The organism is Pseudomonas sp. 7-41 (assembly GCF_021233075.1).
Lineage (GTDB): Bacteria > Pseudomonadota > Gammaproteobacteria > Pseudomonadales > Pseudomonadaceae > Aquipseudomonas > Aquipseudomonas veronii.
Genome location: NZ_CP089551.1, coordinates 3,621,669 through 3,678,318, shown reverse-complemented (window position 1 = coordinate 3,678,318; position 56,650 = coordinate 3,621,669). Strand labels below are relative to the sequence as shown.

Below are 56,650 nucleotides of genomic sequence, written 5' to 3'. Positions count from 1 at the left end.
TAATTTGTGTCGGATTCAGTGTAGCCGGAGGTGTTACTTTCAAGTATGTCCCACTTCATGGCAAGCATTGTGGCCCATAAACTTAATGTATGGGTTTCTTCTTTTGATATGGTAATAGGGTCTTGCTGTTTTAGCTTTTCATAGATAGGGATAATCTTATTCTCGATTTCGCTCATCCATCCATTGTTGCATGTGATACAGACCTTTTTCGTTTGTAGGCTTAGTATGGGGTTTTTTGAACTTCTCGGAAAGCTTTGAGTCGAAATATGAGCCTCCTCTTTTCTGATTGTTAGTGTCCGGCTGAAGGATTTGTTGTGTGATTTTTCAGTGATATGGCTTCTCAGCCACTGAGGAAACATATGTTCTTTTGAAGGGTTTTTATGTCTGCAAAACATGCAAGTATTCTTGTATTGTTCTTTTGCCATTTTATTTCACTACATAGAGGTTTTTAGAATTCTAGCATGCTATATCAATAAGGGTGGCAGCAGTCAAATATACCTGTGAGCAGAAAGGAAAACGTGTCGGAACAGCTCAAATCTTGGCTTGTCAGCAAATTTTGCTGGCGCGCGTAGGTGCAAAGCCTTCTATTTCAAACCCAGCGCAAGTCGTTTCAATTCGTCATCCTCCCGTTAGCTTGGGCTGACTGATGCGTTGAGGTCGCTGATTCCTTTGCGCATCGGCGGGCTTTCTGCGTCTCGCTGGGGGACTGATTTTCAGGTCTGGGCCTAATCCGGCGAGCTTTAGCACCCCGAGAATGAGTGGGCAAATTTAGTTAGTTATGGCTCAAATTGTTTCATTCCCTTCCATTCGAACGCATAAATTATGTCCTGTATTATTTTCTGCAACTCATGCATCGATTCTGGCGAAATATCTACTTCACCATAATGACCGTCAGCTTTAGTGCAGCCGAAAAGGTTACCCATAAAACAGTCAAACATGAGCACTTTTGCGCCAGGCGCATGTACATATTTTTTAGGGTCTTGATAATCCAAGGGTGGCTTTTTTCCCTTGTATGGTCTGCCCAGTCCGCGGGTTCTGTCTTCTAGGTGTTGAATCGTATCGCGAACGCCCTGTAAGTCAGGGAATAAATCCAGAAACTGCTGACGCAAAACACCTACCTCGGGAGGGGCGCTCGCATTTTCTGTAATTGCTTTTAAGAATTTCCCAACGCTATCCAAAGCTTGTAGGTAAGCATGCGCAAAAATCTTGAGCTTGTTGCGTTCCAGTTTTTCAGGCAAAACTCCTTTGTCTGTATTTTCCCTTGAAAATCTTATTGTTGCTTCTAGTTGAATATCATCATATATGTCATTGTCGCCGAGGCGTGTGAACTCCTGGAGGTTTCCAAACTCTTGTAGAACCTCCGAAAATAATTCAGACCTCCTCTGTCTTTCTATTTCCCAAGTATCTTTGTCAAATTTAGATGACTCGTAGGCTCGGCGCTCATAAACTAAATTCAGCGCCGTATTTGCATCGAAGAAGTGTTTTTTTAAGTAACCAATTTGACTAGTTAGCTCGCGTGACGTTTCATTGTCGGCGATTACAACTTCACTGCCGGGAGTAAGTAACTCAAATGTAAACATATTTATGCTTTCCTGAGTTGTTTGGTTAACTGCATGACTGGGAATTGTCGTGCTACACCAGAAAGGCAGGCAGTCCGAGTCCTTCGCAGGACTCCCTGCATGATTGTCAAAAGGGAAGTCCTTCGTCAAGGATGCTGTATATAAATACAGTCGTGTATTTTTGGATCCACGCTGCGCTGGAACAAGCTACTAAAAGTAGCTTCAATGAGCGGATTGATTCAATATCAGGATGGAAAACCATTCCGCAACGGATTTTTAACCCCTTGAGAAATCTAGTCATTAAAGCTACTTTGAGATCGTTCGTGCGGAATGCATCTGACGGTAAGTTATTGTTCGTAAAGACATTATTTGTGGATTGCAAATCCGCCTACGCCGGTTCGATTCCGACCTCGGCCTCCACTCTTAAGAACCCCGTAGATTAACGTCTACGGGGTTTTTTATTGTCTGCGGTTTGTTCATCGCTTCCGCAATTTTTCGGATCGCTTCCGCATCCCTACCTTTTTTCGGGAAATTTAAGACGCCGTTATCGGTATGCCTCTCCCCGATTGGACGTGGGATTGTGCTCGAGACTAAGGAGCCTGAGCGTCTACTAACGGCCGATTCTGTTGAAAAAGTCGGACGCGGTTCTCAGGGCAGAAAAGTAAGCGCATGAGATTGAAATCTTAAATGGCCGCACAGGCATTCGGACACAGATTTCACGTAGCCGCGCGAAAAACAGGCTCCTTCACCGCTCAGCTTCCGGGCAATCCGAGAGAGCCGACTTTTTCAACAGAATCGGCCAGAAGCAGGCACTCAAAACTATCTACAGAAAAGCGGGCCATTCACCCTTCAAGGCCTACAATAGGCACAGTCGAAACATGATTGGGTAGAGGGACTACATGAAAGCTCTTTTTTTGGGTGCAGGCGCCTCCTATGAATGCGGTATGCCGCTTGTATGGGAGTTTACAAATGGGCTCAGAGCGAACGTCCTAAAAAGGCTGAATTCAAAGCTCTTCGACTTTCAAAAAGATCCGCATTTTCGCACTAGTTTTGAGGCCATTCTTTCTGATCCAGACCTTCATTACGAACAAATGATTGGTAAGCTGGAAGCTCTCCAGCTTGATCGAGGCCCTAGTTCGGAGATTGCACGCACTACCGCACTCCAATTTATTGATTGCGTGCAAATTCTCCTACTCGAAGATCAGGTGCTCACAACCAAGTTGCTTGCTGAAAAAGCAAAAGACTATTCAGGCATAAAGGGGCTGCTTGCCAAGCATCCTTGCCTTCATGTTTTCTCATTGAATCACGATATTAATTTCGAGGAGATCTGTAAGTTTCACGAGATTCAGTGTAGAGATGGCTTTTTTGATCAAGCAGTTGAGCGCTACTCCAACATCGCAAAATTCAAATCACTGACGAAAGAGCAGATTAACAACGGGGTTCTAAATTTTTTTGACACAGCAGGTGTAGGTGTAAATCTAATAAAGCTTCACGGATCTCTTGATATGTTTGCGGTTGAGGACAAAAACCTTTATCTCAAATGTGTGCCACCTGCGGAAGCGCCTATTGGCGGCCACGTCCAAGAAATTCGACGGATAGAGGACCACAGTCTTGAATTAAGTCAGCGGTTGAAAATCAGGACCGTTGGGGAGCTAGACGTTACTGATAAGGATGGCGAGATTCAATTCCTAAGGCGATCATTGCTGTCCGGGGCGCATAAGTTTAAAGGAGATTTTGACCAAATAGCTCCAATTGCTTTCTTCGAAGAGTTTAAGAATAGGATGGAAGCAATTACTGAGCTTGATGTTATCGGTTACGGCTTTGGAGATCACCATGTCAATGAGGTTCTTCAGCAATGGCTGGAAGCGCCTAACGTATCGATCAATATCTACGACCCTTATTGTAAATCCATCCCTTCAGCACTATCTGGTTCGGCGGGCAGAGTATGCATTATGAACTTTGGCCTTACAGACTATTTCCAAAAGTTTGATCCTTCGAATCAATTATTAGTTGCTACTGTTCGTAGAAAAATATTCGAACTTGCTAGAGAAAACCTTCGGCAAAGGCGCTTATCACTCTGGAAAGCTAGTAACGAGCATTCAACGGAGTAAGCAGCTGCAAGCCATAAGCAGCCGACACACTAAAATCTGAACGCATCTCTGTAGTGGTCTAATGAAACCGGACACCCATTTAGGCGAGAATGCTCGCCAGATAGAGGTGCCTGATGACCAAACAACGCCGTACCTTTTCCGCTGAATTCAAACGCGAGGCCGCAGGCCTCGTGCTCGATCAAGGCTATAGCCATATCGAAGCCTATCGCTCGCTCGGAGTGGTCGAGTCTGCATTGCGTCGCTGGGTCAACCAGCTTCAACAGGAGCGCAACGGTGTAACTCCACAGAGCAAAGCCCTGACGCCCGAGCAGCAGAAAATTCAGGAGCTGGAAGCCCGGATTGCCCGTCTTGAGCGGGAGAAATCCATTTTAAAAAAGGCTACCGCGCTCTTGATGTCGGAAGAACACGAGCGCATGCGCTAATTGATCAGCTAAGTGCGCGCGAGTCAGTTGAGTTGCTGTGCGAAGCCTTTGAAGTACCGCGCTCCTGCTACTACGACCATTGCCTGCGACGCCGCGCTCCAGATGTTGAGCGGATTCGATTACGCAGTCGCGTCAACGAATTGTTCACGCAAAGTCGAAGCGCTGCCGGCAGCCGCAGCATCGTGTCGATGATGCAGGAAGATGGCGAGCAGATTGGCCGGTTCAAGGTACGTGGCCTGATGCGGGAGCTGGGATTGATCAGTAAGCAACCGGGCTCGCATGCTTATAAAAAAGCGACGGTGGAGCGACCAGATATTCCGAATATTTTGAATCGAGAGTTCGATGTTCCTGCGCCCAATCAGGTGTGGTGTGGCGACATCACTTACATCTGGGCACAAGGGAAATGGCATTACCTGGCTGTGGTCATGGATCTCTTCGCGCGCCGAGTGGTGGGCTGGGCATTGTCGAGCAAACCGGATACGGATCTGGTGATCAAGGCGCTGGATATGGCCTATGAACAACACGGTAAGCCCCAGGGCCTGCTGTTTCACTCGGATCAGGGCTCGCAATACGGCAGCCGACAGTTTCGCCAACGGCTCTGGCGATATCGCATACGTCAGAGCATGAGTCGTCGAGGTAATTGCTACGATAACTCGCCGATGGAGCGTGTTTTCCGGAGTCTAAAAACTGAGTGGATACCGACCGTTGGCTACATGACGGCCCAAGAAGCGCAGCGAGATATCAGTCATTATTTGATGCATCGCTACAACTGGATTCGGCCACACCAGTTCAACAACGGGCTACCACCAGCTCAGTCCGAAAAAAGACTTAACGTCGTGTCCGGGATCAGTTGACCACTACACTGACGGTCAAAGTGGAAACTTTCACCTTTACCCGCTATGGGGCGGTCGAAGGGGAAGCGATCGGGCTGTCCAGCGATGCCATAGATGATGAGAAGCGTGGGCCCGTCTACAGCAGCCGGATTCGATTGAAAGAAGATCATTTGAATATCAAGGGCCAACGCGTTGCGCTATCGCCGGGTATGTCGGTGACGGCGGAGGTTAAGACGGATCAGCGTCGGATGCTGGATTACTTCCTGAGCCCTTCGCAGCAGCATGTTCAGGAGAGTTTGAGAGAGCGTTAGGCAGACTATTTTCATGGATGGGGTTCGGTCTGGAGCGGTTCAAACCGTCATAGGTTCAAGGCCCTCACGTTCGAGGGGTAATTGATCATGATTTGGATGGTCGGATTGGAAGAAATTTTATGCGCGTAAATCGTGTTTTTTTGCGCCGAAATATGGTCAGAATTTTCTTTTTTTTCTGGCAGGCCTTAAGGGGCGTGGCAGCTATCTTGTTGCTGGGTCTGTTGGGACTGTTGGCAGTTGCATTAGTCACTTATCTATCTGAAGTTCAAAAAAGAACCGAGGCGGCGCCAAATGTGTCTTCGGGAAACCGTCCGGGTTGGGTATGCGGGAAAATTTTGGGCACTGTGATAGAAGTACCGAGTAGTTACGTCCTATTCTGGGCTGAATATGAAGGGAAAAGCTCATGGGAAAAAGGCTTTACCGAAAATAAGAAAGGCTGTGATGCTAATTTTTCTTCGGTATCAATGGCGCTGTCTTGGCCATATCTTCTACCTGTGAGAACGAGTGAGTATACGACGACCCCCTACGGAAAATTTCAAGGTGTGGTGTTGACGCTTGAACAGATTGCTGCCAGGCATGGAGATCTTGATTATCTGATAAATAATATGCTGGAGGCCTCTGCATCTAAAGTGGAAAGTGCGGATAATTATCAGAAGGAGTTGGGGTTGTTTCTTCAGGAGAAAGATAATAAATATTTGCCCGGCGAAGTAAATGGCTACTATTGGAAGCGCAGTGCGGAGAAAGTGCCCGTAGTATTTTCCTGTCGACGATATAAAACTGAAAAGGAATTTTATGAATGCACAGGCTATTTTGTCATTGAAAAAATAGGTGCACTTGCGAAAGTTGAACTTGCTCCGAGTAAACTTAAGGACTGGCCAGCGGTTGTAGATGCCATGAACGCCTTCGTTCTCTCAAATATCAAACAGTAAAATTTAAGGTGCCGTGATGCCTCAAATATAGGTGCGCCTGTATCTGATGCTGATGTGGCACGCATTTTAAATCAGATGGCCCGTGGTTACCTTTCTGCTTTAGATAGTAAGCTTGAGACAAACGGAGGCAGTCCCATTTCTTCTGATGTCACGCACCAAGAAGCATGGGGTTTTCATACAAAAGTATTTGAAGATAATGGCCTGTCGAAGGACGCATGGGCATTGAATTCTGTACTTTCGAATATCACAGAAAATACTAGGGAAAGCTATTGGCAAAATGTTCTTGATTCTGCTGGTGACATTAAAAAAGAGCTACTATTGGCTATTAATACTGTCCAGCTTATGTCGCTCGCGACCGTGGCCGGCTCTGGGGCGAATAAAGAACTTGCTCAAAGCTGGATTAACAAGGTCGACTCTCCAACTGGGTATTACAATGTTGTTACCCAATTGCTGAACAGTACGAAGGATCCTGCTCTACCCGACGCGAAGACTACGCTCGACAATATCCGTAAAATAGAGATAGAGCCAAATGGCGACATGATCTTGACGGTTCCCCTTTCATCATCTTCTGTCGGTGAGGCCACGCTGCTTTATACGAAAGATAGCGTTCAAGTCAGCGTCGCAGGTATTTCGTTGATGGAAGTACCCAAGGACTCGATCATTTCGGTCGGTAAACAAAATGTTTCCGTATCACACAGCTATGGCGACTTGTCGGCGGCCTATCGCTTGACGGCTCAAGGTGTGGTCGTCGCGTGGAAAAACGCCGAGGGTGGATTAGCGGTAGAACAGACTTACGGTTTCGATGGGCTGCCGGTAAACACTACCTGGAAACAGAACGGTCAAACCTTCACGGGCCCTTCGCCCGATCTGGCTGCGTTTATCAGCCAGACGTCTACCCAAACTGGCGCGTTGGTCTTGTCCCAGACCGTAGCATCCCAGCAGGCACAGACCGGCACGCTCCTGAATACGTCCGCCGAGGGTGCGATCGCCGCTGCAGAAAATGCCCTGTCCTTGAAGGCTCTGCAGCATCGCCTGGCCCAGGAGCCCTATTCTGATCGCTGGTCACCCACTGCGTTGGGCGCCAGTATTCCTTTTGCACTGAGGTTGTCGAACGGCTTGCAGGCGGCCATCCAGCAAGTAATCAATATCGCTCAACAGGGCTGGAGCACTTACAACGTTGGCATCGTCACCATCCTACCATTGGAGGTGTCGGGTTCTGGTCGATACCACCTGCCGCTGGTGCTAGACCTGACGGGGAGTGGCATCAAACTGCTGCCACCGTCACAAAGTAACGCAGTGTTCGATCATAACGCCGATGGGGCAAAAAGCGCGGTGGGCTGGGTCGGGGCGGACAATGGCATCCTGGTGTTTGACACCAACGGCAATGGGGCTATCGACAATGCTACCGAGTGGTTTGGTGAGTCCTTCGCGGTACCGGGAAGCAAGGCGTCGGTTGGGAAAAATGGCTTTTCAGCGCTCGCGACGCTCGCCGCTGCCGGGAGTACGGTTTTTTCTCGGGATACCGCGTTGATCAACCCTTTCACCGGCGGCAATTACTTTGACGGTGTCAAAGTATGGGTCGACGCGGATCAGAATGGCATTTCCACGCCTGAAGAATTGAAAACATTGACTTCTCTGGGTATCGCATCCATTGATCTGATATCGACGCATGACGGCCGTCAGGTGGGAGGGGGGTTAATCGATTCCACCGCCGGTTTTACGTTCACCAATGGCACACGAAGAGATATTGCCGATATTGGGTTGGCCGAGAAAACCGAGGCCGCTCAAGGGGCCGCCCCCATCAACCCAGGCACCCTGATATTTGCCGATTATGCCTCCAAAGGTTATGCGATACATTCGTGCGGGTTTATTTAGGCGTCCATGCCATGACTTTTTAATATGGACGGTTAGGAAGGTTTTATTTTGTCGAGTTTCTTCTGCTCGATCTTTCTCAACTTTAGTGCTGACTCAATTAGCGGGACTAGACTCTTATCAAGTTCGCAAAGCGTGGATTGTATTCTAAAGGCCGTAAGGTCTGCTTCTTTGTCGGGAAGCTGTATCAGCCAATGAGTTAGGTATTCAAGTGAGGTAATAATCCTCTCTTGGTTTTGGTGGGTTTTCGATAGTGCTGCTAAAATTAGATGTAACTCATGCATGTGGCCACCAATATACGTGTCTTTGTTTGACAGGGTGGATGGAGTTGTATGGTTGACTAGTTTAGTTGTTGCATGCCTAGTTGGGATATGTTGTGGGGCGAACTGTTTCGGTTTTGTACTGCCTTTTGTGTGCTCGAAAAGTTTTGGGCTAAATATGAAATATTTCTTCAAATGGTATTACGATTTGTTTTAGATAAAATCCTTCGTTTCTTATGGATATAAATAACCGGTCTCCACGAGTTAGTTTTTTAAATTTTTTGTTCAGTCGGCTTATGCACATGCCGATGCCTTTATATGTGTTGGGGTTTTTTTCAATGCGCTCAGCAATCGAGTAGTGACTCATAGGCTGTCTAAAATTTTGTGAGAATACTGTGAGTATTTTGAATTCCATTATTGTTAAGTTCATCGAAAGTGTGCTGCTTATGATTGATCTTTCTTTTTTTTTTAAAAGCCATGTACATTTTTTGAGCATTTTTATAGCCCTTGGGGTTTTGATTTAATTGCGATGACTGAACTCGGTATCTGGGAGATGGGAATAGTTTTTTGTCTATCGGCTGTACCTACGCTTTTGAGGGGTGAGTGAATTTGTATTGTTAAGAGTCAGGCAAAGATGAAGGTGAATGAAAGAGTGTCTGATTTAAATTGGTGGGTACCTGCGTCCTGCGCCTAACCGGGGGCCATTTCTCGCAGCAACGCGGCTCGCGATGAAACGGCAACAGACCCTAGAGCTGAAAGCGCGAGATGTTCTCTCGCAATGTCACGCTGGTGCGTGCCAATCCTTCGCTTTCCTGCTGAGCGCTGCGGAAGGCTGCAGCGGATTGCTCGGCGCTTTCGCTGACGGTCACGATGCCACGGCTGATCTGCTCGGCAACGGTACTCTGCTGCTCGGCGGCAGCGGCGATTTGGTGGTTCATGCCGTTGATCCGCTCGATCATGGTTACGATCGTGCTTACCGCGTCACCGGCCTCGGAAACGCCGGACACCGACTGCGCACTGGAGCGCTTGCAGCGTTGCATATGCTGCGAGGTCTCGTCGGCAATTTTCTGCAGACTGGCAATCAGCCCCTCAATCTCTGAGGTGGCCTTCTGGGTACGCTGTGCCAGGCTGCGTACCTCGTCGGCTACCACCGCGAAGCCGCGTCCGGCTTCGCCAGCACGGGCAGCTTCGATGGCTGCATTGAGGGCCAGCAGGTTGGTCTGGTCTGCCACCGACTTGATCACTTCAAGCACGCCGCCGATATTGCCGGTTTCATTCTTCAGCCGGCCCATGGCCATGTTGGACTGTTCGATTGTCTCGGCCAGCTCGCCGATCATGTTGACGGCATCTTTGGCCTTCTGCTGGCTGTACAGGGCCGCGCTATCGGCCTCGCTGGCGGCACTGGCGGCGGATTCGGCATTGCGCGCGACATCCTGCACGGTGGCGGCCATTTGGTGAACGGCGGTGACGATCTGCTCGACCTCGCACTGTGCCGTGGCCACGCTTTCGGCGTTTCTCAGGCTCGATTGGCTAAGCTCCTGGCTGGATTCGGCCACGGTCTGTGAGGACAGGTTTATGCCCTTGGTCATGTCCCGCAGGTTCTCCTGCATGCTCAGCAGGGCGGCCATTATGCTGGCTTGTGGTGGCTCAATCGTGCGCTCGCTAGCGCGCAAATCGCCCTGGGCAACCCGTTGGGCGAGCTGGTTGAGTTCACTCGGTTCGGCACCCAGCGCGCGCAGCAGGTTGCGGCTGATGACGTAGCCCAGTACCGCTGCTAGTAAGACGGCCAGCGCAGTAATGGCGAGCAGCAGGTTGCGTTGTGACAGATAGTTTGCGTCATTTTCGCTGACCTGCAGGTCTGCCTTCTGGTTGGTGTAGCGCAGGAATTCGCCAATTGCCTGGGTCAGCTCGGCCAGTAATGGTGTGCACTGCTCGCTGACCATGCGCAGGGCCTCGTCGTTTTCACCCTTGAACAGGTGTTCGGCAATGGTGTGCGCTACCGGTTTGTAGCGGCTCTCGACCTGCTCGATGGTTGAGAACAGTTCACGTGCTTTGGGCGACACATCATCATGGTTGTCAATTGCCTGGCGTAGCGCAGCGAGGCTGGTGGCCACCATTTGTTCGTTGACGGCAATCGCACCCCGCTGCTGTCCTCTCGCGGTGACATTGCTGTTCAAGGCGATGTTGCGCAGGGCAATCGCGCGCTGGGCGGCGGCGTCGTTCAGTGTGTTGGCCAGGCGGATGCGTGCATCAACGCCATTAACGTAGAGAAAAAAGTCCTTATTGCTGTTAGCCAGGGCGTACAGCGAGATGGCGGCGATCAGTAACATAAACGCGAGCAGGCTGGCATAGCCGGCATAGAGACTGGTCCGTGTAGAGAGCTGCGGAGTGCGCGATGGCATGATGTACCTGCGTAATGGGAGGAGCAATTTAGGGGCACCTGTAAGGGTATGTATTCGCCCTTGGTCCGCATCCTGCGCAGGTATTCTTTTGTTCGACGGCAACGAGTAGCGGCGTTATTTCCTGGCTGGTTGAAGCTTGTACAATCGTTCATGTTTGTACAATTATATTGGCGTGATGTCATCATGACATCACTCGATCCCGATGAACGGTCAGTAGCCTCCGGTTTCTGGCAGGCGCGATAAATAGAGGTCTGGCAGTAGTGCTGACTACTGCTCGGCGGCGATACAGCCCAAGGCCATCTTTGGGCCGATAGAATCCTGCGAGCGCTGTAAAAATGCGTAGCGCTATTTCTGTACAGGTATTTTGTATGGGGGTGAGCTAGGGCGCGCTAATTGTGAGCATGCGCTGCGCTAGGGGCTGTTGCCGTTTCATCGCGAGCCGCGTTGCTGCTAGAAATGGCTCCCGGTTATGGGGGGCGAGTTCATTCTTAGTTGTAGCTAGAAATCTTGCCGTCTTTAATGGGCTAGGGTCGAATGGTTCGATTCCTGTCTCGGCCTCCACTCTTAAAACCCCCGTAGATTACCGTCTACGGGGTTTTTTATACCTGCGATTTACGATCCCTTCCGCAACGCTTCAGATGTGTTCCGCAACTTCACCGTTTTAACCGGATTACATACTGGATCACCTCTTCAAGGGTGCCTATGTCTGGAGCGTTGCTCGCTAATGCTTCTGGGCGGCACCATGGATAGTCCAGGCGGGATACCCACTCCATGATGGTGTGAAGATCGGTAGGTGGCAGGGTTTTCATATGCTCGATGGTGATAGTGAGCCGCTCGACAAGTCCCGACTCGGGATTGAACTGCCATCCATATTGACCACAACCGACTCGGACCTCGCCGGAGTTTTTATCGGACATAGCGACCAGCCATTGGCATTGGAACGTTTTGCTATCCGGCTCCGGTGGGTGTCCCAGACAAAAGGTATAGACGTTTTCGAATGTCTGACCGAAGCGACTGACCAGCACGTCGCCGATGGACTCGAGGCCTTCAACGTGGGGTGGAAACGAGATAGACCCCGTGTGTACCACCATCTCCAGTTGTGCATCCGGCATAAAAGCCTGGCGCAGCAGATGCGGGCGGTTACTGTCCTTGGCGTTTATGTACTGCTGAATCGACCGTTGAGCTGTGTTCATTGTTTGTCCATTGCATCCATTCGTTGTTGTTGAGGGCAGTGCCGGCATCCAGGAGCGCTTGTTCGAAGGAAAACGAGCAGCCGATGGTGAAGGCAACCAGGTCATCCTGCCACAGGGGCTCTATGTCTGGCAGTTCTTCGCTCATGCGCTAGGGCGGCAAAAATTTCTGAAGGAGCCCCGCTTGGTTAACTGTATCGACCAGTCGACCGGCTGTGTAGGGCAGATGTTGCGTGGACGTCGGAGCTTTCACCCTTCCTGGGAAGGGCGCCTCGCATAGACGGCCAAAACAATGCGTTCGGAATGAATGAGGTATTCAAGCATTGCGTCGCGAGCTTTGGCCATCTCGTTGCGTTCAACGAGTTCAAGAATCTGAAAGTTCATATCGACGTAGGGCTCATGCAAGAACTCGGCGTCCTGCAACAGCCCAAAAGTCAGCCGTAGCTCTGCAAGTATGCGCCGGAACATGGCGTTCAAGCGTTCACTGTCCGCAAGTTCAACGACGGCCGTATGGAAGTCCATGTTAGCTGTGCCCACTGCCAGCCAGTCCCCCGCGTCCCGCGCTCGCTGGGCCTGTTCTGCCGCTGCGCGCATGTTCTTCTTCGCCGGGTGGCGCGGGTAAGCCTCTGCCAACGCCTGGCATTCGATGAGGCGTCGCACGCGGTAGATGTCGATGACGGCCGCGATGCTGGGAACCACCACGAATACCCCACGGTTGGGCTCGTGTCGTAACAGGCCGTCTTTGGCCAGCGTCCGGAATACTTCGCGCAGGGTGTTTCGCGAGATGCCGAGGTTTTCGCTGAGCACCTGCTCGGACAGCCGTTGCCCAGGTGTGAATTCGCCTTGGGTGACTTGCTGACGCAACTGTTCGGCGATCCGCTCGTTTAGCGTCTGGGCTACGAATGAAGGGGAGGCGGGAAGGGGCATCGAGCGGACTTCTGAGTGGCAGGGGCGATTGGATTCTAGCAGGTTTTGCCCTACTCGCAGTGTCGCTTTTTCCTGTAGGGCTGAAACGAATTCATATTTTGGCATGCATATTGCTTTTTATTATCCGTGTTGGATTGTTGAACAATTCTGTTGAAATGATCATTCAATCGGATGAAGATAGTTGAGTGATCTAAGAAAATAACTCAAACAACTTGGAGAAACGCCGGTGCCCACTGACATCAACTTGTGGCCCTTGCTGGGGGTCGTCGTCATCATCGTGGGCTTCGTCCTGCGCTTTAATCCCATGTTGGTCGTGATTGTCACGGCCGTCGTCACCGCCTTCGCGGCGCACTTTCCGGTCGATAGGATTCTTGCCGCCATCGGCACAGGCTTCATCAAGACACGTAACCTGCCGTTGATCATCCTGCTACCGCTGGCGGTGATTGGCTTGCTCGAGCGTTATGGTTTGCGCCAGCACGCCCAGCGATGGATCAGCAGCATCAAGTCCGCGACTGCGGGCCGCTTGCTGATTGTCTACCTTGGCGCACGCCAGATGACCGCAGCCATCGGTCTTACCAGCCTGGGCGGCCATCCACAAATGGTGCGACCGCTGCTCGCGCCAATGGCAGAAGGTGCTGCCGAAGCCCGTTTTGGGGCACTGCCGGAGAAGGTTCGCCACAAGCTGCGAGCGTATGCCGCAGCGACCGATAACGTCGGCCTGTTCTTCGGCGAAGATATCTTCGTGGCTTTCGGCGCGATCGTGCTGATGACCACGTTCTTGCGTGAGGCGGGCATCGAAGTCGAGCCGATCCGCGTCGCGCTCTGGGGGATTCCGACAGCTGTTTGCGCATTCACCATCCATGCTTGGCGCCTGCGCCGGCTTGACACTTGGTTGATGCGCGAGATGGCCGGCGGCGCCGCGGCCGCGGCGGCAACCGTCACAGTCGAAGGCAAGGAGTCCCGACCATGACGCTCACGATCACGCACCTGTACTACCTCGTCGGTGCCATCCTCGCCATCACCGCGGTGATGACGCTCATGGATCGCCAGCACTCAAAGCGCTATTCCAGTGCCTTTTTCTGGGGCCTTTATTCGCTCGTCTTCTTGCTCGGCGACCAGTTGCCGCCGGTCTGGGTCGGCGTCGGTGTTGTGGTGATGGCGCTGATTGCAGCCTTCGGCGGTGTCGGCATTGGCCGTCACGTGGCCCGCTCGGCGGCGGAGTACTCGGCCAGCGCCAATCTGCTGGGCAACAAGCTTTTCATCCCCGCCCTGGCGATCCCGGTCGTGACCATGATCGGCACGCTGTCGGCGAAGTACCTCGTGGTTGGCGGCATACCGCTGCTCGACCCGAAGAACACCACGATGGTAAGCCTAGGGCTGGGCTGTATGGTCGCGCTTGCGTTGGTCTGCAAGATGACGAACGAAACGCCGATGCAAGGCATCCGCGAATCGCGTCGGCTGACCGATGCGCTCGGTTGGGCGCTGGTACTGCCGCAGATGCTCGGCATGCTGGGCCTCGTATTCTCCGACGCCGGTGTGGGCAAGGCCGTGGCGCATATCACCACCAGCTACATCAACATGGATGTACGTTTCTTCGCGGTGATGGTGTACGTGGTTGGCATGGCGCTTTTCACCATCATCATGGGCAACGGTTTCGCCGCCTTCCCCGTGATGACAGGGGGCGTCGGGGTGCCAGTCCTGGTCGGCATGTACGACGGTAACCCGGCCCTTATGGCAGCCATCGGCATGCTCTCGGGTTATTGCGGCACCTTGCTTACGCCGATGGCCGCCAACTTTAATATCGTACCGGCGGCCCTACTCGAACTGCCCGACAAAAACGCGGTGATCCGCGCGCAGGTGCCCACGGCGCTGGCCTTGCTGACTTGCAATGTTTTCATCCTGTATTTCCTGATGTTTCGCTAAAGAAAAGAAAACAACATGAAGATAGACCTCAATAGTGACTTGGGTGAAAGCCTGGGCGCCTGGCGCATGGGTGACGACCACGCGATGCTCAGCATCGTGAGCAGTGCCAATGTGGCCTGCGGCTTCCACGCTGGCGACGCCGCCGGCATCCTGCGGACGCTACGTCAAGCGGCGGAGCGCGGCGTGGCAGTAGGCGCGCACGTCGCCTATCCCGACCTCGTCGGTTTCGGCCGCCGCCAAATGGACGTGGCAAGCGCCGACCTGCAGGCTGACGTGATCTACCAGATCGGCGCGCTGAAGGGGTTGGCTGCAGTGGCCGGCACGTCGGTACGATACGTCAAGCCACACGGAGCGCTCTACAACACCATCGCGCACGATAAGCGCCAGGCACACGACGTGATTGCCGCCATCCGCGCAATCGACCCGTCGCTGGTGCTGGTCGGTTTGGCCGGCTCGCCGCTACTCGGCTGGGCGCAGGCAAGCGGGCTGAGCACTGTGGCCGAAGCCTTTGCCGATCGCGCCTACATGCCGGACGGTTCGCTGGTCTCCCGTCGCGAGAAGGGCTCCGTGCTGCACGATGCGCAGGATGTTGCCGAGCGCATGCTTCGCCTGGCGACCGAGGGTGTGGTCACGGCCATTGACGGCAGCATCGTGCGCCTTAAGGCCGATTCGGTCTGCGTGCATGGTGACAGCCCCGGCGCGGTGGAGATGGCGCGGCAAGTGCGTGCGCTGCTTGAGCGTTCGGGCGTCAAGGTCGCTCCTTTCGTCGACATGGGAGTCGTACCGTGATGCGATTTCTGCCCGCTAATCTCGACGCCCTGTTGGTCGAGCTGGATGACTTGTCGCAGACGCTGGCGCTGCTTGCATCACTACAGGCCGAGCCCATCGATGGCATCGTCGAACTCGTACCGGCCGCGCGCACGGTCATGGTTCACTTCCGGCCTAACACGGTGACGCATGATGAACTCGTCACGCGCATCAGCCGCCGGGACCTCACGGCGCAGATCGAGCGTGCGACCACTCGCGTGGAGATTCCGGTCTCCTACGAAGGAGAGGATCTTGACGAGGTCGCGCAGATGCTTGATCTCTCGCGCGAAGAGGTGATTCGCCGCCATACCGGCTGCGACTACACCGTTGCCTTCACTGGCTTCGCACCTGGGTTCGCCTATCTGAGCGGCGGCCACCCAAGCCTCAACGTGCCGCGTCGCACTACGCCACGCACGCGCATCCCCGCGGGCGCCGTGGGGTTGGCCGGCGCTTTCAGCGGCGTCTATCCGCAGGCCAGTCCGGGGGGGTGGCAGATCATCGGCGTGACTGCCACGCCGATGTGGGACCTAAGCCGTGACGTGCCCGCGCTGCTGCAACCGGGCTTCAAGGTACGTTTCGTCGATGTTTCAGGGCGGCAGGTTTCAGCTTTGCCAGCGCCGTCGACTGGCCCCGTCGAGGTTCCGCTCCACAATGGTCCGGCGCTTGTTGTCCGTAGCACCGGCCTGCAGGCGCTGTTCCAGGATCTCGGGCGCGAGGGTCTGGCCGGGCAGGGCGTATCCGCCTCAGGGGCGATGGATAAGGGCGCACTGCGCGCGGCCAACCGTCTGGTCGGCAATGCGAGCGACATGGCCTGCGTCGAGATCGTCTACGGTGGTTTCCAAATCACGAGCCGCGCAGACACGGTGGTGGCCTTCACCGGTGCCGATGCGCCGATCGAACTCACGCGTGCGAACGGCGCTCGATATCGTGTGCCAGGCCATGAAGCCATCGCACTTTCTGATGGCGACAGTCTATCGCTTGGCGACCCGCGTGCCGGCATCCGCAGCTACCTGGCGGTGCGCGGTGGCTTCGCGATCGCGCCCGTGCTCGGAAGTCGATCGACAGACACGCTCGCGCAGGTCGGTCCGCCGCCCATCAAAGCCGGTGACATTTTGCCGGTACCTGTGGTCACGCATGGCTCCATCGTCGGCGCGCCCGAAACGCCTCGTGCCGATCTCCCGACGACGACGCAGACCGTGGTGCTCGATGTCGTGATGGGGCCGCGCACCGACTGGTTCACACTGCAGGCCATTGCATTGTTGGCGAGCCAATTGTGGACTGTGACGCCGCAATCGAACCGCGTCGGCCTGCGTCTGGCCGGTGAAACGCCGTTGATGCGCGCACAGATCGCCGAACTGCCCAGTGAAGGCACCGTGTTGAGCGCGATTCAGGTGCCGCCAAGCGGCCAGCCCGTGCTCTTCCTTGCCGACCACCCGCTGACCGGTGGCTACCCAGTGATCGGCGCTGTCGCCCCTTACCACCTCGACCGTGCGGGGCAGATCCCCATCGGTGCGCAGGTGCGCTTCAACCCCATACGCGCGTTCACCGCGGCCCTCTCTTCCGACCTGCGAGAAACCCCATGAAGAAAGTTCTTATCGCCAACCGCGGCGAGATCGCTGTACGCATCGTGCGCGCCTGTGCCGATTATGGTGTGAAATCCGTCGCGGTGTATGCCGACGCCGACATCGACGCGATGCACGCTCGCATGGCCGATGAGGCCTACGGCCTTGACGGCCAGCGCCCGGCCGACACCTACTTGAACATCGAAAAGCTGCTCGCCGTGGCCGACCGCTGTGGCGCCGACGCGGTACACCCCGGATACGGTTTCCTTTCGGAAAGCGCAACTTTTGCCAGGGCCGTGATTGGCGCGGGCCTGAAGTGGATCGGCCCTTCGCCGGCAGCCATCGAGGCACTGGGTGACAAGGTGCAGGCGCGCAAGATCGCCCTGGCTGTCGGTGCGCCGTTGGTGGCTGGCACGTCGGAGCCCGCGCGCGATGCGCAGGAGGTCGTGGCCTTTGCCGAGAAGAACGGCCTGCCGATCGCCATCAAGGCGGCCTTTGGCGGTGGCGGCCGCGGCATGAAGGTCGCATGGCGGCTCGACGAAGTAGCCGAATTGTACGAGTCGGCGGTGCGTGAAGCGGTCACTGCTTTCGGCCGTGGCGAGTGTTTCGTTGAACAGTTCCTCGATCGGCCTCGTCATGTCGAGGCGCAGGTGATCGCCGATACGCACGGCCATGTCGTCGTGCTCGGCACGCGCGATTGCTCGTTGCAGCGGCGCAACCAGAAGCTGGTGGAAGAAGCCCCCGCGCCCTTCCTCAGTGATGAACAGCGTGAGCGCATCCATCAATCGGCGCGCGATGTGTGCGCGAAGGCAGGCTACGTCGGTGCGGGGACTGTCGAGTTTCTGTTGAGTCCTTCCGGAACAATCTCGTTTCTGGAGGTCAACACGCGCCTGCAGGTCGAGCATCCAGTGACCGAAGAGACAACGGGCATCGACCTCGTCGTCGAGCAACTGCGCATCGCCGATGGCTTGCCGCTGTCGGTCACCGAGACGCCGAAGCCGCGCGGTCATTCTTTCGAGTTTCGCATCAACGCCGAGGATGTGGGGCGCGGCTTTCTACCCGCGCCGGGGTTGGTGCATCTGTTCGAGGCACCGTCGGGGCCCGGCGTGCGCGTCGATACCGGCGTGCAGTCGGGTTCTACCGTCCCAGGTACATTCGATTCGCTGATGGCCAAGTTGATCATTACTGGCGCCACCCGTGCCCAGGCTATAGCCCGCGCGCGCCGGGCGCTGAAGGAGTTCCGAATCGAAGGGGTGCCATCGGTGCTTCCTTTTCACCGGGCGGTGATGGCACACGCCGATTTCACATCAGCCGATGCTTTCAGCGTGCATACGCGCTGGATCGAGACAGATTTTGCCGACACGCTGGCGGCCGCTGTACGGCCTGAACCGCTGTCCGATATCGCGCTGGTACGCACGGCCGTGGAGATCGATGGCCGAAGGATTGCGCTCGGGTTGCCGGCTGAACTGCTGCGCGGGCTACATTCCACTGCGCCGTCTGCTGAGCGCGAGGGGGCTGATATGTCTTCCATTTCGACGGATGCCGCCGCCGTTGTAGCCCCGATCTCGGGCACCCTGCAGTCCTGGAACGTCGCCGACGGCGACAACGTGGCTGTGGGCGACACCCTCGCATCCATGGAGGCGATGAAGATGGAAATGCAAGTCACGGCACACCGCGCAGGACGCATCACCCTAACGGTGTCCGTGGGCTCGACCGTCGCCGCAGGCATTGCAATCGCAAAAATTGTGAGTTGATGAGAGTCGACTCGTTCGCCCTGGGCTCGGCTCAAGACGACTGAATTATTCGCTGTTGTAAATGGACGTTAACCGGCAAGAAAACAGATACGGCTTATAACGAGCTTTCAATTTTGGTTGAAGGTTGTGATTTTTTAGACGGGGTGAATAAATGATTGATGTTGCAACTCAAATGAAACGGACAGCTTTGGTTGCTTTTATGGCAGTAGCATCGGGGTGTTCGTCACCGCCAGAGCGCAGCGCTGATTCCACCAAACCTACTGAGCCACTCGCGGATTCTCACTTTCATATTTCCAACTATGCCTTCCAAGGCACAACGCTGCGCAATCTGGTAGACAACTACATGTCGACGGGTATCACGCGCTCGGTCGTGATGCCACTGCCACTGCAACAACGATGGGACAGTTTTGAGGGGTACCAAGCAAATTCCGGAGGGGATGCGTTCGGGCCGAACTACTATATTGGGCCGAAGTCAGATCTTTATTACTATGCATTCGCCGATGCCATGTACGCCAAGGAATATCTTGAACTACCCCGGGAGTACCAAGAACGATTAGATCTCATGATCACGGGATTTAATCCCATGGATCGCTATGCCGTTCAGCATCTGAAACGGGCGATACTCACGTACCCCGGGGCATTTGTTGGGATCGGTGAGTTTACAATTCATAAAGAAGTCGTCTCCAAGAAAATCGCGGGTGAGCCAATCAGCCACACTGCCGCAGGAGATATTCCATCGGACGTTCACAGCGCTGACGAGACGATGTCCCTGACTTCAGAATCACTTTCCAGCCTTCTCCAGGAAGCTGGCGAAATAGGACTCGTGGCGACGCTTCACAACGATGTCTATGATTCGGATGTTACACACACCGGTGAAGTAAAAGCTCTCCACCCTGAACGGAATTATGAGTCAGAACTGAAATCGCTGTGCTCAACGGCCCCCAAAACGGTCACTATTTGGGCTCATACCGGTTTGGGGCGATTCGTCAAACCTACAAAAGACCACTTGGCAATCGTTGGTCGAGTCTTGGATAGTTGCAATAATTGGCTGGTCGATATTTCTTGGGATATCGTACAGGAAACGATTCTTCATCCTGGCTCAGCAATGCCATCGACTGAAGAATGGACTGCATTTCTAGATAAATATCAGGACCGGATTCTTTGGGGCTCTGATACCGTTATTTTCGGGCGCAACAAGTTCGAGGTTCTTCCAGGTGCCGGAATGACCGTTGCCCCCGGAAAATTAATGGCCGCCCAAGACTATAAGAGTGTTTCTAAGATCCTGGATCCGGTGTTTGCGACATTGTCGCCTCAGGCTGCGGCGAAGATAAAATATGAAAACTATGTGCGCGTTTTTAACGGGGCTCGTCTAAAAGTTCGTGCGTGGGAACAGCTTCATCGAGACGCTAACGTCTGGGACATCAAAACGCCCAAGACTCCCGATCTTCGCCCTCAGTGAGTCGCACCGCTATCAGCCTATAGCGACCAGGTATTTGTAGCCTTTCCAATACATTCAATACCATCAAGTTACACGATAGGCGTGACGCACTTCATTTTGAACGGTCTTATCCATCGAGCATTAAAGCTTGTGACTAGAGAGTGTTGTGATGAAGTTGAACAACCTAACTAAGGCGGCACTGATTGTCGCGTTGTTATCGTCCCTGTCGGGCTGCTGGATATTCATGCCGCCGGGTGGTGGTGGTGGTGGTGGTGGTGGTGGTGGTGGTGGTGGTGGCCACGGCCAGGGCGGTGGCCATGGCGGTCCGGGCGGTCCGGGCGGTCCCGGTCTGCGTTAAGTAACGGCTTATTGGGGCAAGCCACGCTATTCATCTTGATGAGGCGTGGCTTGCCTTTTTTTTGCCCGGCTTAAATCACAGGCAAAGAAAAGCCCGCGATGGGGAGAGCGGGCTAAAAGGTGTTTCTCTAGGAGCTGAAACAACACTAGGCGTTCACCTGTGAAAGCTTTGTGAAAGGCTTGAGCCAATGTGTCGATGGCCAGTTTGCTGGTGCTGTCGCTGTACCCGAGGCTGTTTTCCGTTAAGCGCCGGGGCTGCGCTGACGTCAAACGGGCGAGATGGTCGCCAGCAGACCGATGCCAATGGTCAGCACCAAAAAGCCAAACAGGAAAATTGCCATCTTGGTCATAAGGCCTCCGAAGGGAAGGGGGCGGCAGGAACATTCCTGTCGCGCTCGACAAGGGTGTCGGGAGTGGCCCTATTGTCCGCCTCGATGACATTTCGATACAGGCGCAGATAGTAAAGAAAAAACCGTATCAGATGCGCGCGCAACGCTTTGGCCCGGGGGGTTGGAGAGGGCTGGGTTTATCAAGATCAGCAGGTGAGCCATGTCTTGAGGGTACGGCGCGCCACCTGAGACAGCCGCAGCATTTCCCCCTAAGATGGCGCCCACAGCCTCAACAATAAGAGAGGGCCGACCCTCGATGGAAAGACGTCAATTCAGCGGTGGCATGAAAGGCAAGAACCTGCGCTACCTCAATGAAATACCCGGCCAGCCGGCGTCAGCCACCCGCGTTGGCTTCCTGCTGCTCGAACACTTCTCCCTGCCGGCCTTCACCCAGACCCTCGACACCTTCGTCACCGCCAACCTGTTGCGCCCCGAGTTGTTCGCATCGCGCACGTTCGGCTGGGGCGACGGCGAAGTCATCAGCGACCTGGGCCTGGTGATCCGCCCGGATGCACGCCTCGACGTGGCGGCCCTGCAAACGCTGGAGTTGTTGGTGATCTGCGGCGGCTTTCGCACCGAACTCAAGGCCAGCGACGACTTCATCCACCTGCTGCGCAATGCCGCCGAGCAGGGCGTCAGCCTGGCCGGCTTGTGGAACGGCGCCTGGTTCCTCGGCCGCGCCGGCCTGTTGCAGGGCTACCGCTGCGCCATCCACCCCGAACATCGCCCGGCACTGGCGGAAGTGTCGAAGGCGGCCCACGTCACCAGCGAACCGTATGTCATCGACCGCGACCGCCTGACCGCCTCGAGTCCGTCCGGCGCTTTCCACATGGCGCTGGATTGGATCAAGGGCCTGCACGACAAGGCCTTGGTCGAAGGTATCGAAGATATCCTGGCCTTTGAGGAGTCCCGCTACCGGCGCATCAAACCGACGGAAAACATCTGCGTCAGCGCGCCGTTACGCGAGGTGGTGAAACTGATGGACGCCAACCTCGAAGAACCCTTGGAGCTCGACCAGCTCGCCGTCTACGCCGGCCGCTCCCGCCGCCAGCTCGAACGGCTGTTCAAGGAACAACTGGGCACCACGCCGCAGCGCTATTACATGGAACTGCGGGTGACCGAGGCGCGCCGGCTGTTGCAACACACTGAGTTGTCGCAGGTGGAGGTGCTGGTGGCGTGCGGGTTTGTTTCGCCGAGTCATTTCAGCAAGTGTTATAGCTCGTATTTCGGCTACAGGCCGTCGAAGGAAAAGAGGTTGGTCAAGTAGTGTGGAGGTTGTTGGATTTTTCGTGTGACGAGTCATGATCACGGAGTGCTGATTCTCATCATACGTTTCAGAACCGCGCCAACCGATACCCCTCCAACTCCGGCAAACCCGACAGCCGCGGCCGCGTCGAAGCCAGTTGCGCGATGAGCTCCGCAGTCACCGCCGCCTGCGTCAACCCCAGATGCTGATGCCCGAACGCAAGCAACACCTTGCCGTCGGCGACCCGATCGATGATCGGCAGCGAGTCCGGCAGGCAGGGCCGGAAGCCCATCCATGGCGTCGCGTCCTGTGCATTGAGGTCTTGCCGGAACAGCCCTTTGCTCAGGCGATGCAGCTGCCAGGCGCGTTGCATATTCGCCGGGCGCTCCAGGCCGGCGAATTCCACGGTGCCGGCCAGGCGCAGGCCGCCGCGCATGGGCGTCATGATGAACTTGCGCTCCAGGGAGGTGACGGCGAAGGGCAGGCGTTCATGTTCGTGGGGCAGCATCAGGTGGTAGCCGCGTTCGGTGTCGAGGGGGACGTGCTTGCCGGTCAAGGCGGCGGTGAGTTTCGCCGAGTGGGCTCCGCAGGCGATCAGCACCTGGCGTGCGGCCAATGGGCCTTGATCGGTGGTCAGCGTGACGCCACGGGCGTCGACTTGCCCGCTCAGCACCTGGCGGGTGAGAAATTGCACGCCGTTGGCTGTGGCGGCGTTCACCAGTTCGCACACCACTTGATAGGGGTCGAGAAAGTGCCCGGTGCCCGCAAAGAACAGCCCGCCCAGGATGTGCTCGCTCAACTGCGGCGCGGCCTTGCGAATGGTGTCAGCCGACCAGAACGCCACCGGCACGCCTTGCTGCGCCATGCGTTGCTGCAGCGCGTCGATGGCCCCTCGCGAATCCGCACGCTCGAACACCAGCAACGAGCCGTCTTCGCGCAGCAGCTCCGGCCGGTCGATGCCTTGCAGCAGGCGCTGCCATGCGCCCAGGCTGCCTTCGTTCAGTGCGCGAATGCCGGCGACCGTGCGCCGGTAGCTGGCCGGGCGCAGGTTGAGCAGCAAACGCGCAAACCAGGGCAGGGCGCGGGGCAGGTATTTCCAGTCCAGGCGCAGCGGGCCCATGGGGTCCATCAGCATCGTGGGCAAGCGCTTGAGGATCGACAGGTCGGCGATAGGGAACACTTGTTCGCTCGCCAGATGGCCGGCGTTGCCATAGGAGGCGCCCATGCCGGGGGGCTGCGCGTCGATGACGACGACCTGGCGCCCTTGACGTGCCAACTGCAAGGCACAGGCGACGCCGATGATGCCCGCGCCGACCACGGCGATGTCGGCGCTAGGGGTTTCAAGCGACATTCTGTTCCGCCGACCAGTTCGCGTACCACTGGCGGAACAGCGCGTACTGGCTTTCGGCATAACGACGCTGGGCCGCGCTGAGTTGGTCGCTTTCGTTGAAGTGCAGGGCGTAGCCATGGTCACCGTTGAGCACCATCAGGTGCTTGTAATACAGCACCAGATCGCAGCCTTCGTCGAACGATGACAGCACCGCCAGCGCGGCCTCCAGCTCAAGGGCCTGGCGACGTGCCTTGGCATCGCCCTTGGCGGCTTGCTTGCTCAGCGCCACCAGTTGCAGCACTTCCAGTGGCAGCGCGTTGCCGACGCCGGTGATAGCGCCGGTGGCGTTGCAGTTGACGAAGCCGTGTACCACCTGGGTATCGACGCCGACCATCAAACTCACGTTATCGTCCTGGGAGGTGATGTGTTCGGCGGCGTAGCGCAGGTCGGCGGCGCCGCCGAACTCTTTGAAGCCGATCAGGTTCGGGTGCTCGCGGCGCAGCTCGAAAAACAGCTCGGCGCGGGTGGCGAAGCCGTAGTAGGGGCTGTTGTAGATCACCGCCGGCAGGTGGGGCGCAGCGTCGAGGATCGCGCCGAAGTGGGCCTTTTGCGCGGTGGCCGAAGCGCCACGGGACAGCACGCGGGGAATCACCATCAACCCCTGGGCGCCGACCTTGGCTGCATGCGCCGCGTGGGACACCGCTTCACGGCTGTTGACCGCGCCGGTGCCGACGATGGTCGGCACGCCGGCGGCGGCCAGGCGCGCCACGCCCTCCTGGCGCTGGGCTTCGGTGAGCAACGGCCAATCGCCCATGGAGCCGCAATAGACCACGGCGCTCATGCCGATATCGATCAATTCGCGGCCCTTGGCGACCAGGGCGTCGAAATCCGGCTTGCGCGCGGCGGTACACGGGGTCATCAGTGCGGGAATGCAGCCGGTGAAGATGGTGTCGCTCATGGGGCTAACTCCTTGGAATATTCAGTCAAACCATGCAGGGCTCAGATGCCCCAGGCGAAAGGGTCCTGCGCATCGATCAGCAGGGTGCTGTCGGCGGTCATGTAGGCGCGACCGGTGATGTACGGGCGCACGCGTTCGCCGTCCCATTCATAGCGGCCTTCGAACTGGCTGCCGGTGATGCTGGCTTGTACCCAGGTTTCACCCGGCGCGAGTTTGTCATCGGCGGCCAGGCAGGCGAGCTTGGCGCTGGTGCCGGTGCCGCAGGGCGAGCGGTCGTAGGCTTTGCCCGGGCACATGACAAAGTTGCGGCTGTCGGCGTGGGCGTCATCGGCGAACAACTCGATATGGTCGATCAGTGCGCCGTCTTCGCCATAGATGCCTTGGCGTTCGAGGGCCTTGAGCATCGCCCAGGTGTAGTCGGTCAGGGCGTCGACGTTATCCATCTGCAGCGCCTGGCCGTGCTCCGACACCAGGAAGAACCAGTTGCCGCCCCAGGCGATATCGCCATGGACCACGCCATGCCCCGGCACTTCCACCGCTACCCGTTGGCGAAAACGGTAGGCGGGCACGTTGCGCAGGGTCACGGCGCCGTCTGCATGGAGTGTGGCCGCCACCGGCCCGACGGGCGTGTCGACGGTGTGTACGCCTGGCTCGATGCGCCCCAGATAGTGCAGCGAGGCAACCAGGCCGATTGTGCCGTGGCCGCACATGCCGAGGTAGCCGGCGTTGTTGAAGAAGATCACGCCGCAGGTGGCGCCCGGTGTGACCGGTGCGCAATACAAGGCGCCCACCAGCACATCGTTGCCACGCGGTTCCAGCAGGCAGGCGCGGCGCCATGCGTCGTGGTGGATGCGCAGGTTGTTGAGTTGCGCGGCGATGCTGTTGCCGGCCAGTGCGGGGAATCCGTCCATCACCAGGCGCGTGGGTTCGCCGCCGGTGTGAGAGTCGATGACGTGCAGTCGTTTCATGACACGCTCCGTTCAGGGGTGAGCCTGGCCGATGGGATAGGCATGCAGTGGCCATATCGTGAACGCGTCAGCGCTGCGACGATTGATGTTTTGCGCCGGGCTGGATGACGAATTCAGCACAGTTTTCTACGCTCGACAGCATCCCGTGCATGGGGCAATCTGCTGGACGTCGAGGCGCAAAGAGGGGGGCGGAGTGATGTTGCAGAGTGCGTTTGCAGCCCTGTGCCAAGGGCGCGAGGCGAATCGCCCGCAGAGCATCGAGCAGTTATTGGCCGGCGTCATGCAACTGCTGCCGATGCTCGACGTGATCCCCAATGCCGCGATTTTCATCAAGGATCTCGACGCCCGCTATGTGCTCGCCAACCGCACCCTGGTGCAGCGTTGCGGGCTCAAGCAACTGCAACCGTTGCTCGGCAAAACCAGCGCCGAGGTGTTCCCCGCGCAATTGGGGCCGGGTTATACCGAGCAGGACCGGCGCGTGCTGGAGCAGGGGTTTGTATTGGAGGATCAGCTCGAGTTGCATCTCTACGGCAGCCGCGAACCGGGCTGGTGCCTGACCCACAAGTGGCCGCTGTACAACCACGTCGGGCAGATCATCGGCCTGGCCGGCATTTCCGTCGACCTGCAATCGGCCAGCGAAACCCACCCCGCCTACCAACGCCTGGCCGCCGTGGACGCGCACATTCGCACGCACTTCAATCGGCGCGTGACCTTGGGCGAACTGACGCGTATCGCCGGGATCTCGGTGGCGCAGCTGGAGCGCTACTGCAAGCGCGTGTTCCACCTGACGCCGCGGCAGATGATCCAGAAAGTGCGCCTGGAGCACGCCCATCGCTTGCTGCACAGCGACCTGCCGATCACCGACGTCGCGCTGCAGTGCGGTTACACCGACCACAGTGCGTTCAGCCGCCAGTTCAAGGCGTCGACGGGGTTTACCCCGAGGCAGTACCGCCAGTTGGGTTAACCGCCGGCATTGCGATGCAACGAATAGCCCCGCTCGCCGCTCCTATGCTTACGAGTAACCTTTTCACGACGACAGGTAATGGGCTTATGACGGCGGCTGACAACGATCATGTGAACTGGCTGGTGCAACAGTCGATGCTGCACGCGGCGCGCCAGCGCGCCAAGCTCTATTCGGGGCAAGGGCGCCTGTGGCAACAGCCGTATGCACATACCCGGCCGCGTGACGCTTCGGCCTTGTCGTCGGTGTGGTTCACCGCGTACCCGGCGTCGATTGTCACCCGTGAAAACGGCACGGTGCTCGAAGCGCTGGGCGATGAGGCGCTGTGGCATGCCTTGTCGAAGATCGGTATCCAGGGCATTCACAATGGTCCGCTGAAAAAGTCCGGCGGCTTGGCCGGGACGGAACACACGCCGACCATCGATGGCAATTTCGATCGCATCAGCTTCGACATCGACCCGCAGTTGGGCACCGAGGCGCAGTTGCAGGCGCTGACACGCATGGCGGCGGCTCACAATGCGGTGATCATCGACGATGTGATCCCCTCGCACACCGGCAAGGGCGCGGATTTCCGCCTGGCCGAGATGGCCTACGAGGACTACCCGGGGCTCTACCACATGGTGGAAATCCGCGAGGAAGACTGGCCGTTGCTGCCGGAGGTCGCCGACGGGCGCGATGCCCAGAACCTCAGCCCGCTGCAGGTGGACGCGCTGCGCGATAAACACTACATCGTCGGCCAGTTGCAGCGGGTGATTTTCTTCGAGCCTGGCGTGAAGGAAACCGACTGGAGCACCACCCCGGTGGTCATCGGCGTCGATGGCAAGCCGCGGCGCTGGGTCTACCTGCATTACTTCAAGGAGGGCCAACCGTCGCTTAACTGGCTCGATCCATCCTTCGCCGCGCAGCAGATGATCATTGGCGATGCGCTGCACGCGATCGATGTGATGGGCGCCAAGATCCTGCGCCTGGACGCCAACGGTTTCCTCGGTGTGGAGCGCAAGCTCGACGGCACGGCCTGGTCGGAAAGCCATCCGCTGTCGATCACCGGTAATCAATTGCTTGGCGGCGCGATTCGCAAGGCCGGCGGTTTCAGCTTCCAGGAACTGAACCTGACGCTGGACGACATCGCGTCGATGTCCCACGGCGGTGCTGATCTCTCCTACGACTTCATCACGCGTCCGGCCTATCAGCATGCGTTGCTGATGGGCGACACCGAGTTCCTGCGCCTGATGCTGCGCCAGATGCACAACCTCGGCATCGACCCCGGCTCGCTGATCCATGCCTTGCAAAACCATGACGAACTGACCCTGGAACTCGTGCATTTCTGGACCCTGCATGCCCATGACAGTTTCCTCTACCAGGGTCAGACATTTCCCGGCAACATCCTGCGCGAGCATATCCGCGAGCAGATGTACGAGCGCCTGGCCGGCGAACATGCGCCGTACAACCTCAAGTTCGTCACCAATGGCGTGTCCTGCACCACCGCCAGCATCATCACGGCGGCCCTCGGCATTCGTGACCTTGCGGCGATCACGCCGGCCGATATCGAGCAGATTCGCCAGATCCATTTGCTCCTGGTGATGTACAACGCCATGCAGCCCGGCGTGTTCGCCTTGTCCGGCTGGGACCTGGTCGGGGCATTACCGTTGGCGGCGGATGACGTCGCGCACCTGATGGCCGATGGTGATACCCGCTGGATACACCGCGGCGCCTATGACCTGGTGGACCTGAACCCGCAGGCCGAGCTTTCGGCGGGGCAGATGCCGCGTTCGAAAACCCTGTACGGCAGCCTCAACCGCCAATTGCAGGACCCGGACTCGTTCGCCTCCCAGTTGCAGAAAATCCTCGCTGTGCGCCGTGCCTATGACATCGCGGCCAGTCGCCAGATCCTGGTGCCGGACGTCGAACATCCTGGCTTGCTGGTCATGGTCCACGAACTGCCGGCCGGTAAAGGCACACAAATCACCGCGTTGAACTTCGGCAGCACGCCGATCACCGAAACCCTGCACCTGCCCAATATCGCGCCGGGGCCGGTGGTGGACATCATCAATGAACGGGTCGAGGGCGATCTGACGGCCGAAGGGGCGTTCACCATTACCCTGGACGCGTATGAAGGGTTGGCGTTGCGGGTGGTCAGCAGTTCGCCGATGCTTTAGCGCAGATCAAGTGATGACCGGCACCGAGCCGCCAAACTGGTTGGGTGCAGGTTGGCACACGGGTTGAGGGCAACCCGACACGACGCTCATCCAGCCATAAAGGAAACCCGACCATGTTGTTTGATGCATATGCTGAAGAGTCGCTGAACGGTATCGGACCTGTCGTCCAGGATATCGAGCAAGTCGCCAAGTACACTGAAGGCCTGCGAACGCGTCTTTCTGAACTCTTCACATCTACGCACAGCCGTTTTGGCGTGAGCTTTACCGTTCCGCCAGAAGGTTACTTCCAGCTTGAAGGCCATTTCGGCCTGATCAGAGCGAATCTGCTCTATGCCAATGAGGGCAGCGGCACCTTTGGTCGCGTGGTGCTTCGCAAGCACACGCTGGACGAGCAGGGGAGAGAGGCGTGGCCAGAAATCTGGGCGTTCCGCATTCTGAAAGATGGCGATGTCTGGGTGAGTGACAAAGGCCCGGTGCTCTACAACGAGTGGAGTACGCCAAGCGAACACAAGTTTGTCGCTGCTCGGCGTCTCGTTGAATCAATCGTGCTGTCTGCGATGAAGCCACGCTAGACCGCGCAGGTAGTCAGCAAGCAACCCCTGCGGGAGGCGATTGAACGCGTTTACCGCTGCGGGTTGCGTCTCGCAAGCGCCACGGCCGCAGTGATGGCAGCGCGCGCTTGTGGGCTGTTCTTCCAGCACGTCGAGCCCAATGCCGCAGAGGCTTGGGCGAGGATGTCCCCCACGTTGGATTGGCTGAGTGTGTCCAGCGATTCAATGCCCATCTGTTCAAGCCGGGTAATCACCGTGGGGCCTACCCCCTTGAGTGCGAGCAACGCTGTTCTTTCTTCCAATGAGAATGGCATCGGTGAATTCCTTTTTCCAAGAGTCACGGGAGTGTGCCGGATACTGGAGAGTGCCTCAATAGGTCGTTGTTGATTGGGTATATCGAACTCCCCGACTATCGACGACAGCGCCACGCGGGACTCCTGTTTTTGTGCGCTGAAGAGCCATATAAAGAACGTTACATTTTTGACTGTTAAATCACTCACCATTAAAAAATAAAATAGCTGACTTTGGAGTCAATCCGCAAAAACAGGATCATATTTTAAGTAGGGAAATAAATTCCCTCTTAAAAAGGTGAGCCAATTGGAATATACGTATAAAAACCAGTTTCACGAAAAAGCCAATGTAAAAGCGGTTCTCGTGGGCGACAATAAAATCATTAGTCCATCCGAGTATATTGAGATCTTCTTAATAACCAGAGGCTATGACACGAGCCCGGAAAATAGACTCCGAGTCGCGGAAAGCCTGGCCCACGTGCCCGCGCGCGAACGCCATTCCGCCTCTGAGCTGGACCACTGGCTTGATTGTCACTTCAAAAGCTGAGGGGTTCCGTCGCGGCACATTCAACGCAAGAGTGATAATCAAAGACAATGCCAGGTACTTATGCAGGCAGATTACGAGATACATTATATAAAGAGCGACCACAAGAAGGTCCGACGCGTCAGAGCCCAACAGATGATGGATCTTGATGCGTGGAAATTTGCAATTATTGCCGAAGGCGGCAGCCGTGAAGAGACTTCGCCGTTAGTTTGTTTGGTGCAGGTCAAAGCACTTGCCGCTAAATACGATGTAAGTTCAGTCAGGTGGAACAAGGCGATCCATGTCAACAACTTGGATACCGTCGTATCGAATAGGCGGATGGCGTTGGAGGATACCGGAGACCGTAACTTAGAGCAGGCTCAACCTCGGGATGACGTGACACCCGATCAATCTGGCTGATAGAACGCAATCGAGTGTTGTTCGACTCGAAAAAGGCCTGGACGTGTTCCAGGCCTTTTCATCGAGCAGCGCCGCTTCAGCAGTTGGCGCTCCTTGGGCTTGGCTTGGTTTTGTCGGCGCATAAAAAACCCCGCACTGGGCGGGGTTAGTCTGCATCACCGATGCAGAGGGCGGGAAATAGTGCTGGGAACTTCCCCCAGCTTGCCCCAGTGGGGCGTTTTAACAAGCCTGCCATCAGGCAGGCTTTGTCGGGACTCTGTTAGCTGTTGGAGCAACCGTTAGCCATGACACTGTATTGCATGACGTGTTCGTGACCTTGGTGGTCCAGGTAGGTCATCTGGACAGGGACTACGGCACAGACATTGTCAGGGATGGAGTCCATGTGAACCACTTTGGCGATGTCGAGGTGCGAGCTGTAGCTGTATTGCTCAACGGCAGGCTCATCGGCAAACGCCATCTGGCTACCCAGCATTACAAAAGAAGCAGCAATCAACATTTTAAACAGTTTCATTTTTTCAGTGTCCCAACGATGCAAACGATTTACGTCTTCAGTCGGATTGGCTATGGCCGAAGGCTCTACGAGGCGCGGGTGGGTGGTTTGCTTGGACCCTATGGATTCGCGCTTCGTCGCTTTGTTTGGAAGCTGGGTCTAGTTTATGCCTATGGCGATTTTGATAAATCCCAAAGACTGGAAAGCATTGTTGTTGAAAAAGTAATAATTCACTCCGGCGCCTGGTAGCCACCCCAGCCAATACACTCGGTTCTGCTCCTGTCGATGACGCGAACTTGCGCTTGTTTAGTGCCGTGAGAAAGCATGGGGTTGGGGGTAGTACGAATCTCAAAACCGAGTGTCTCAGCATTAAAGCTCAGAAGTTTCATCTCGGATGGCCAGGCTTTGGCGATGTGCCGCCAACCCGTTCAGTCGCCAGCACGGATGATCTGCTAGCTCGTGCAGCGGCCGAAATAGACAGGCCAACCGCCAGGGCTTTACCCACCCGTCAGAGGTGGCCGGGTTGATCGATAAACACCTGGCTCACGGATTGGTTGAGCCATGCGTTGGCTCACAAAAAAGGCCCGCGCACGGGCCAAATGGAAAACCTTCAAAGACGCAGAGGGGGTTGTTCCTCCTCCTGGGTCAGCTGACCGTTACGCAGTCGTGTTGACTCGTGTACCTACCGATCCTGAAGTTGCTTTGGGCTGTTCGACTTTGCTTGCAGTGCTACCGTCATGATCGCCGTCGCTGTCCGCCGGCATGGCTGGCCGGACTTGAGGTTTGATTGCTACGGGTTGCGGTTGCGCGATCTGTGTCGACCCAGTGATTGCCGATGCCATGTGAATCCCCTTAAGTGACGGTGGTTTGAGTTAATGCTATCGGCATGTTATTTCAATATTTAAGCGTTCTAGTTAAAGCGCTCATGAATAAAAATAATTGAGAGTATTTCGCAGACTTAAGTTTGTTTCGGTACTTGGGCATTCAAGTGTTATGTGAAAATTTCGTGATATGTCTGTGATGCTTGGCGAGTTGCTTTTGCACTATCCCTGTCGGCGGATCGTGTTGCCGGCGTCGCACCAGGTTAATGATCAAGGTCGGGGCGGTGCCAGGGATCTACATGCGTCATAAGATTCAAAACACGATGAATCTGCATCACATTTTCCCTTGCGCAAACTGCAATGGCATGACCTTCCTCAACGGTAATTGAGGCATCCACTTCGATGTGAGCGTCGACGATGATCATGTCCCCCATTTTTCGAGTGCGTAGATCATGTACACCTTTAATGCCGGGGGTATTTTTAAGCGTATTGCGGATAGTTTCGACTTCCTGCTCATCAGCCGATCGGTCCATCAGGTCGTGCAATGAATCCCAAGTGAAACTCCAACCCATCTTGGCGATCATGCCTCCAACAACCAGCGCAGCAATCGGATCAAGAATCGGGTAGCCCGCCAGATTGCCCACAATACCTATGCCGACAACCAAGGAGGAGGCGGCGTCGGACCTTGCGTGCCAGGCATTGGCAACCAACAGACTAGACTTAACTTTTTTGGCCACCCGCAGCATAAAGCGAAACAGCAGCTCTTTGGCCACCAGCGCTGCGATGGCAACCCATAAGGCCGCAATGTGTACCGTTGGAATCGATTCAGGGGTTTCAAGCTTGAACACTGCAGAACCGATCATGCCCACGCCCACGATCAACAACAGTATGCCCAATACCATGGATGCGGCGGTCTCGAAACGCAGATGCCCATAGGGGTGACCTTCGTCGGCGTCCTCCTTGCTTTTGTGGCTGGCGAACAGCACTACGAAATCGGCGATCAAGTCTGATAGCGAGTGAATACCATCGGCTACAAGCCCCTGGGATTTTGACATCACGCCTACGACAATCTGTGTGCACGACAGCGCGATATTGACGATGACGCTCATCCAAGTGCATCGCGAGGCTGCCGCCGCGCGGGCGACTTGACTATATCCCTCGTCTTCAGATTGTTCAGAGATCTGTTGATGATTCATGTGTATTTCTCTAATTGAAATTGATACTCGTCTCGCGCGGCAAGGCGCGCCACTACTTAGTACTGGTTGCGCTTTTTATCGGGGTTGGAGGGTAAGGCGTCTACCTCAATTAAAGCAAGGTGCGATGAGTTATAAAAGTGCCTATTTATCGGTATTTAGGTCTGAGTGTAATGATGTAAATGCTAATACTTCGCGTAACTAAGTTTTCCACCTGGCTGCAGAGTTTGTGAGTCAAATAGGGATGACTCTCAACTTCACTAAAGAACAGGTGGGCCGGTGCGGCGGGGTGGGTTTCATCTCTCGAGCCGAAGCGGTCAGGCGCAAGAAAAATGCACGGAAGAATAATGTGATTGTCGTGGGGTATTTGTTTGTAATAGATGTATTGGGCGGTAAGTTCAGAACCTTGCGCTACAAAGTCCAAGGACGAACTGGTTAGCGGCGATTTTTTAGGGGGTGAGGAGGATCGCGGGTCTGAGTTTTGCCTCGGTGTGCCTGCGTAGAGTAAGCAGCACGGTAGTAGATTCGGCAGGAAGCCGGGGGAGAGGGGGAATTGCGGGGAGCAAAGCGCCTCGGTCATCCCCCGATGATTGGTGACGGTAAGATTTGCATCGTCATTTCGTAACGAGACGATGGGCAAAATATGTCACGCACCTCAATCGAGTACTAAGCCTGCGCTTGCTTTACCGGTTAGAGCTGACAGCGTTTTTGATATCAAGGATGGATATGCTGACGCGGTGGCTATATCTGCTGGCTGTTTCTGTACTGTCACTGTTGTCGATGGTATGCAACGGTCAGGTTCGAGACGTCGTGATGGATCTTGGCGCACCAGATGCAGCGCGGCCAATACGCGTGGCTATCTGGTATCCCGAAGGCGTATGTTCCCCAGAAACGTCGGGGCTGTGCCTTGATGAGTCAGCGGTTGCTCACAAGGTCATCGTCGTTTCGCATGGCAGTATGGGCGCGTCAGACGATTACGCCTGGATCGGTGACGGCTTGGCAGCCAAGGGATATATCGTCATAGGTCTCAATCATTTCGGTGAGTCCCGGGTCTACGGGGAGCAGACACAGACCTTCCGAGCGACCGGTATGGTGTGGGAGCGGGCCCTGGATGTGTCGCGCGTATTAGATGCGCTGAAAAAGCTGAGCCCCTTTCAAAAACAAGTCTCCTGGGACGATGCCATCGTCATTGGCCACTCCGCCGGTGGCCAGACGGCTGCATTGCTGGTGGGAGCACGCTTTGACCTTCAGGCGTTCGCGCAGTATTGCGGTACCGGGCAAGCAGAGGGCGACCGTTCGTGTTCTTACGCCCACGACATCAAGCGCGCGCCAAGTTCATTTATCTCATTGTTCAACGGTAACTATCGCGACTCCAGGGTCAGGAAAATCGTTCTGCTGGACCCCGCCCTAGGGCCAGCATTACTTGAGCAATCCATGGCGGGCTCGCGAGTTCCAGCGCTGGTGGTGGGGGCTCTCCACGATGATTTTTTGCTTTGGAACAGTCAGGGTGCCCGTTATGCGGCCGCGATTCCTTACGTAAAAACATTGTTGTTGGAAGGCGGAGAGGGGCACTTTGTTTTTCTCTCCGTTTGCCATCATGACGCCAAGGTCAATGACGTTCCGCTCTGTGTGGACAAGGCCGGTGTGGATCGCCAAGCGGTGCATGAGCGCTTGTTGTCCACGCTCGTTGCGTTCATTGCGCCTGATGACGAAATCCCGCTATCCGGACAACCGACAACGCCCGCGACTGCCAATGCCAAGGTTGCGCAACTGACTGTGATGGAAATCCTCAGCTACACGCCGCGATGGGTCTTCGGTTTGTTTTTTGTGCTCTGCGCGTTGGGGCTGATGCAAACACGCACACGACGGGTGCGATTCAGCCTCGCCTTGCTGTTGCCCATTGGCATGCTCATGTTGTCCCTGTTGGGAGTTTTTCAGTACACCCGGTATTGGATCGCCGCAATTGGGTGTTGGCTCGTGGGGCTTGTCGCCGTCTGCATGATCGCTTCGCGGATAATGGATGGCGGTTTCGTGAAGTGGGATGACAGTTCGGCTCGACTGATAGTGCGTGGGAGCTGGGTGCCGCTGTTGGTAATCCTGGGGATTTTCATCACGCGCTATCTGTTAGGCGTGGCCCGTGCGCTGCAGTTCCAACCGCTCGATCAATGGCCGCTGCAGATGTTGGTGGCCGGCGGGTTGGGAGCTTGGAGTGGCTATTTCGCGTGCCGGGCCCGACGGTGCTGGCAAGCATCTCGTTCGTAGCCTTGCGCGTGAGGGTTGAGAGCATTCTGCTCGGCGACTTCTTGTTTTAAATTGAAATCATCGGCGTCAACATCAAGATACTTTTCAGCCGCTCAGGAGTCGCTTCTAACTTGTTCGCAGGGAGCTCTTGGCCCAGTACAATTGTCAATGCGTTGAGCCAGTCTCTTGAGTTTTGAGAGGCGCATTGGTCTGTTGGTAAATGCTCATCAGCTACATCCCATTTCTGTACAGGCCAATCCACCAGGGACGCTAGGAGACCATCTCTCAGAAGCTGAAACTGCTCGTAAGAGTCGTTTGGTGTCTGATTGAGTGCAGCTTTCAACTTCGCGAGGCGATGTGGCATTACCGTTCCTTGGCATTTCAGATAGGCACAACGCTACTACGCTGAGAGCATTGTTGGTTACTGGCATTCCGTCCACGCTGGATGCCTGGCCAGGCGGGGGGTACAGTCGACACTTTCCTGGGGAGGACCACAATGAAAGCTTGGCTGACGGTTTTGTCTGCGCTAATTCTCGCGGGCTGTGCGGACAGTGGGCCGATGAAGGTCGGGCCTGATACGTACACGATTTCAACCCGGGTACCTTTTGGCGGACCTGCGTCCGCGAAGGGGCAGGCGCTCAAAGAGGCGAACACATTCTGCGAGTCCCAAGGCCGAGAAATCCTGCTTGATCACATGCAGGCCAGTGAATGTGCATTACACGGCGGTTGCGGTGAGGCTGAGATTTACTTCTTCTGTCTGGCCAAGGGTGATCCGCAGTTGACGCGCCAAAAATACAGCCCCGATCCCACACAGAAGATTGAAATCAATCAGCGCTGATCAGCCACGGCTTTTTGGTCCGGCAGCATACCTTGGGCTACAGTCTTGCCAAACCAACGAGGGAACGACATACGGATATTGATAACGGTGTGTCGGGCATCGTTCATGTGCTGTGTGGAAGATTGCGCTGGATGCTCAGCCCCTAGGCCTGCGGCCTCAAGAACACCACTGCATCTGGTAACCCGGTACCGCTCTGCTACGGCAAGCGGTGGGTAGGCGGGGCATTATGCCTTCGCCAGCGTGACCAAGCGTCTAGGTCATCAATGCGCTCAAGCACGCCGACCGGAGAGCGGAGTTGCGAGTCGATGCGTCAATGAGGGGGTTGTGTTTGGTCGGCAGGACGCAGGGAGAGGGGAGTTGCGGAGCAAGGCCTAAAATTGCGGAGCGCAAACATTAAGGGCCTGCATGAAGTTCATCATGCACGCCCTTGATATCCATGGTACCCGAAGCCGGAATCGAACCGTCACGCCCTTACGGGCGGGGGATTTTAAGTTCGCATGAGGGCACGTGTCGGGCGTGAACCTTTAAGCCCGGCGCCATCCGTAATTAACGGCGGAAGCGGAATTTTTGCCAGCCATACTTGAACCTGAAAGTTCCGGTATCTCCTCGTAGAACGTAGAGGCTGACCCTGTAAAAAGCAGTAAAACGAGAGAATCCAAGGTGTCTGATTTTTCTGTAGACCCAAACCCATCCGTGGCGATTGGTAGTTTTGGCGGGTCTCAACACGATTAACGCGTTCCTTCTGCTATGCGTAATTTGGCGCAGATGATAGCGATGTGCCCCATCTAGAGGCTGTCAAATAATAACGGTGCGGGAACTCGTTGTCGCAATAGCTGTATTGCCAATATTCATCTTGGTACTGCACCGCGCGCCCACGTAAACCAAGCTGCTGTTCACCTCTAATCTCCGCCGTTGTGCGGGGTATTTTCGTAGGGAGAAAAGTCTGACTGCAACCGGAACAGACCGGGACATCTTGGCGCGCCCCCTTTGGCGTGAGGCCCGTGGTGCAGGTCTGGACGGACAGATCGCCGTGGCCTGGACCATCCGTCACCGAGTGCTCAACGAATTCTCGCCATCACCGGTGACGGCGATCAAGGATTGATCGCGCTGTGGGCGTGCCCGGCGTATGTGAGGAGTGTTTCAAAATAGGCGTTGGTGTTCGGTCGGCAGGACGCCGGGGAATGGAGAGTTGCGGACCAGGTCTGAAAATTGCGGAACAAAAAAGATAAGGGCTCGCATGAAGTTCATCATGCAAGCCCTTGATATCTATGGTGCCCGAAGCCGGAATCGAACCGGCACGCCCTTACGAGCGGGGGATTTTAAGTCCCATGCGTCTACCAGTTTCGCCATTCGGGCGGCAGCGCGGTGCAGCAGGGTTGGGAATATATAGATCCGGGCGTCAGGGCGCAAGGTCGGAGGTTGCCTTTCTTGCACAAACACCGGGATGAAAAAGCTCGATAGATCAGTGATCTACATCGGCTTTTGAGCACAAGCCGAAGATTCCCAGGGCCGGCGAATACGCCTCATAAATGACAGGTGCGGCAATACGCCGTCACGCTGCTTCAGAGTGGACGACTCAGCAGTGGCGGCCTTGGGCATAAGCCGCTGCGACATGCGGTCCGCAACGGCGCTGGATGCAGGTGTAAGGTAGGCCGTGCAACGCTTGGAAATCTCAGGAAAAGCGAGGTGACTATGAGCGCTCCAACACTCAAGAAGCTGCATCTGAATGGGTATGACATCGTGCAGGTCAATTTTGGGCCGTGGCGGGTGTGTACGGCTCAGGACCGGTTGGCGTCCTTCGATTCCCGCGAGCAGGCGCTGGCCTATGCGGCCACGCTGTCGGTGCGCAAGGCGCGTGGCAGGCCGGGGTCCAATCAATGATGACTGAGTGATTGATTCAGCAGAACCAAGCCCCGGCGCAACCGGGGCTTCTGCTGTTTGGGATTACACGAAGGGCTGACCACTGAAGCCGCGTGGCAGGCGCTGCAACCCTGGCAGGTCGGTCAAGTGTTGCGCCCAGGCGCTGCGCCAGTCGCTGGAGGTGTGGGTCTTGGCTGCGCGCGAAGCTCGGCGGGCGGCGTTGCGCTGGGTGCGGCGCGCTTCCTTGTAGGCCTCGGTGTTGCGGCAGGTTCGGCATTTGACGCGGTTCAGCTCGGCGCTGGAGGGGAGGCTGCTGCCGTGATGGCCGCAGGCTAAGTGCCCGGCGACTTTGAAGTGAATGACCATGTAAGCGTCTCCTTCTTGGGGGTACGCGCATCTGCAGATCCACAATGCACGCGGGGAGGGCGGGCTGCGATTGATCCCGACACCTACAATTACGACCCCGCGCTGGTCGCAGCGTTCGGTTTACGGGCCTGGCCCTTCTCAACAGCAAGGCTCGACGTTACTCTGCCTCAAGTCCAGTCATAAAAAGGAGTGAGTGATGAGCGTCGAAAACCTGCCACGTGAAGGCAGTTGCCGTTGTAACCGCGTGCGCTTCAGTGTGAGCCAGCCCCCCGTGATCACCATGGCTTGCCATTGCACCGGTTGTCAGAAGATGACCGCCAGCGCGTTCTCCCTCAGTGCGCTGATTCCCGCCAGCGCGTTCACCGTGACCCAGGGTTGCCCGGTGATCGGCGGCATGCATGGCGTGGACCGCCATTACTTTTGCCCCCATTGCATGAGCTGGCTGTTTACACGGCCCCATGGCATCGATGAGTTCGTCAATGTGCGTGCGACGATGCTGGAGAATGCCGAGGATTATCCGCCGTTCATGGAAACCTGGACCAGCGAGAAATTGCCCTGGGCCACGACGCCGGCGGTCGAGCATTTTGCACAATTGCCCGGGCCGGAGGATTTTCCGCGTTTGTTGCAGGCTTACGCCGAGTTCAGCGCCCGCTGAGTTCAGTCGATCAGCGCGAGCAGGTCGGTATCGCCCACATCGTGTCCGGCCTGGGTCAGCAGTGTTGTCAGCTGGCCCCGGTGGTGGGTCTGATGATTGAAAAAATGTACCAGCAGGCCGAAGAACGGCTTGTCTGCCGCGACCCCGCGCATGTTGTGGTAATGCAGGCGCAGGTCGAGGTCAGGCTCGCGCAGGCTTTGCGCCCAGTCGATGATCAGTCGATCCAGCCAGGTGCGGTGGGTGGCCAGTTCGTGCAGGTCGGCGAAGGCCAGTTGCTTGAGATCGGTGGGGGCGGCAATGGCGCTTAACGGTGCCAGCGCCGCATGGCTGGCGGGGTGCTGGGCAAAGCGTTTGAGCCACACGGTGTCGCCCAGAGTCAGGTGGTTCAGCGTGCCGAGGATCGAGCCGAAAAATGCGCGGCGGTCCATCCGTAGTTCGGCGTCCGTCAGCTTCGCGGCCGCGTCGTAGACTTTACGGTTCATCCACTGGTTGTAGGTCGCCATCAGGGCGATCTGTTCGATACGGTTCACGGGCTTTCTCTCTGTCTGGGCGGCGCGATGGCGCCATCATAAGGCGTGCTCACCCCGCGGTCATCGGGTTCCGCCAGAGGACGCCATCCCTGCGAAGGCGTGACGCCTAGAAACGCAACGTGGCGCCGGTGGTCAACCATTGCGCGCGTTCAGCGACCAGGCTGCGCCCAAGCACCACGTCGACGTCGATCAACGGCCCAAGGTGGAACCGCGGCCCCGCTTGCCAGGCCTGCTCAGCACCTTTTTGGCCGTAGCGCTCGACAATCAGCGTCAACGAGTGCGCTACCCGATATTCGGCGCCGGCGCCCCATGTGAGACGCTGGTTTTGCTCACCGTCGTCATACGCGTGGGTCCAGCCGGCGTTCAGGTTCAGTCGCAGGGGCTCCAGCGGTTGCCACGTCAACGGCACGTTGAAGTCCGCGCCATCAAACGCATGTCGCCGGTCCAGGGCAACGTGGGCGCTGGCGGACACGGCTATCTCCAGGCGCAGGTCCTGACGTGACATTACCTGCGCCTTCACTTGCGGGCTCACTTGCGTCTCGCGGTTGGCCCGTGACAATGCCGCGCCCCATTGCACGGCGGGCAGGGCCTCGAAGGTGCAGGCAGGCGACAGTGTCTCATTGTGCGTGCCGCCGTCGTGTCGGTGGGCGCTGTACCAGGCGTCGACGTTGCATTCGCCCGGCGCATTGATCGCGCCGTCGTCGACTGCATAAGCGCCCCCTGCCGCGAAGGCCTTCGAGAATAGGCTGATGAGCAGGATGACGCTGAGTGTGAGCCCGATAAACATCAGGTTGCGCCGTAACGCCCGCCGTTTGGCTGGCGGTAACAACAAGAGGGTATGGCGAGCGCCTCGATAGCGGGTAACCCTGTCCGAGGGTTGGCGGTGTTTTTTGTACATGTTGTGCCTCGCTTGAATTCAGCTTTCTACGGTCAGCACCGAAATGCCGCTGGCTTTGGCCTGACAGACCAGCTCTGACGTGTCATCGCCACCGGGCAGGGCGATGACCACATCAGGGCGGCTGTCGGTCAGCATGAAATGGTTGCGCTGGCGTTCCGCCTGCTTGCCATGGCGTTGCCAATTGGGCGGATAACGCACCACGTCGATGCCGATTTCCCGCGCCCACTCCTCGATCTCGCTGCCGAGGAACTGGTTGCCGCCGTGGATCAATACCTGCACCGGGCGCAGGCGGTGGTAAGCGTCCAGCACGTGGCGGGAACGTTGGGTGTCGGCGTAATGACGACCTGCACAGATCAACACGCGCATGCTTGAAATCCTTGTAATGCACGGTGGCAGCCGAGCGACCGCCACCGTCTGAACGGCGGGAGTGATCAGTACCACTGCTTGAAGCGGCGGATGTAGATCGTCTTCATCAGTTGAGCCACGCAGCAGTAGCTGAGCAAGGTGCCTGCCAGCCATGGGAAGTAAGCCAGCGGCAGCGGTTGCAGGCCCACCAGGGTGCCGAGCGGCGAGAACGGCACATAGATCCCCAGGGCGATCACCACACCGGTCATCAGCAACACCGGCCATGCCGCGGTGCTCTGGAAGAACGGGATCTTGCGGGTGCGCAGCATATGCACCACCAGGGTTTGCGAGAGCAGGCCCTCGATGAACCAGCCGGACTGGAACAGGGTCTGCATCTCCACGCTGTTGGCGGCGAACACGTACCACATCAGCGCAAAGGTGGTGATGTCGAAGATCGACGAGGTTGGCCCGATCCACAGCATGAAGCGGCCGATGTTCTTCGCGTCCCACTTGCGTGGCTTGGCCAGGTATTCCTTGTCCATCTTGTCCCACGGCAAGGCCAGTTGGGAGATGTCGTACATCAGGTTCTGCAGCAGCAGGTGGATCGCCAGCATCGGCATGAACGGAATGAACGCACTGGCCACCAGCACCGAGAACACGTTGCCGAAGTTGGAACTGGCGGTCATGTTCAGGTACTTCATGATATTGCCGAAGGTTTCGCGGCCCTTGAGCACGCCTTCTTCCAGCACCATCAGGCTCTTTTCCAGCAGGATGATGTCGGCCGATTCCTTGGCGATGTCGGTGCCGCTGTCCACCGAGATCCCCACGTCGGCATCGCGCAGCGCCGGCGCATCGTTGATACCGTCACCGAGGAAACCGACAGTGTGGCCGTTGGCTTGCAGGGCCTTGAGCACCCGCGACTTCTGCAGCGGTGTCAGCTTGGCAAACACCGTGCGCTCTTCCACGCGGCGCAGCAGGGTCGCATCGTCCATTGCTTCGATGTCCACGCCGAGCAGCGGCTGGCCTGGGTCGAGGCCGACCTGGCGGCAGATCTTGCTGGTGACCACGGCGTTGTCGCCGGTCAGCACTTTTACCGCTACGCCGATCTGTTGCAGCGCCGCAATCGCCGGGCCTGCGGTTTCCTTCGGTGGATCAAGGAAGGTCAGGAACCCCTGGATCACCAGGTTGCGCTCATCGGCGGTGGTGTACTGCCGGCGCGCCAACGCGTTCGGGATATTGCGGGTGGCCACCACCAACACGCGAAAGCCGTCTTCGTTGTAGTCATTGGCAATCGCCAGCAACGCCTCGCGACGCCGCTGATCCAGCGGCACCGCGGCGCCGGCTTCGATCACGTGGGTGGCAATGCTCAGCATCTCTTCCACGGCACCCTTGCACACCAGCAGATGGTCGCCGGCGGCGTCCTTGACCACAATCGACAGGCGACGGCGTACAAAGTCGAACGGCAATTCATCGACCTTGCTGTAGGCAAACGGCGCCTGGAACTTGGGGTTTTGTGCCGAGAACTGCACCACGGCCTGGTCCATCAGATTCTTCATGCCGCTTTGGTGATAGCTGTTGAGCCAGGCCAGCGACAGCACCGCGTCGTCACGCTGGCCAAAGGCGTTGACGTGGTGCTCGAGGATGATCTTGTCCTGGGTCAGGGTGCCGGTCTTGTCGGTACACAGCACGTCCATCGAACCGAAGTTCTGGATCGCGTTGAGGCGCTTGACCACCACTTTGCGCTTGGCCATGGCGGTGGCGCCCTTGGCCAGGTTGGCGCTGACAATCATCGGCAGCATTTCCGGGGTCAGGCCGACGGCGACCGCCAGGGCAAACAGGAAGGCATCGCCCCAGTCACCCTTGGAGAAGCCGTTGAGGAAGAACACGATTGGCACCATCACCAGCATGAAGCGGATCAGCAGCCAGCTGACGCTGTTCACGCCGCGATCAAACGCGGTCTGCGCCCGGGAGCCGACAATCGCCTTGGCCAGCGAGCCGAAGTAGGTGCGCGGTCCGGTGGCCACCACCACGGCTTTGGCGCGGCCGCTGACCACGTTGGTGCCCATGAAGCAGATGTTCGGCAGGTCGAGCAAGTTGCCCTGGTCGGCGGCAAGGGTACTGGCGGACTTTTGCGTCACGTCCCCCAGCGTGTCGTATTTTTCCACGGGCAAGGCTTCGCCGGTCAGCACCGCCTGGCTGATGAACAGGTCACGCGATTCGATCAGGCGGATGTCGGCCGGGATCATGTCGCCGGCCGACAGCTGCACGATATCGCCGGCCACCAGTTCGCGCATCGGCACTTCGCGCAGGGTTGGCTGGGCGCCGACCTGTTCGCGGCGCAGTACGGTGGCGGTGGTGCGGACCATGGCTTTGAGCGTTTCGGCGGATTTGGCCGAACGGTGCTCCTGCCAGAACCGCAGCAGGCTGCTGAGCAGGACCATGGTCATGATGATGATGACTTTGGTCAGGTCGACTTCTTCACCGGCCTGCAACGGCAACCAGTAATCGGTGACGAAGCTGATCGCGCCCAGCGTCAGCAGCACATAGATAAACGGATTGTTGAGCGCCTGCAGGAACTGGATGAATGCGTGAGGCGGCTTGTCATGGGCGACTTCGTTATGGCCTTGCTGTTGCAGGCGTGCAGTGGCATCCAACTCGGTCAGGCCATCCAGAGTGGCTCGCACATTGGCCAGGGTGGCCGACAGGCCGTTATGGGCTTCGCGGGCGGCCCGCATTGATAGCCGAGCGTCGGCGTCGGTGCGGTTTTTGTTGGGCTGTGGCGGTTTTTTTACGGCGCTCATGGTGTGTACTCCTGTCGCCAGTTCTCGACAAAACATACCCGGTACTGACCTGATGACAGGCGAGCGAAAGCATGCCGAGCCGCGGACTTCGCGATCGGTTCAAATAAGGTGTTGAATAACTTTCAATGGGCCCGCTAAGTGCGCGTTAGTTACTGCGCGCGCAGCGGGCTACTACTGGAAAGGTTCATAAAAGAACTCCAGGGTATTGATCAGAAAGTTGCTGTTTCCAAGCGGTCAAGCGGCGCGAGTGCCCAGGTAAAGAGCGGGCATCAGGCGGGCTTCAGCCAGGTTGGAAACGTTACGTCTCTGTGGGTCTTGAGGGGCGGCGTGAGCCCAATGCTGCTGCAGTCGGCCAGTCGTCGGGCAGGCACGCCAGCGCGCCAGCGGATGGGCCGGGCGCATTCGAGGGGAGGGTACGGCAAAGGCCGGGCGGGCAACACAAACGCCTGCGGGCGCTCGGCACAGCTTGGCCCGCAGGGTCGCGGCCAGCGTTCGTACATCTTTTACAACAAAGGTTTGGAAGGTCATAACACACCTCGGGACCGGACGGGCGACCGGCGAGGCAGTTACGGTGGAGCACAAGCTCTAGCGCAGCTTACCGGACCGGAGAGGCAAGTCCTGTCATCTTCTGGGTTGGGCGCCCGATGCCCGCCAACGCGGTGCTCGGACAGCGACTAGATACTGTGTCCATTGGCTTCTTTTGTGAGGTTTAAAAAAGGCCCCAGTTGCGGGCAGGGGCAATCTACTCAGCCAGTTGCGGAATGTCAACGCATGATTAATTAAAATGCCAAGTGTTCAGAGTCTATTCAGATAAAACATATTCACAAGTTACCGGGCATATATAACTTCATATGCCTTGCGCGGCGAGAACGGCGAGATAGATCAAGACTACACCGCATGCCGCGTAACTGATGCGTTGCCAGGTCGGCGAGGCGTTCTTGCGCAGCAGATTGACCAGTGCGGCCGTCAGAAAACACGACAGCACCGAGGCCAGCATGAAACCGCCGAAAAACATCAGCGTCTGCGTGTGGCTGGGCGTAGCCCCGACGATGCCCGACAACGCACTGCCCAATGCCCCCCAGTACACAATGTTCTTCGGGTTGGCCAGCGAAATGGCTGCGCCCACCGCCAGCGCATTCGTGCCGGAGCCGGCCGGTGCGCTGTCGGCTGCGGGCAAACGCCAGGCGTCGAGCAGGCTGCGCACGCCGAGCCAGGCGAGATAGAGCGCGCAGAGGAGGGTCAGCGGCACGCGCACGGCGTCATGCTGGATCAACAGCGCGATGCCGGTCAGGCCGATCACGGCCCACACCGCATCGCCGACCAGCGAACCGACCTGCACCAGCAACGCCGGGGTGAAACCGTGTTGCAAACCACGGCGCAAGGTCTCCGCCAGCACTGCGCCGGGGGACAGGCAAAACACAAAACCGAATACCAGTGCGTAAAAGAAGATCGCCAGCATCCCTATGCTCCATCAAGTGATGGCGGGCAGTGTGCTGGCGCACGCACGCGTTGTCTTGGACCAGATTGTGCTGTTCAGCGTTTCGCCACACTCTGATAGCGGCCAGGCGTGAGGCCATAGGCGGCGCGGAAATGCCGGTTGAGGTGGCTCTGGTCGGCAAAACCGAGCTGATGGGCGACCTCGCCGGCCGCCATCCCATTGCGCAACAGGCCTTTGGCGCGGCGCGTGCGCAATTGCATGGCCCACTGGCGAGGGCTGAGCCCGGTCTCTTTTTGAAAGGTGCGCAGCAGGTGGAACTTGGACAACCCCAGCGCCTCGCCGAGGTGGTCCAGGGGCAGCGATTGATGCAACTGTGCGGCGAGCAATTCCTGGGCGCGGCCGATCAGGCTTTTGCCGGCTGCCGCGTTGCCGGGCAAGCGCACGCCGCTGAGGCGGACCACTTCTCCCAGCAGCACAACCAGGGCGTCTTCGTTCAGCTCGCGGACCAGAACGTCGCCGCTCAATGCGCCTTTTGCCACAACCGCCAGGCGCCGCGCCAGATCCGACTGGAAACACAACGATCGATCGAATTCGACATGCGCCAACCCCAGGTCGGCGGCCAATTGCTCGGCGCTGACGTACAGGCTGACAAACTGCCACGGCGCGCCTTCCGCCGCACCGCCGCCCTGAATCTGCCCGGGGTTGTACAAGGTGATGGCGCCTGGCCCAGCCACGAATTCGCGGCGGTCCAGCCACACGTTTTCTTCGCCCACCAGGTTCACGCCGATCACGCATTCGTCGTGGCTGTGGCGGGCAAAGGTCAGGCCGGAGCAGTGGACGCTGTTGATTTCGTAGTCGCCCAGCCAGGCGTGTTGCAGGGTGCTCATGGGGTCGGCTCAGTCATGGGATGGACGTGAGCATACGCCGTCAGCCAGGCTCAGATCGACCGTTGATTGACCCGTTGCGACAGTTCTTCGGCGCTTTCCCTGCGCTCCGAGTAGCGGTCGACCAAATCCGGACGATCACGCAGCAGCACGGTGAACTTCACCAGTTCCTCCATCACGTCGACAACGCGATCATAGAGCGCCGAGGGTTTCATGCGGTCCTGATCATCGAACTCCATGAACGCCTTGGGCACCGAGGATTGATTGGGGATGGTGAACATACGCATCCAACGCCCGAGTACGCGCAGTTGGTTGACCGTGTTGAAGGACTGGGAACCGCCGCACACTTGCATCACCGCCAGGGTTTTGCCCTGGGTCGGGCGGACCGCGCCCAAGGACAACGGCACCCAGTCGATTTGCGCTTTGAACACTGCCGACATCGAACCGTGTCGTTCAGGGGAACACCAGACCTGGCCTTCCGACCATTGCATCAGTTCCAACAGCTCCTGCACCTTCGGATGCTCACGCGGGGCATCATCGGGTAATGGCAAGCCGCTCGGGTCGAAAATGCGCGTTTGTGCGCCGAAGTGCTGCAAGAGGCGCGCGGCCTCTTCCACCAGCAGGCGGCTGAACGAGCGTTCGCGGGTTGAACCGTAGAGCAGCAGAATGCGCGGCGGCCGACTCGAATCGAGCGGGCCGGAGGTGATTAACGACGCGTCCAGATTGGGCAGGGTACTCATGGTTACTCCGCCTGCAACAGCGCAATGCGCTCGAGTTCGGCTTTCAGTTCGCCAGGGTTGAGGTCGGCAAAGGGCAGCGCGAAAAACGCCCGGCAGCGTGTGGCGATGGTGCGCAGCGTGGCGTCGAATGCGGCTTGGATGCTCGCCTCGTCGCCGTCGACATCCGAAGGGTCTGCCAACCCCCAGTGCGCCTTCAGCGCCGGGCCGAAATACACTGGGCAGGCTTCACCGGCGGCCTTGTCGCACACCGTGATCACCACATCCGGCGGGCTGCCTTCAAAGGCGTCGTTGCCCTTGCTGTACAAGCCCTGTGTGCGGATGCCCGCCGCCTGCAAGGTGCTCAGGCTGCGGGGCAGCACCTGGCCCTTGGGGAAGCTGCCGGAGCTGACCGCCTCAAACCCTTCTGGCGCCAGGTGGTTGAACATCGCTTCGGACAAAATGCTCCGGCAGCTGTTGGCGGTACACATGAACAAGACTTTCATTGGCGTATGTCCTTCAGAGGCTAAGACGCAAGGCGAGGGCGGCGAGAGTGATCAGCAACACCGGCAAGGTCAGGACGATGCCGACCTTGAAGTAGTAACCCCAGGTGATGGTGATGCCTTTGCGCGCCAGGATATGCAGCCACAGCAGTGTGGCCAGGCTGCCGATAGGGGTGATTTTCGGGCCGAGGTCGCTGCCGATCACGTTGGCGTAGATCATCGCGTCCTTGACCACGCCCGCGGCATGGCTGGATTCGATGGACAGCGCACCGATCAACACGGTCGGCAGGTTGTTCATTGCCGAAGACAACAATGCCGTCAGCACCCCGGTGCCCATCGCCGCGCCCCATACGCCGTAGGTGGCGAAGGTGTCGAGCCAGGTCGCCAGGTAAGTGGTCAGCCCGGCGTTGCGCAGCCCGTAGACCACCAGGTACATGCCCAGGGAAAAGATCACGATCTGCCAGGGCGCTTCCTTGAGCACTTTGCGCGTGGAGATCTTGTGGCCTTTGGCGGCGATCACCAGCAGCAACACCGCGCACACCGCAGAGATCGCGCTGATGGGAATCCCCAACGGTTCCAGGGCAAAGCAGCCGATCAGCAGGATACCCAGCACCCACCAGCCGGCGCGAAAAGTGGCGCGGTCGTGAATGGCGCTGGCCGGGTCCGCCAGGTCCGCCGGGTCGTAGGTCTGCGGAATATCGCGGCGGAAAAACCACAACAGCACCGCCAGGGTGGCGGCGACGCTGACCAGGTTCACCGGCACCATCACCGCTGCGTATTCATTGAAGCCGATCTTGAAATAGTCCGCCGAGACAATGTTCACCAGGTTCGACACCACCAGCGGCAGGCTCGCCGTGTCGGCGATAAACCCCGCGCCCATGACGAACGCCAGGGTCGCCGCCGGAGAAAAACGCAACGCCAGCAGCATCGACATCACAATCGGCGTGAGGATCAGTGCCGCGCCGTCATTGGCAAACAGCGCCGACACCAACGCGCCCAGCAGCACCATGTAGGCAAACAACCGCCGGCCGCGACCACGGCCCCAACGGGCCACATGCAGCGCAGCCCAGGCAAAGAACCCGGCCTCGTCCAGCAACAGGCTGATGACGATCAGCGCGACAAAGGTGCCGGTGGCATTCCAGATGATGTGCCACACCACCGGGATGTCCGCCAGGCTGATCACGCCGCAGGCCAGTGCGAGGATCGCGCCCAGGGTCGCGCTCCAACCGACACCCAGGCCTTTGGGCTGCCAGATGACCAGGATGATGGTGAAGATAAAAATCGCAATTGCGACAAGCATGAATAAACGCTCCGATGGCTCAACAGCAGGTGCTGGCTCGTTGTGGTCTGTCGCCCATTGCATCAAGACGCAGCGCGTCGTTTTGCAACCATGGCTGGTTGGCTTGCAGGGTGGTGTCCAGCACGTGAGTCACCCAGTCGGGCAGTGCCGGATTGATGCGGTAGTAGATCCATTGCCCTTGGCGACGATCCTGCAGCAACCCGCAGTTGCGCAGTTGCGCGAGGTGGCGGGAGATTTTCGGCTGGCTGTCGTCAAGTGCGTGGATCAGTTCGCACACGCAAAGTTCGCCTTCGCGCAGGATCAGCAAGGTCATTCGCACGCGAGTGGCATCGGCCAGGCATTTGAATAGGGTTGGAGGTGAGAAAGGGACTGACACGGTCAAGGCCTGCTCGTATAGGTATATCCGAATATACGTATTTCCATATATTTCAGTCAAATCCTGTTTCAATTGATATGGATCAAATGTCTAGAAACACGCCACAAGTGATTGAAATTAAAATGAAACACAAATGTCCTAAAGTGCCTGCCCATAGCTGATGAAGGAATACCACGCGTGACCCGTGCCACTCGCAATCTGCGCAAGACCCTCGATTCCGTCGCGGAAAATAACGAAACCGCGGCGTTCGATCTGATGCGTGCCGTCGAAAAACTCGGCGATGAAGTGCTGCGCCAGCGCTTGCTCAATACCATCCACCGCCTCAACCAGGACGCCTATGAACTGCGCGAAGCGCGGGACTCGGTGGAACTGGTGTCGGTAAGGCTCGCCTGAGCAAGATCGTTCAAGACAACCTGCATATTGCGCTGGCATGCTTGTCGACTGTCTGTCGATGAGCGGTTCCCATGCCTACTGCTTTACCTCACTACGCCTTCGCCCGTGGCGCGATTGCTGTCATTCCGTTGTCCCTGGCGTGCGCGCCCTGGGGCTTGCTGGCTGGCTCAATGGCCATCGAAGCGCACTTTTCTCCGCTCGAAGCCCAGGGGCTTTCCACCATCGTGTTTGCCGGTGCCGCGCAACTGGTGGCCATCGGCATGGTCAAGAGCGGCGCCAGCCTGATCTCCATCTTGCTCACGACTTTGCTGCTGACCTCACAACATCTGCTGTACGGCATGCATCTGCGCTCCACATTGTCCGTGCTCAAACCGCGCTGGCGCATGAGCCTGGGTTTCCTGATGACCGATGAGTTCTTCGCCCTGGTCAGCCAGTACGACCGCGAAACCTTCAACCGCTGGTACGCACTGGGTGTTGGCCTGACGTTCTATATTGCCTGGAACCTGTTCACCCTCGCCGGCATTGTCCTGGGCAAGAGCATTCCAGGGCTCGAACACCTGGGCCTGGAGTTCTCGATTGTCGCGACCTTTATCGCGTTGATCACGCCCGTGGTGCGCGATGTGCCCACCGTGGTGTGCGTGGCGGTGGCGCTGTTGTGCTCGGTCGGCTTGAGCTTCCTGCAGTGGGAGTCGGCCGTGGTGGTATCGGGTGTGTTGGGCATGAGTGCAGGGTATGCCTGCAAACGACTGGGAGTCGGGCAGGCATGATTTTTGTGATGATTGTTGCAATGGGCTTGATCGTATTTTTTAACCGCTACCTGTTTATCGAACCGCGCCTGCCCGTGCGGCTCACCCGCGGTGCGCGGGAGTTTCTCGGGTTCGCGGTACCGGGCATGCTCACGGCGATTTGCGGGCCGATCATTTTCTTCGCCGACCACCGGCTCAACCTGAGCCCGGCCAACCCTTACCTGCTGGCCGGGATCTGCGCGGTGGCGCTGATGGTCTGGACGCGCAATGTGCTGCTCACCGTGCTGTTGAGCATGGCGTTGTTCTACCTGTTTCGCTGGTGGTTCTAAACACACCGGCGAAAAAAAGCCCGCGGGAGGGCGGGCTGAAGGAGACTTCTAAAAATGAGCCCGGCCATTATCGGTGGCGCGTTCTCCTGTCACAGTGAAACTAAATTCATTCGGTGGGCGGCGTCGCCTTCTTTTTCGCCTTGGCCTCGGCCGCCAGGCACTCCAGCGCGAACTGCTCGGTGTAGGTCATCTGGATCGGCGTACTTTCGCCTTTCACCGTGCGCTCGCCGTCGAGAATGTAGCGAATGCGCTTGTCCGTCACGCCAATGCGCTTGGCGATCCACGTGGGCGTCTGGCCGATGCGGCTGATCAGCTTGTCGGCATAGTCGGTGGATGGGTTGTAGCGTTCGGCATTGGGTGTCATCGGTTTTCCAGGTAGAAGCGAACTCGCAAGTAGGCGACAGGGTGACGTAATAATCCGTGAGTGTCGCCTGCTAATGGTAGAGTCGCGTTTTTTTCCAAGGAGCGATGGCATGCGGAAACTGGTAATTGGCGCATTGGTACTGGCAGCACTGGCCGGCTGCGCGGGCTCGAAAATGAACGCGGCACGCACCGGCACGCCCTACAAGACCTTGGCGTCGGACAAGGCTGCGCTGGTGGTTGCCCAATGTATCCAGTTCGGCTGGCAGGACGAGGCGGTGTTTGGTGTCGACGCCGGCGGCTTCAAGGAGCCGATCGGGGCGGGCGGTTTCACGGTGTACACCACCGGCGGCGATTACTTTGCCGACGTGCGCAGCGCAGGAGCCGGTTCCTCTGTCGATTACTACACCGCCGAAGACTCCATGGTCGCCAAGCGCCGTTTGGCCGCACTTGCGACTTGTCTGTAATCCGTTGCCGTAGTGATTTTAGGAAATGCCCGGCGGGACAGTTGCAGGGCATTATCCTATGATTCCCCCGCTCGCTCGACGTAATAGCTCTTTACCAGTACACGGATGTCGAGGCCGTCACGTCGGGCGAGCCTCCCTGATCATCAGCGCGGCATATAACCCAAGTGCCAGCGCCGGGGGATCTTCAGTGACACCAGGCCCAAAACCGCAGCCAGCGCCCCGCTGACCAGCAGCGCACCCAAGCCCATGCGGTGCTCGAGCAACGCCCCGATCACCGCCCCGATGAACATCCCCGTCCAGGGGACCAACTGCACGCGCCACCCGTTGCGACGCTCCCCCAGCAGCCAGCGTCCCAACCCGCGACCAAAGCGTGACAGCGCGCCGGTGACATAGGTAAGCCCCACCGGCAAGCCGTTGACCTCTTCGACGGCGGCATTGAGCATGCCCATCGCCACAATTGCCGCGAGCAAGGCGGGCAGCATATCGGCGAACGGCCACAGCGCGCCGCCGCAGAGCAGCGCCGCGATGCACAGCAGCAGGGGCAGGGCGTGACGGCCGCTCATGCGGCTGACCACGATACCCAAGGCGTTGCCGACCACGAAGGTCGCGACCAGCAACAGCAGGCGCCCGGTCAGGCCCAGGTCACCTTCGCTGATCGCTACCGCCAGGCGCGTGGTGTTGCCGCTCATGAATGAGACAAAGTCGCCGCTGGCCATGAAACCAATGGCATCGGTCATGCCCGCCAGCACAGACAGGCTGGCCACCAGCATCATGCCGACACGACCCCGCCATTGCTGTTGACGGGCGAGTACGACGTTGGCGTAGGGCTTTTGGGACGAAGGCAGCATCGGGCCGGGTTCCTCGGTGAGATTATGCGGCCACTACCGTAAGGCGCTTTGATGTCTGGCGCAATGACCTCAGGCAGCTTCCAGCCTCCAGCCAGCGTCATGCCAGACCAAAGTATGAGAGGACTCGATCGCCTGTAAAAAACTCGAGGTGTGACACTCCCATTGCGTAGGTAATGTCCTTGCAGGTCGCGGGGCAGGTCGGCGGACGGCAGGTTACAAACAGATCAGGCCGGTCTGTCTGATTGACTGCAACGCAAGACGCTGCTGCCACAAGATTTCGCGGCTACGCCAGCACCGCCACCGCCTTGATCTGTGCCCACAGCGTCTGGCCGGGGTGCAGTTGCAACTGGTCGCGGGAGAAGCGTGTGATCCGTGCCAGCAACGGCGTACCGCCGGCATCCAGGCGCACCAGCACATGGGCGCTGTTGTCCGCCGCAATTTCCTGGGTGACCGTCACCGGCAGGCGGTTGAGGATGCTGCTGTGGGCTTCGGCCTGTAAGTTGAGGCTCACGTCCCGCGCCTGCACCTTGACCCGCAGGGCTTTGCCCAAGGCCAGCGGCGTATGGGCGACGCGCATCTGCAAGGCACTGCCGGGCAGTTGCAGGGTCAGCAATTGATAGTGCGCGTCGTAAGCGCTTACCGTGCCATTGATCACCACACCGGCGTCGTCGCCCAAGGCCAAGGGCAAATCCAGCCGCGCCAGGGTTTCACCGATGGGGCCGCTGGCCAGGGCCTGGCCGTCGCGCAGCAACACGATGTGATCGGCCAGGCGCGCCACCTCGTCCTGGGCGTGGCTGACGTAGAGCACCGGAATGTCCAGTTCGTCGTGCAGGCGTTCCAGGTAAGGCAGGATTTCACCTTTGCGTTGGCTGTCGAGTGCCGCCAGCGGTTCGTCCATCAATAACAGGCGCGGGCTGGTCAGTAGCGCGCGGGCGATACCGATGCGCTGGCGCTCGCCGCCGGACAAGTGCTGCGGATGCCGCTCAAGCAAGTGGCCGATGCCCAACAGTTCGGTGGCCTGGGCCATGTCGACGCGACGTTGCGCACGCGGGATGCGCTTGAGGCCGAATTCCAGATTGGCGCGCACCGACAGATGGGGGAACAGGCTCGCTTCCTGGAACACATAGCCCAGCGCACGTTTATGCGGCGGTACGAACAGCCCGTTGCGGCTGTCTTGCCAGACTTCGTCGTTGACCTGGACAAAACCGTCCTTGGCACGTTCCAGCCCGGCAATGCAGCGCAGGCAGGTGGTCTTGCCGGAGCCGGAATGCCCATACAGCGCGGTGACGCCGCGACCGGGCAGTTGCAGGTCCACTTTCAGGGCAAAGGCGGAATACGTGAGGTGCAGGCGTACATCGATCATCGGCATCAGCTCCAGCCCATCTTGGTTTTACGGCTGGAGTAGAGCGCCAGCAACACGAGGAACGCGAACACCACCATGGCGCCGGCCAGCCAGTGCGCCTGGGCGTATTCCATGGCTTCGACGTGGTCGTAGATCTGCACCGAGACGACCCGGGTCTTGTCCGGGATATTGCCGCCGATCATCAGCACCACGCCGAACTCGCCGACGGTATGCGCAAAGCCGAGAATCGACGCGGTGATAAACCCCGGGCGGGCCAGGGGCAGGATCACGCTGAAGAACGTGTCCCAGGGGTTGGCGCGCAAGGTCGCGGCCACTTCCAAGGGGCGTGTGCCGATGGCGGAGAAGGCGTTTTGCAACGGCTGCACCACGAACGGCATGGAATAGATCACCGAGCCGATCACCAGCCCGGCGAAACTGAAGGTCAGGGTGCCCAGGCCCAGCCATTGGGTGAACTGGCCGAAGTAACCGTGCGGTCCCATCGTCAGCAGCAGATAGAAGCCGATGACCGTGGGCGGCAGCACCAGCGGCAGGGCGACCACCGCGCCGATAGGCCCGCGCCACCAGGAGCGCGTGCGCGACAGCCACAGGGCAATCGGAGTGCCGATGACCAGCAGGATCACCGTGGTCAGTGACGCCAGTTTGATGGTCAACCAGATCGCGGAAAAATCGGCACTCGATAGCGGCATTTAGAGCTCGTAACCGTAGGACTTGATAACGGCAGCGGCTTTCGGCCCTTTCAGGTACTCGACCAGCGCCTTGGCAGCGGCGCTGTCTTTGCCCTTGTTGAGGATCACCGCATCCTGTTTGATCGGGTCATGCATGGACGCCGGGACGATCCACGCCGAACCGCTGGTGACTTTGCCGTCTTTGTAGATCTGCGACAAGGCCACAAACCCCAACTCGGCATTGCCGGTGGAGACAAACTGATAGGCCTGGGTGATGTTCTGGCCCTCGACGAGCTTATCCTTGAGCTTCTCGGTCAAGCCTTCCTTGGCCAGCACTTGGGTGGCGGCCAGCCCGTAGGGCGCGGCTTTCGGGTTGGCGATGGACAGGTGCTTGAACGCGTTCTGCTTGAGCACATCGCCCTTGGCATCGACATAACCTTCCTTCGCCGACCACAGCGCCAGGGTGCCGACCGCGTAGGTAAAGCGCGAACCCTTGACGGTATCGCCTTCGGTTTCGAGTTTTTGCGGGGTGGTGTCGTCGGCGCTGAGGAACACTTCGAACGGCGCGCCGTTCTTGATCTGGGTATAGAACTGCCCGGTGGCACCGTAGGCGGCGATCAGCTTGTGACCGGTGTCCTTCTCGAAATCGGCGGCAATCGCCTGGATCGGTGCGGTGAAGTTGGCGGCGACGGCCACCTGGACTTCATCGGCGTGGACCGCAGCGGCGGTGACAAGCGCAATGACGGCCGCCAAGCCGGGGCGAATCAAGCGTGGGAGGCTGAAGGTCATGGATAGCTCCGTATGAGAAGGAAAAAAGCCAGTATTGAGCGCTGCCGGACCATGGGGGCGGTCAAGCGGTGTATGTATAGGTATATAGCGAAAAAATGGCAAGGGGAATCCGCCGGCCCCGCGCTGACATTTCCCGGCGGCAACGGCCCGCCTCCTGACAGCCAATGCACGGGAACCCGTTGATAGTGCAGCTCCTTTAGCCGGCAAAGGAGCAAGTGCCATGCAAAGGGAATATGCCTATATCAACGTCGGTGCACCGAACAACCTTACCAGCGAGGCCGCCGTGAAAGCCTGGCTGGACCGCGTACTCAGCGCTTCGGCACTGGAACCGCAGGCCAAGGCGCTGATCACCACGCAATCGTTGATACCGGTGGAGTTTTCGATCCTGGAGGAGGGGGCCGAGCCGGGAAGTCCTGCGTTGATTGTCGAGCGCCAGGAAATGCCCCTGTGGAAAATCCTCGACAAGCGCTTCACCTGGCGCGCGAGTGTCGGAAAAAACCAATCGACTGACAGCGTGCAGGTCAATGTCCTGTTTCCCAAGTTTTACGGGGCATTGGCCCAACGCTTGACGGCCCATCGATACTTTCTCGACAGCCTGCGAGTGTCAGGCCAGGCCCAGAGTGTCGAGTGGGAAGAGCGTGGCCTGGCGATCGCGACACGGCCTTTGCTCAAGACCGAGGTGGTGCTGTTCTCCGTGTGGGGGGCCAGTAAGCGCCTGCTTGCGGATATCTGGTTCGATCTCCCGCTGATTTCCCTGGGGGCCGGGCAATGGCCCAGGGCGATTGGCACCGGTTGGCCGGGGATGCGTATTGGCGCACGCAGCGGCGATCACATTCGTTATTCCGATGAGCCCGGCAAAAACACGCTGTGGGTCAAGCCGTTCGGCGAGGCGGTACTCGACGCCGATTTCAGCATTTTCCCGCGCTGGACGCCCCGTGCCGTCCTCCTCGCCGACCAAGCGCTGAAGGCCGACGAAGTGATCGAGGTGACCCTGAGCGCAATGCCTTATCAGGCCGATGAGGAGCGCTACATCATCGAGGTTCCGGCCTCGCGCCGCGCCGCTGCGGATTGGCACTACTATCTCAGCGTCTACATGAGTTACCGCTGCCCCTGGGTCAACTGCGGCGTCTTGCAGGAAGACGGCGGCATCCGGCTGCAGAGCGAGCGGCCCAATCAATGGTTCGTGCGCTGCGATGCCGCGCGGCTGTTTATAGCGGTCAGCATTCAGCCCCGCGAACGTACCGGCTGGAAGGCCCCCACCGCGCCCCCGACGCCCGAGGCAACCACGACCCAGGCCTGGCAAAAATGGGATGGGCTGAGGGAGAGCGTGGGCAATAACAAGATCGCCAAAGACTATATCGAATCGTTGATCGATCGCTGCCTGAAGAAGTCCGGTTTGTCTCAAGACACCCAGCAATTGTTCAAAAAAGAACGCCAATTCAAGTTCAAATACCTGATAGGCCACCCCACATATTCTCCTGGCGTGAGTGCATTCGTGCCGCCACGCTACAAGTACTTTTCCTTTGAACAAGTGCTGTTGGGTGAGCCGCAACGGCGTGCGTACTTCCAGGAAAAACTCAGTGCCGTGCATGTGCAGGGGCAAGCCTTGCCAGCGTCGCAAGTCGCGACATTGACCGGGATGCGCGACGTGTTGCTGGCTGACTTCCTGGCGGATATCGATGCGCTGGCCGCCAGCGACGACTACCAGAAACTGTTCGGCGAAACCTGTGACGCCCTCGCCAGGGTGCGGGTCGCACGCTACCTCGCGCAAGTCGATGCAGCCGACGAAGACTTGCGAGGGTGTGCGTTCCGCTACTTGAAAGGCGAGTTGAAACCGCGACTGCTGCTATTCAATGAAGCGGTGGTGCCCAATGCGATTGTGCTCAAATTCAACTCACAGAAGGCATTGCTGATATCCCTCAACTTCACCGAGCTCAAGTGGGCGGTCTGGGCACCAAGCACCACCGCCGGGCAACCCTCGGAGGT

Annotated in this window: 53 protein-coding genes, 1 tRNA gene and 3 pseudogenes (2 of these 57 only partly in view); 27 read left to right on the top strand and 30 right to left on the bottom strand. The window is 57.8% G+C overall.

What is annotated here, in order from left to right:
* Both LQ249_RS16380 and LQ249_RS16375 read right to left on the bottom strand, forming a co-directional pair.
* A protein-coding gene (locus tag LQ249_RS16380) for a hypothetical protein (RefSeq protein ID WP_232565642.1) crosses the window boundary here: on the bottom strand, positions 1-425 show its 5' portion. 391 nt of this gene lie to the left of the window's left edge; only the first 425 of its 816 coding nucleotides appear in the window; it begins with the start codon at positions 423-425; the stop codon falls past the left edge of the window.
* A 351-nt stretch (positions 426-776) separates the two neighbouring features.
* Complete coding sequence (locus tag LQ249_RS16375) at positions 777-1,580, bottom strand: hypothetical protein (RefSeq protein WP_232565641.1); 804 nt, start codon at positions 1,578-1,580, stop codon at positions 777-779.
* A gap of 878 nt (positions 1,581-2,458) precedes the next feature.
* Between LQ249_RS16375 and LQ249_RS16370 the strand changes: the two genes are divergently transcribed.
* The 5 genes and pseudogenes from LQ249_RS16370 to LQ249_RS16350 all read left to right on the top strand — a co-directional run bounded on the left by LQ249_RS16370 (position 2,459) and on the right by LQ249_RS16350 (position 8,040).
* Positions 2,459-3,670 carry a hypothetical protein gene (locus tag LQ249_RS16370; RefSeq protein WP_232565640.1) on the top strand — a complete coding sequence of 404 codons (1,212 nt, stop codon included), beginning with the start codon at positions 2,459-2,461 and terminating at the stop codon, positions 3,668-3,670.
* Between the two features lie 113 nt (positions 3,671-3,783).
* Positions 3,784-4,946, top strand: a protein-coding gene (locus LQ249_RS16365) for an IS3 family transposase (protein WP_232565639.1) whose coding sequence is annotated in 2 segments (ribosomal slippage) — positions 3,784-4,039 and positions 4,039-4,946 — 1,164 coding nt in all. Because the reading frame shifts where the segments join, the coding sequence is not laid out codon by codon here.
* An 8-nt stretch (positions 4,947-4,954) separates the two neighbouring features.
* A pseudogene (locus tag LQ249_RS16360) lies at positions 4,955-5,236 on the top strand (hemolysin secretion protein D); the annotation flags it as partial.
* Between the two features lie 119 nt (positions 5,237-5,355).
* Complete coding sequence (locus LQ249_RS16355; protein WP_232565638.1) at positions 5,356-6,165, top strand: hypothetical protein; 810 nt, start codon at positions 5,356-5,358, stop codon at positions 6,163-6,165.
* 54 nt (positions 6,166-6,219) lie between these two features.
* Positions 6,220-8,040, top strand: a complete 1,821-nt coding sequence (locus LQ249_RS16350; protein ID WP_232565637.1) for a hypothetical protein — start codon at positions 6,220-6,222, stop codon at positions 8,038-8,040.
* Between the two features lie 1,003 nt (positions 8,041-9,043).
* Here LQ249_RS16350 and LQ249_RS16345 read toward each other — a convergent pair.
* The 4 genes and pseudogenes from LQ249_RS16345 to LQ249_RS16330 all read right to left on the bottom strand — a co-directional run bounded on the left by LQ249_RS16345 (position 9,044) and on the right by LQ249_RS16330 (position 12,816).
* Positions 9,044-10,699, bottom strand: coding sequence for a methyl-accepting chemotaxis protein (locus LQ249_RS16345; RefSeq protein ID WP_126589490.1), 1,656 nt, complete (start codon positions 10,697-10,699; stop codon positions 9,044-9,046).
* Between the two features lie 653 nt (positions 10,700-11,352).
* Entirely contained in the window at positions 11,353-11,892 is a 540-nt protein-coding gene (locus LQ249_RS16340; protein WP_104903261.1) for a hypothetical protein, read from the bottom strand.
* Positions 11,893-11,911: 19 nt separating this feature from the next.
* Positions 11,912-12,028, bottom strand: a pseudogene (locus LQ249_RS16335) (D-glutamate cyclase family protein); the annotation flags it as partial.
* 110 nt (positions 12,029-12,138) lie between these two features.
* The gene (locus tag LQ249_RS16330) at positions 12,139-12,816 is read right to left on the bottom strand and encodes a GntR family transcriptional regulator (RefSeq protein WP_057004201.1); all 678 of its coding nucleotides are present in this window, start codon (positions 12,814-12,816) and stop codon (positions 12,139-12,141) included.
* 226 nt (positions 12,817-13,042) lie between these two features.
* Here LQ249_RS16330 and LQ249_RS16325 point away from each other — a divergent pair, with 226 nt between their 5' ends.
* From LQ249_RS16325 to LQ249_RS16290, 8 genes are all read left to right on the top strand, one after another.
* Positions 13,043-13,786 carry a DUF969 domain-containing protein gene (locus tag LQ249_RS16325; RefSeq protein ID WP_017846362.1) on the top strand — a complete coding sequence of 248 codons (744 nt, stop codon included), beginning with the start codon at positions 13,043-13,045 and terminating at the stop codon, positions 13,784-13,786.
* Positions 13,783-14,739 (top strand): DUF979 domain-containing protein, encoded by a 957-nt coding sequence (locus LQ249_RS16320; RefSeq protein ID WP_017846361.1) that lies wholly within the window; start codon positions 13,783-13,785, stop codon positions 14,737-14,739. Before LQ249_RS16325 ends, LQ249_RS16320 begins: the two co-directional genes overlap by 4 nt.
* A 15-nt stretch (positions 14,740-14,754) precedes the next feature.
* Positions 14,755-15,528: a LamB/YcsF family protein gene (locus LQ249_RS16315; RefSeq protein WP_057004200.1), complete on the top strand. Its 774-nt coding sequence runs from the start codon at positions 14,755-14,757 to the stop codon at positions 15,526-15,528.
* The gene (pxpB, locus tag LQ249_RS16310) at positions 15,528-17,129 is read left to right on the top strand and encodes a 5-oxoprolinase subunit PxpB (protein ID WP_232566615.1); all 1,602 of its coding nucleotides are present in this window, start codon (positions 15,528-15,530) and stop codon (positions 17,127-17,129) included. Before LQ249_RS16315 ends, pxpB begins: the two co-directional genes overlap by 1 nt.
* Entirely contained in the window at positions 17,126-18,862 is a 1,737-nt protein-coding gene (locus LQ249_RS16305; RefSeq protein ID WP_232565636.1) for an acetyl/propionyl/methylcrotonyl-CoA carboxylase subunit alpha, read from the top strand. The genes pxpB and LQ249_RS16305 overlap by 4 nt, the downstream gene beginning before the upstream one ends.
* A 151-nt stretch (positions 18,863-19,013) precedes the next feature.
* Positions 19,014-20,321, top strand: a complete 1,308-nt coding sequence (locus LQ249_RS16300) for a hypothetical protein (protein ID WP_134939335.1) — start codon at positions 19,014-19,016, stop codon at positions 20,319-20,321.
* A gap of 148 nt (positions 20,322-20,469) precedes the next feature.
* Positions 20,470-20,658 carry a hypothetical protein gene (locus tag LQ249_RS16295; RefSeq protein WP_232565635.1) on the top strand — a complete coding sequence of 63 codons (189 nt, stop codon included), beginning with the start codon at positions 20,470-20,472 and terminating at the stop codon, positions 20,656-20,658.
* A 671-nt stretch (positions 20,659-21,329) separates the two neighbouring features.
* Positions 21,330-22,313: a GlxA family transcriptional regulator gene (locus LQ249_RS16290; RefSeq protein ID WP_057004197.1), complete on the top strand. Its 984-nt coding sequence runs from the start codon at positions 21,330-21,332 to the stop codon at positions 22,311-22,313.
* 67 nt (positions 22,314-22,380) lie between these two features.
* Here LQ249_RS16290 and LQ249_RS16285 read toward each other — a convergent pair whose 3' ends face one another.
* Genes LQ249_RS16285 through LQ249_RS16275 form a run of 3 tightly spaced genes read right to left on the bottom strand, consistent with a single transcriptional unit; the run spans position 22,381 to position 25,548 of the window.
* Positions 22,381-23,643, bottom strand: a complete 1,263-nt coding sequence (locus tag LQ249_RS16285; protein ID WP_232565634.1) for an NAD(P)/FAD-dependent oxidoreductase — start codon at positions 23,641-23,643, stop codon at positions 22,381-22,383.
* The gene (locus LQ249_RS16280; protein ID WP_232565633.1) at positions 23,633-24,580 is read right to left on the bottom strand and encodes a dihydrodipicolinate synthase family protein; all 948 of its coding nucleotides are present in this window, start codon (positions 24,578-24,580) and stop codon (positions 23,633-23,635) included. Before LQ249_RS16280 ends, LQ249_RS16285 begins: the two co-directional genes overlap by 11 nt.
* Before the next feature lie 41 nt (positions 24,581-24,621).
* Positions 24,622-25,548, bottom strand: a complete 927-nt coding sequence (locus tag LQ249_RS16275; protein ID WP_232565632.1) for a 4-hydroxyproline epimerase — start codon at positions 25,546-25,548, stop codon at positions 24,622-24,624.
* A 196-nt stretch (positions 25,549-25,744) separates the two neighbouring features.
* Here LQ249_RS16275 and LQ249_RS16270 point away from each other — a divergent pair, with 196 nt between their 5' ends.
* The 3 genes from LQ249_RS16270 (at position 25,745) to LQ249_RS16260 (ending at position 29,237) form a co-directional block, all read left to right on the top strand.
* On the top strand, positions 25,745-26,512 hold the full coding sequence (locus tag LQ249_RS16270) for an AraC family transcriptional regulator (protein WP_057004189.1): 768 nt from the start codon (positions 25,745-25,747) through the stop codon (positions 26,510-26,512).
* Positions 26,513-26,598: 86 nt separating this feature from the next.
* Positions 26,599-28,665 carry a maltose alpha-D-glucosyltransferase gene (gene treS / locus LQ249_RS16265; protein ID WP_057004188.1) on the top strand — a complete coding sequence of 689 codons (2,067 nt, stop codon included), beginning with the start codon at positions 26,599-26,601 and terminating at the stop codon, positions 28,663-28,665.
* Between the two features lie 113 nt (positions 28,666-28,778).
* Positions 28,779-29,237, top strand: coding sequence for a hypothetical protein (locus LQ249_RS16260; protein ID WP_104903256.1), 459 nt, complete (start codon positions 28,779-28,781; stop codon positions 29,235-29,237).
* A 50-nt stretch (positions 29,238-29,287) separates the two neighbouring features.
* Here the strand turns inward: LQ249_RS16260 and LQ249_RS16255 are convergent, their stop codons facing one another.
* Positions 29,288-29,530 (bottom strand): Pathogenicity locus, encoded by a 243-nt coding sequence (locus tag LQ249_RS16255; RefSeq protein WP_046383567.1) that lies wholly within the window; start codon positions 29,528-29,530, stop codon positions 29,288-29,290.
* A gap of 655 nt (positions 29,531-30,185) precedes the next feature.
* On the opposite strand from LQ249_RS16255, the gene LQ249_RS16250 reads away from it, so the two are divergent.
* Positions 30,186-30,449 (top strand): hypothetical protein, encoded by a 264-nt coding sequence (locus LQ249_RS16250; protein ID WP_126589485.1) that lies wholly within the window; start codon positions 30,186-30,188, stop codon positions 30,447-30,449.
* 259 nt (positions 30,450-30,708) lie between these two features.
* On the opposite strand, the gene LQ249_RS16245 is transcribed toward LQ249_RS16250, so the two are convergent.
* Positions 30,709-30,945, bottom strand: coding sequence for a DUF2790 domain-containing protein (locus tag LQ249_RS16245; protein ID WP_169850573.1), 237 nt, complete (start codon positions 30,943-30,945; stop codon positions 30,709-30,711).
* Positions 30,946-32,023: 1,078 nt separating this feature from the next.
* Complete coding sequence (locus LQ249_RS16240) at positions 32,024-32,956, bottom strand: cation diffusion facilitator family transporter (RefSeq protein ID WP_046383563.1); 933 nt, start codon at positions 32,954-32,956, stop codon at positions 32,024-32,026.
* A gap of 717 nt (positions 32,957-33,673) precedes the next feature.
* Between LQ249_RS16240 and LQ249_RS16235 the strand changes: the two genes are divergently transcribed.
* Positions 33,674-35,215, top strand: coding sequence for a DUF6622 family protein (locus LQ249_RS16235; RefSeq protein ID WP_108524191.1), 1,542 nt, complete (start codon positions 33,674-33,676; stop codon positions 35,213-35,215).
* 46 nt (positions 35,216-35,261) lie between these two features.
* Here LQ249_RS16235 and LQ249_RS16230 read toward each other — a convergent pair whose 3' ends face one another.
* Positions 35,262-35,558, bottom strand: a complete 297-nt coding sequence (locus LQ249_RS16230; RefSeq protein ID WP_046383561.1) for a hypothetical protein — start codon at positions 35,556-35,558, stop codon at positions 35,262-35,264.
* 132 nt (positions 35,559-35,690) lie between these two features.
* Here LQ249_RS16230 and LQ249_RS16225 point away from each other — a divergent pair, with 132 nt between their 5' ends.
* Complete coding sequence (locus tag LQ249_RS16225; protein WP_046385301.1) at positions 35,691-36,032, top strand: hypothetical protein; 342 nt, start codon at positions 35,691-35,693, stop codon at positions 36,030-36,032.
* Between the two features lie 943 nt (positions 36,033-36,975).
* Positions 36,976-37,095 (top strand): annotated as a pseudogene (locus LQ249_RS16215) (cell wall hydrolase); the annotation flags it as partial.
* Between the two features lie 206 nt (positions 37,096-37,301).
* Here the strand turns inward: LQ249_RS16215 and LQ249_RS16205 are convergent.
* Positions 37,302-37,388, bottom strand: a tRNA-Leu gene (locus LQ249_RS16205).
* A 336-nt stretch (positions 37,389-37,724) separates the two neighbouring features.
* Here LQ249_RS16205 and LQ249_RS16200 point away from each other — a divergent pair.
* A complete protein-coding gene (locus tag LQ249_RS16200; RefSeq protein ID WP_046383560.1) occupies positions 37,725-37,913 on the top strand; it encodes a hypothetical protein in 189 nt (62 codons plus the stop codon).
* 63 nt (positions 37,914-37,976) lie between these two features.
* On the opposite strand, the gene LQ249_RS16195 is transcribed toward LQ249_RS16200, so the two are convergent.
* Complete coding sequence (locus LQ249_RS16195; RefSeq protein ID WP_046383559.1) at positions 37,977-38,258, bottom strand: hypothetical protein; 282 nt, start codon at positions 38,256-38,258, stop codon at positions 37,977-37,979.
* A gap of 196 nt (positions 38,259-38,454) precedes the next feature.
* Between LQ249_RS16195 and LQ249_RS16190 the strand changes: the two genes are divergently transcribed.
* On the top strand, positions 38,455-38,913 hold the full coding sequence (locus tag LQ249_RS16190; RefSeq protein ID WP_017846336.1) for a GFA family protein: 459 nt from the start codon (positions 38,455-38,457) through the stop codon (positions 38,911-38,913).
* Between the two features lie 2 nt (positions 38,914-38,915).
* Here the strand turns inward: LQ249_RS16190 and LQ249_RS16185 are convergent, their stop codons facing one another.
* The 10 genes from LQ249_RS16185 to LQ249_RS16135 all read right to left on the bottom strand — a co-directional run bounded on the left by LQ249_RS16185 (position 38,916) and on the right by LQ249_RS16135 (position 48,704).
* Complete coding sequence (locus tag LQ249_RS16185) at positions 38,916-39,443, bottom strand: DinB family protein (protein WP_232565631.1); 528 nt, start codon at positions 39,441-39,443, stop codon at positions 38,916-38,918.
* A 106-nt stretch (positions 39,444-39,549) separates the two neighbouring features.
* Positions 39,550-40,341, bottom strand: a complete 792-nt coding sequence (locus LQ249_RS16180; RefSeq protein WP_232565630.1) for a hypothetical protein — start codon at positions 40,339-40,341, stop codon at positions 39,550-39,552.
* A gap of 18 nt (positions 40,342-40,359) precedes the next feature.
* The gene (locus LQ249_RS16175) at positions 40,360-40,707 is read right to left on the bottom strand and encodes a DUF2493 domain-containing protein (protein WP_046383555.1); all 348 of its coding nucleotides are present in this window, start codon (positions 40,705-40,707) and stop codon (positions 40,360-40,362) included.
* Between the two features lie 65 nt (positions 40,708-40,772).
* On the bottom strand, positions 40,773-43,487 hold the full coding sequence (gene mgtA, locus LQ249_RS16170) for a magnesium-translocating P-type ATPase (RefSeq protein ID WP_057004183.1): 2,715 nt from the start codon (positions 43,485-43,487) through the stop codon (positions 40,773-40,775).
* Positions 43,488-44,334: 847 nt separating this feature from the next.
* Complete coding sequence (locus tag LQ249_RS16160; RefSeq protein WP_017846331.1) at positions 44,335-44,946, bottom strand: LysE family transporter; 612 nt, start codon at positions 44,944-44,946, stop codon at positions 44,335-44,337.
* Positions 44,947-45,020: 74 nt separating this feature from the next.
* Positions 45,021-45,812, bottom strand: a complete 792-nt coding sequence (locus tag LQ249_RS16155; RefSeq protein WP_232565629.1) for an AraC family transcriptional regulator — start codon at positions 45,810-45,812, stop codon at positions 45,021-45,023.
* A gap of 50 nt (positions 45,813-45,862) precedes the next feature.
* The gene (gene arsH, locus LQ249_RS16150) at positions 45,863-46,549 is read right to left on the bottom strand and encodes an arsenical resistance protein ArsH (RefSeq protein WP_046383551.1); all 687 of its coding nucleotides are present in this window, start codon (positions 46,547-46,549) and stop codon (positions 45,863-45,865) included.
* 2 nt (positions 46,550-46,551) lie between these two features.
* Positions 46,552-47,031, bottom strand: a complete 480-nt coding sequence (locus tag LQ249_RS16145; protein WP_046383550.1) for an arsenate reductase ArsC — start codon at positions 47,029-47,031, stop codon at positions 46,552-46,554.
* 13 nt (positions 47,032-47,044) lie between these two features.
* Positions 47,045-48,328 carry an arsenic transporter gene (locus LQ249_RS16140; RefSeq protein WP_057004181.1) on the bottom strand — a complete coding sequence of 428 codons (1,284 nt, stop codon included), beginning with the start codon at positions 48,326-48,328 and terminating at the stop codon, positions 47,045-47,047.
* A gap of 19 nt (positions 48,329-48,347) precedes the next feature.
* A complete protein-coding gene (locus tag LQ249_RS16135; RefSeq protein WP_057004218.1) occupies positions 48,348-48,704 on the bottom strand; it encodes a metalloregulator ArsR/SmtB family transcription factor in 357 nt (118 codons plus the stop codon).
* A 177-nt stretch (positions 48,705-48,881) separates the two neighbouring features.
* On the opposite strand from LQ249_RS16135, the gene LQ249_RS16130 reads away from it, so the two are divergent.
* From LQ249_RS16130 to LQ249_RS16120, 3 genes are all read left to right on the top strand, one after another.
* Positions 48,882-49,097 carry a hypothetical protein gene (locus LQ249_RS16130; protein ID WP_017846326.1) on the top strand — a complete coding sequence of 72 codons (216 nt, stop codon included), beginning with the start codon at positions 48,882-48,884 and terminating at the stop codon, positions 49,095-49,097.
* A 71-nt stretch (positions 49,098-49,168) separates the two neighbouring features.
* Positions 49,169-49,864 carry an AzlC family ABC transporter permease gene (locus tag LQ249_RS16125; protein ID WP_057004180.1) on the top strand — a complete coding sequence of 232 codons (696 nt, stop codon included), beginning with the start codon at positions 49,169-49,171 and terminating at the stop codon, positions 49,862-49,864.
* Positions 49,861-50,172, top strand: a complete 312-nt coding sequence (locus LQ249_RS16120; protein ID WP_046383547.1) for an AzlD domain-containing protein — start codon at positions 49,861-49,863, stop codon at positions 50,170-50,172. The genes LQ249_RS16125 and LQ249_RS16120 overlap by 4 nt, the downstream gene beginning before the upstream one ends.
* 106 nt (positions 50,173-50,278) lie before the next feature.
* Here the strand turns inward: LQ249_RS16120 and LQ249_RS16115 are convergent, their stop codons facing one another.
* A complete protein-coding gene (locus LQ249_RS16115) occupies positions 50,279-50,536 on the bottom strand; it encodes a hypothetical protein (protein ID WP_017846323.1) in 258 nt (85 codons plus the stop codon).
* Between the two features lie 109 nt (positions 50,537-50,645).
* On the opposite strand from LQ249_RS16115, the gene LQ249_RS16110 reads away from it, so the two are divergent.
* Entirely contained in the window at positions 50,646-50,999 is a 354-nt protein-coding gene (locus LQ249_RS16110; protein WP_017846322.1) for a hypothetical protein, read from the top strand.
* A gap of 143 nt (positions 51,000-51,142) precedes the next feature.
* Here the strand turns inward: LQ249_RS16110 and LQ249_RS16105 are convergent, their stop codons facing one another.
* The 4 genes from LQ249_RS16105 to modA form a co-directional block, all read right to left on the bottom strand.
* Positions 51,143-51,847 carry a YoaK family protein gene (locus LQ249_RS16105; protein ID WP_017846321.1) on the bottom strand — a complete coding sequence of 235 codons (705 nt, stop codon included), beginning with the start codon at positions 51,845-51,847 and terminating at the stop codon, positions 51,143-51,145.
* A gap of 283 nt (positions 51,848-52,130) precedes the next feature.
* Positions 52,131-53,216 (bottom strand): molybdenum ABC transporter ATP-binding protein, encoded by a 1,086-nt coding sequence (modC, locus tag LQ249_RS16100; protein ID WP_390896565.1) that lies wholly within the window; start codon positions 53,214-53,216, stop codon positions 52,131-52,133.
* Positions 53,216-53,896 (bottom strand): molybdate ABC transporter permease subunit, encoded by a 681-nt coding sequence (gene modB, locus LQ249_RS16095; RefSeq protein ID WP_017846319.1) that lies wholly within the window; start codon positions 53,894-53,896, stop codon positions 53,216-53,218. The genes modC and modB overlap by 1 nt, the downstream gene beginning before the upstream one ends.
* Positions 53,897-54,664 (bottom strand): molybdate ABC transporter substrate-binding protein, encoded by a 768-nt coding sequence (modA, locus tag LQ249_RS16090; RefSeq protein WP_046383545.1) that lies wholly within the window; start codon positions 54,662-54,664, stop codon positions 53,897-53,899.
* A 220-nt stretch (positions 54,665-54,884) separates the two neighbouring features.
* On the opposite strand from modA, the gene LQ249_RS16085 reads away from it, so the two are divergent.
* Positions 54,885-56,650: the beginning of a hypothetical protein gene (locus LQ249_RS16085; RefSeq protein ID WP_232565628.1), read on the top strand. 1,975 nt of this gene lie beyond the right edge of the window; the window shows 1,766 of its 3,741 coding nt (coding positions 1-1,766); its start codon is at positions 54,885-54,887; the stop codon falls past the right edge of the window.

Bases quoted from the DNA above. Each gene is read 5' to 3' on its own strand.
- LQ249_RS16225 (WP_046385301.1), top strand. From the start codon at position 35,691: ATGAAAGCTTGGCTGACGGTTTTGTCTGCGCTAATTCTCGCGGGCTGT.
- pxpB (WP_232566615.1), top strand. From the start codon at position 15,528: ATGCGATTTCTGCCCGCTAATCTCGACGCCCTGTTGGTCGAGCTGGAT.
- LQ249_RS16370 (WP_232565640.1), top strand. From the start codon at position 2,459: ATGAAAGCTCTTTTTTTGGGTGCAGGCGCCTCCTATGAATGCGGTATG.
- LQ249_RS16115 (WP_017846323.1), bottom strand. From the start codon at position 50,536: ATGACACCCAATGCCGAACGCTACAACCCATCCACCGACTATGCCGAC.
- LQ249_RS16255 (WP_046383567.1), bottom strand. From the start codon at position 29,530: ATGCCATTCTCATTGGAAGAAAGAACAGCGTTGCTCGCACTCAAGGGG.
- LQ249_RS16235 (WP_108524191.1), top strand. From the start codon at position 33,674: ATGGATATGCTGACGCGGTGGCTATATCTGCTGGCTGTTTCTGTACTG.
- LQ249_RS16375 (WP_232565641.1), bottom strand. From the start codon at position 1,580: ATGTTTACATTTGAGTTACTTACTCCCGGCAGTGAAGTTGTAATCGCC.
- LQ249_RS16120 (WP_046383547.1), top strand. From the start codon at position 49,861: ATGATTTTTGTGATGATTGTTGCAATGGGCTTGATCGTATTTTTTAAC.
- modC (WP_390896565.1), bottom strand. From the start codon at position 53,216: ATGCCGATGATCGATGTACGCCTGCACCTCACGTATTCCGCCTTTGCC.
- treS (WP_057004188.1), top strand. From the start codon at position 26,599: ATGACGGCGGCTGACAACGATCATGTGAACTGGCTGGTGCAACAGTCG.
- LQ249_RS16245 (WP_169850573.1), bottom strand. From the start codon at position 30,945: ATGTTGATTGCTGCTTCTTTTGTAATGCTGGGTAGCCAGATGGCGTTT.
- LQ249_RS16110 (WP_017846322.1), top strand. From the start codon at position 50,646: ATGCGGAAACTGGTAATTGGCGCATTGGTACTGGCAGCACTGGCCGGC.
- LQ249_RS16260 (WP_104903256.1), top strand. From the start codon at position 28,779: ATGTTGTTTGATGCATATGCTGAAGAGTCGCTGAACGGTATCGGACCT.
- mgtA (WP_057004183.1), bottom strand. From the start codon at position 43,487: ATGAGCGCCGTAAAAAAACCGCCACAGCCCAACAAAAACCGCACCGAC.
- LQ249_RS16330 (WP_057004201.1), bottom strand. From the start codon at position 12,816: ATGCCCCTTCCCGCCTCCCCTTCATTCGTAGCCCAGACGCTAAACGAG.
- modB (WP_017846319.1), bottom strand. From the start codon at position 53,896: ATGCCGCTATCGAGTGCCGATTTTTCCGCGATCTGGTTGACCATCAAA.
- LQ249_RS16305 (WP_232565636.1), top strand. From the start codon at position 17,126: ATGAAGAAAGTTCTTATCGCCAACCGCGGCGAGATCGCTGTACGCATC.
- LQ249_RS16160 (WP_017846331.1), bottom strand. From the start codon at position 44,946: ATGCTGGCGATCTTCTTTTACGCACTGGTATTCGGTTTTGTGTTTTGC.
- LQ249_RS16320 (WP_017846361.1), top strand. From the start codon at position 13,783: ATGACGCTCACGATCACGCACCTGTACTACCTCGTCGGTGCCATCCTC.
- LQ249_RS16285 (WP_232565634.1), bottom strand. From the start codon at position 23,643: ATGTCGCTTGAAACCCCTAGCGCCGACATCGCCGTGGTCGGCGCGGGC.
- LQ249_RS16140 (WP_057004181.1), bottom strand. From the start codon at position 48,328: ATGCTTGTCGCAATTGCGATTTTTATCTTCACCATCATCCTGGTCATC.
- LQ249_RS16300 (WP_134939335.1), top strand. From the start codon at position 19,014: ATGATTGATGTTGCAACTCAAATGAAACGGACAGCTTTGGTTGCTTTT.
- LQ249_RS16195 (WP_046383559.1), bottom strand. From the start codon at position 38,258: ATGGTCATTCACTTCAAAGTCGCCGGGCACTTAGCCTGCGGCCATCAC.
- LQ249_RS16250 (WP_126589485.1), top strand. From the start codon at position 30,186: ATGATGGATCTTGATGCGTGGAAATTTGCAATTATTGCCGAAGGCGGC.
- LQ249_RS16155 (WP_232565629.1), bottom strand. From the start codon at position 45,812: ATGAGCACCCTGCAACACGCCTGGCTGGGCGACTACGAAATCAACAGC.
- LQ249_RS16125 (WP_057004180.1), top strand. From the start codon at position 49,169: ATGCCTACTGCTTTACCTCACTACGCCTTCGCCCGTGGCGCGATTGCT.
- LQ249_RS16200 (WP_046383560.1), top strand. From the start codon at position 37,725: ATGAGCGCTCCAACACTCAAGAAGCTGCATCTGAATGGGTATGACATC.
- LQ249_RS16230 (WP_046383561.1), bottom strand. From the start codon at position 35,558: ATGCCACATCGCCTCGCGAAGTTGAAAGCTGCACTCAATCAGACACCA.
- LQ249_RS16355 (WP_232565638.1), top strand. From the start codon at position 5,356: ATGCGCGTAAATCGTGTTTTTTTGCGCCGAAATATGGTCAGAATTTTC.
- LQ249_RS16105 (WP_017846321.1), bottom strand. From the start codon at position 51,847: ATGCTGCCTTCGTCCCAAAAGCCCTACGCCAACGTCGTACTCGCCCGT.
- LQ249_RS16280 (WP_232565633.1), bottom strand. From the start codon at position 24,580: ATGAGCGACACCATCTTCACCGGCTGCATTCCCGCACTGATGACCCCG.
- LQ249_RS16315 (WP_057004200.1), top strand. From the start codon at position 14,755: ATGAAGATAGACCTCAATAGTGACTTGGGTGAAAGCCTGGGCGCCTGG.
- LQ249_RS16180 (WP_232565630.1), bottom strand. From the start codon at position 40,341: ATGTACAAAAAACACCGCCAACCCTCGGACAGGGTTACCCGCTATCGA.
- LQ249_RS16240 (WP_046383563.1), bottom strand. From the start codon at position 32,956: ATGAATCATCAACAGATCTCTGAACAATCTGAAGACGAGGGATATAGT.
- LQ249_RS16275 (WP_232565632.1), bottom strand. From the start codon at position 25,548: ATGAAACGACTGCACGTCATCGACTCTCACACCGGCGGCGAACCCACG.
- LQ249_RS16270 (WP_057004189.1), top strand. From the start codon at position 25,745: ATGTTGCAGAGTGCGTTTGCAGCCCTGTGCCAAGGGCGCGAGGCGAAT.
- LQ249_RS16175 (WP_046383555.1), bottom strand. From the start codon at position 40,707: ATGCGCGTGTTGATCTGTGCAGGTCGTCATTACGCCGACACCCAACGT.
- LQ249_RS16295 (WP_232565635.1), top strand. From the start codon at position 20,470: ATGAAGTTGAACAACCTAACTAAGGCGGCACTGATTGTCGCGTTGTTA.
- LQ249_RS16290 (WP_057004197.1), top strand. From the start codon at position 21,330: ATGAAAGGCAAGAACCTGCGCTACCTCAATGAAATACCCGGCCAGCCG.
- modA (WP_046383545.1), bottom strand. From the start codon at position 54,664: ATGACCTTCAGCCTCCCACGCTTGATTCGCCCCGGCTTGGCGGCCGTC.
- LQ249_RS16145 (WP_046383550.1), bottom strand. From the start codon at position 47,031: ATGAAAGTCTTGTTCATGTGTACCGCCAACAGCTGCCGGAGCATTTTG.
- LQ249_RS16340 (WP_104903261.1), bottom strand. From the start codon at position 11,892: ATGAACACAGCTCAACGGTCGATTCAGCAGTACATAAACGCCAAGGAC.
- arsH (WP_046383551.1), bottom strand. From the start codon at position 46,549: ATGAGTACCCTGCCCAATCTGGACGCGTCGTTAATCACCTCCGGCCCG.
- LQ249_RS16345 (WP_126589490.1), bottom strand. From the start codon at position 10,699: ATGCCATCGCGCACTCCGCAGCTCTCTACACGGACCAGTCTCTATGCC.
- LQ249_RS16190 (WP_017846336.1), top strand. From the start codon at position 38,455: ATGAGCGTCGAAAACCTGCCACGTGAAGGCAGTTGCCGTTGTAACCGC.